Here is a 55,111-nt window from a genome sequence, read left to right as displayed (position 1 = left end):
AGAGCACCGTGCTGCCGTACACCGCGCGCATCATGGCCAGGTCCTCCAGCCCCATCTGCGACGGGCCGTCCTCGCCGATCGACACGCCGGAGTGCGAGCCGACCAGCCTGATCGACGCGTGGCTCACCCCGGCCATCCTGATGAAGTCGTACGCCCTGGTCAGGAAGGCCGCGAAGGTGGCGGCGTAGGGGATCCAGCCGCGCACCTGCAGGCCGATCGCCATCGCGACCAACTGCTGCTCGGCGATGTAGCACTCGATGAAGCGCTCGGGGAACTCCTTGGCGAAGTCCTCGGTCCTGGTCGAGTCGGCCACCTCGCCGTCGACCGCGACCACCTCGCCACGGGCCGCGCCCAGCGCGACCAGCGCCGCGCCGAACCCGTCCCGGGTGGCGACCTCGTCGCCGGTCTTGTACGCGGGCAGCGCCAGGTCCCCGCTGTGGAAGCGGAACGGCTCACCGTTGGGCTCGGGCGGCCGCACCTCGACCCGCACGTCCCGTACGCCGCCCAGCTCGCCGATGGCCTTGTCCGGGTCCTTGAGCGCCTTGCCGTGGGCGCCCTCGCGGTTCTCCACCTCCAGGACGCCCTCGCCCTTGCGCGTCTTGGCGAGGATCACGGTCGGCCGCCGGCGGGTGTTGCAGGCGTCGTTGAGCGCGAAGTCGATCTGTCCTGGGTCGTGCCCGTCGATCTCGATCGTGTGCCAGCCGAACGCCCCGAACCTGCGGGCGTACGCGCCGGTGTCCCAGCCATGCCGCGTCGGGCCACGCTGGCCCAGCCGGTTGACGTCCACGAGCAACGTCAGGTTCGCCAGCCCCTCGGCACCCGCCTGCTCGGCGGCCTCCCAAATGGACCCCTCGGCCAGCTCGCTGTCACCGCAGAGCACCCACACCTGGTACGGCAGGCGCTCCAGCCGCCCGGCCGTCGCCACCCCCACCCCGATGGGCAACCCCTGCCCGAGCGAGCCGGTGGCGACGTCCACCCAGGGCAGCTTGGGCGTCGGATGGCCCTCCATACGGCTGCCGCGCTTCCTGAACGACAGCAGCTCCTCGTCGGTGATCGCGCCCACGGCCTTGTACAGCGAGTAGAGCAGCGGCGAGGCGTGACCCTTGGAGAAGATGAGATGGTCGTTGGCGGGGTTGCCGGGATTCTGAAAGTCGTAGCGCAAGTGGCAGGCGAACAGCACCGCCATCAGGTCGGCGGCCGACATCGACGACGTCGGATGGCCGGAGCCGGCGGCGGCCGAGCTGCGTACGGAGTCCACACGCAACTGCGCGGCGAGTTCGGACAGGAAATGCAGATCGCGATCAGGCATCAGGTCCCTCCTCGTGGTTGCCCGCCGCCTACCCCCTCTGGCTTGCTTAACGCTCGGGCTTGCTTAACGCCCCGGTCTGCCGCCCCGGCTGAGGACCGCGAGGCCGGTCGCCGTCGCGGCGGCGGCCAGGGTGAGGAGCACCGCGCGCCGGTGCTGCGACAGCCAGAGCTGCGGGCTGCGGGCGTGCGAGCGCTTGTCGAAGCTGCCGTGCGCGCCGTAGTCGCGGTCGTCGTCCACGGGCTCCCAGAGGTTGGCCGCACCGCTGGGCGGCTTCTCGTCCGTCACTTGGGAGTCCACGCCGGTCCGCGCCAGGTAGCGGTCCACCAGGGCGGGCGCGATCCGCTGCGCGACCAGGGTGGCCGCGGTCGTGGCGCCGACCCAGTACTCCTTGCGCTCCGGGTGCTCGGCGGCGTACACGATGCCGTGGGCCGCGACCTCGGGCTGGTAGATCGGCGGCACCGGCTGCGGGTGGCGGCGCAGCTTGCTGAGCACCCAGTCGAACTGGGGCGTGTTGACCGCCGGCAGCTGCACCATGGTGATCTTGACGTTGCTGCGGGCCGCCATGAGCTCGACCCGTACGGACTCGGTGAAGCCCTTGATCGCGTGCTTGGCCCCGCAGTACGCCGACTGCAGCGGGATCCCCCGATACGACAGGGCCGAGCCGGTCTGCACGATGACGCCCCTGTTGCGGGGCCGCATCAGCTCAAGCGCCACCCGCGTGCCCCAGACGTAGCCGAGGTAGGTGACCCTGGTCGTCCGCTCGAACTCCTCCGGGGAGACGTCGGAGAACCTGGCGAACACCGAGGAGAACGCCACGTTGATCCACACGTCGATCGGGCCGATCTCCGCCTCGATGCGTTCGGCCGCCTGGCGTACCTGGTCGTACTCGGCCACGTCCGCCTCATAGACCTGCCCGCTCCCGCCCGCCACGGCGACGTCCACGGCGGCGGCGCCCAGGCCGGTCGTCCCGCGGGCGATCAGTGCCACCTTGGCGCCCTTCGCCCCGAGTTCGCGCACCACGGCGCGGCCCACGCCGCCGCTCGCGCCCGTCACCACGACCACGCGGTCACGCAGGTTGTCGGTGATTTCCGTCTTGGTGGTCAGATTCTCGGCACTCTGTGGCGCCATGAAGGTCATCCCGCCTCTCCTGATCTACCGCGGTGCTGCCGCCGGATGGCCAGCACCATGTCAATGACCGTGGCGATCGCCGCCACGACCGCGATGCCCGTCATCACCGGGGCCCTGGCGATGACGCCGAGCACGGCGAACGCGAACAGGAACATCAAGATGAAGGAGCCCACCCTGATGTGCGCCACATCGCGCGGTGTCGCGGGGACCATCGCGTGGGATCGCTCATCCCGGCTCTCTTCCCAACCGTTGTTCTCAGGCATAGGGCCCACCTGCCCCCGCCGTTTGCCGCGTAACGTCGCGGGTAGCCGCGCCGGCGTGCCTGAACTACGGCCGAGTGACCAGAACGAGCCGGGGATCGCGCGCCGTCGGCGCGGTCGCGGATTCAGCTACCACCGGCCCGACGGCGGCACGGTGCGCGACGCCGGGACGCTGAAGCGGATCAGGGCGCTGGCCATCCCGCCGGCCTGGACCGACGTGTGGATCTGCGCCTCGCCGGACGGGCACCTCCAAGCGGCCGGCACCGACGCCGCCGGGCGCAGGCAGTACCGCTACCACGACGACTGGCGCGAGCAGCAGGACCGGGAGAAGTTCGACCGGGTGCTGGAGCTGGCCGAGCGGCTGCCCGCCTTCCGCGAGAGCGTCGAGAAGCAGCTCTCCGGGCGCGGGCTGACCAGGCAGCGGGTGCTCGCCGCTGCCGCGCGGCTGCTCGACGTGGGCTTCTTCCGGGTCGGCGGCGAAAGCTACGACTCCTACGGCCTGGCGACGCTCAAGATGGAGCACGTGTCCTGCGGCAAGGGCGTGATCACCTGCTCGTACCCCGCCAAGGGCGACATCCCCCGCGAGATCGAGGTGGCCGACCCGGGGGCGTGCGCGGTGATCAGATCGCTCAAGAGGCTCAGGGCCGAGGGCGAACTGCTGCGTTACCGGCACAACGGCGGCTGGGCCGACGTACGCAGCGAGGACATCAACGACTATCTGCGCGAGACGATCGGCTACGAGGTGACCGCGAAGGACTTCCGTACCTGGCACGCGACCGTGCTGGCCGCCGTGGGGCTGGCGGTCTCCACCCACGCCGGGACCGGCAAGCGGGCGGTCACGCGGGTGATGAAGGAGGTGGCCGAGTATCTCGGCAACACCCCCACGGTCGCTCGCGAGTCCTACGTCGACCCGCGGGTGATCAAGGCGTACGACCAGGGCAAGACGATCGCGGGCGCGCTGACCGAGCTCGGCGCCGACGCCGGCTTCGGCCAGCTGGCCACGCGTGGCCCGGTGGAACGGGCGGTCATCGGCCTGGTACGCGCCGTTTGAGCGGTTTCCCTCCGGGCATGCGGCGTCTGGAGAAGGAGGAAGTTGCGATGGAAGCTCCGCAGTACGTCGCGGCCAGGGTCCAGCGGGCGCTGGCCGAGGATGCGCGCACGCACGAGCTCGGCATCCGGGTCGACATCAGAGGCGATCAGCTGTTCCTGCGCGGCCAGGTGGACGGCGCCGAACAGCGCGAACGGCTCGGGGCGGTGGCCCACGAGACGGCGCCGGCCCTCCACCTGCACAACGAGATCAAGATCGTGGAAATCATCGAGCCCGGAGAGGATGAGCACCTTGACTGACCTGCGTATAGCGGCCGTGGGGGATGTTCACCTGGGCGAGGACAGCCGGGGCCACTACCGGAAACATCTGGAGGGCATCGAGGAGCGCGCCGACGTGCTGATGCTGGCGGGCGATCTGACCCGCCACGGCACGCTGGCGGAGGGCCGGGTGGTCGCCGACGAGTTCCGAGACCTGCCCGTCACGGTCGTCGCCGTGCTCGGCAACCACGACTACCACTCCGACCAGCAGTACGAGATCGCTTCGGAGCTCCGCGACGCCGGGGTGACCGTGCTCGACGACGACGGCGCCGTGCTCCAGTGCGGCGAGACGAAGCTGGGCGTGGTCGGCGGCAAGGGCTTCGGCGGCGGGTTCGCGGGTAAGAGCGCGAGCGAGTTCGGCGAGCGGGAGATCAAGAACTTCGTCGCGCACACCCGGCACATCGCCGAGGCGTGGAAGGTGGCGCTGAAGGAGGTTCAGGCCGATCATCGCCTGGTGCTGTCGCACTACTCGCCGATCAAGGAGACGCTGGAGGGCGAGCCGCCCGAGATCTACCCGTTTCTCGGTAGCTACCTGCTGGCCGAGGCGGTCGACACCGCCGGGGCGGACCTCTTCGTGCACGGGCACGCGCACAAGGGCACCGAGAAGGGCATGACACCGGGCGGGATCAGGGTACGCAACGTGGCCCTGCCGGTGCTCGGCAGGGCGTACGGGGTCTACTGCCTCGACGACTGCGACTGACCGATCTGCGCCTGACCGATCTGCGACTGATCACAGGATGCGGGCGGCGACGATGCAGACGTCGTCGTCCGAGGCCCGGCCGCCCAGGTGCGACAGCACGCAGTCGATCATCTTCTCCGGGTCGTCGCCGACGCACTGGCTCCCGGCCTGGGCGAGGGCGGCGATCCCGGTGTCGAGGTCCTGGCTGCGCCGTTCAATGACGCCGTCGGTGTAGAGCACCACGGTGTCGTCGGCCTCCAGTTGCGTGGTGGCCAGGCCGTACTGGGCGGCCTCGAAGGCGCCCAGCATGGTGCCGGGCACGCCTTCGAGCAGCTCGGCATGGCCGTTCCTGACCAGGACCGGTGGCGGGTGGCCGGCGTTCGTCCAGGTCAGCGTGCGGTCCGCGGGGTCGAAGTGGCCGATGATCGCGGTGCCGGTGACGGTCACACCCTCGTTGGAGTGGACGAGCAGGTCGTTCAGCCAGGTAGTGAGCTGGTTGGCGGGCGCGTGCGTGTAGGCCAGGCCGGCCAGCGCCGAGCGCATCTGCAGCATGAGGCTCGCCGCCGCCAGCCCGTGGCCCATCGCGTCGCCGATCGCCAGCAGCACCCTGCCGTCGGGGATGGGACGGGCCTTGAACCAGTCGCCGCCCAGCCGGGCCAGCTCCTCGCCGGGCAGGTACCGCACCCCGATGGACAGGCCGGGCAGCTGCATCAGTCCCCGGCGTACCGGCAGGATCGTGTTCTGGAGCTGGACGGTGACGCGGTGCTCCTCCTCGGCCCGCTCCCGCTGCCGGGAGGCCTGCGCGTGAGCCACGGCCAGGGCCCGCTCCCTGCGGCGGTTCTTGGTCACGTCCTGGACGAGGAAGCGCACCTTGATGGGCAGCCCGTCGGTGTCCAGGACCGGCTCGCTGACCACACTGAGGTGCCGCAGCCCGTGCCGGTGCTGGATGCGGAACTCCGTCTCGACCGCCTCGCTGTGCTCCAGGAGCGTGCGCAACTGGTCGTCCACGATGGACAGGTCCTCAGGCACCACCACGAGGGGCAGCTCCTCCAAGGGCATCGGGCCCTCGCCGTGTTCCCTGCCGAACATCTCGTACATCTGCGGCGTCCACAGCGTCCGCTCGGTGGCCAGGTTCCATTCGCCCCAGCCCAGCTCGGCCAGCCGCTGCGCCCGCTCCCAGCCGGCGACCAGCACTTCCTCATCGTCCAGCGCGCGCCAGGTGACGAGCAGCCCGTTGTCCATGCGCACCGCGCGGACGGTCATCGTGGCCGGCCAGAGCAGGTGGTCCCGTGCCTCGACGAACTCCAGCGGCCCCCGGTGCAGCGTCTCACCGGTCTCCAGGACGTGCAGGAGGTCGTCGAACAGCCCCGAGCTGGCCGCGCCGGGGCTGGTCTCGATGAGGCGGCGCCCGCGCAGCTCCTCGGGCGTCCGACCGGCCGGCTCGCCGGCCTGCTGGTTGGCCGCCGCGATCAGGAAGTCCACGACGCGGCCCGTGGCGTCGCGCACGGGGGTGAGGAAACACGCCGGGACGTGCACGCTTTCGAGAACTCCGGTGACCCAGCCGGGCAGCTTCGGTGGCTCGACGGGCTTGCCGGGCGGCCGATCGACCCCCATGGCGACCTCGACCAGCGAGATCCCACTGTCGTGTGCCATCCGTGACAGCTCGTCGGCCGCTTCCGCGGGCCTGACGTTCAGCCGTATCGCCAGCCGGGCGGTGGCCTCGTCGACGATCGCCTCGTTACGCATCCGGCGACGCAGCCGCGTCAGCAGCTCGCGAATCCCGGCGGCCGCCGCGCCACAGTCGTAGCGGCCGCCGAACGGCGGGTAATTGCTCACATCCTTCCCATTCCCTAGCAGAGGGCGGGAAAGAGGTGCATACGTTGCGATATTTCAGCAAAGAGTGGACAGTCCACTGGGCCGGACTCGAAGACCGGCCCAGTGGAGGGGACGGTAGGACGGGGCGTCACGCCCCTTACACATTGAAGATGCTGACACCGCCGGGACCCACCAGGAAGCCGAGTACGATGAGCACGATTCCCCAGAGAAGGTCGCGCCGGGCCAGGATCACATAGATCCCGGAGATGACGAGTATGACGGCGATGATCCAGAGCAAAGTAGCCATGAGCCGCCTCTGCCCTCAGCCATCGGCCTTTAACATGCTTTTCTCCGAAGCACCAGGTAGAAAGGTGTATAAGCCAATTTCTTGGCCTGCGAAGGGGCTCGCTAATCGGTCGCCTTGATGAGCTTGGCGTAGCCCAACTGGAGCCAGTCGGCGACGGCCACCGCGGTCATCGTCGCACCCGCCAGCCGGGTGAACCGGGGCGCGAAGACCATCCCGGCCGCGTACACCGTCGCCGCCCACTGGGCGATGCAGAACGGGCAGCCGAGCAGTTCGCCGATCGTGTTGCGGGGCGTCTCCTTCAGCTCGGCGGGCCCGCTCACTCCCTCGTAGCGGGTGAAGGGCGCCCGTATCGGGCTGGTCACCGGATCCTTGGCGATCAGCCGCGCCACCTTGTGCGTGCAGGCGGCCATCAGCGCCACGTCCATGAACCCGACGTGCTCGGGCGGCCGCCGCCCGGTGAGCGCGGCGGCCGCCACCGCCGTCGCCACCGAGCCGCCGTAGACGGCCATGATCCGTGCGTAGGTGCCGAGTGGCCGGTCGTGCTCGCCTTCGTAGTCCCGTTCTGTCTGCTCCAGGAAGTCGGTCATAAGGGGAGGCGCTACCCTCGGCCTCCGGCTCTACTCCGCCGCGCGGGGTAACGCCTACTTGTCGATCGTCCGGGTAGCCCGATCCCATGGGCAGCCATAGTCATGCGGTCACTGATGCCATCCTCGACACACTCAAGCGCGCGAGCTCCGGATTGAAGGACGCGGGGGTGAAGTTCGCCCTGGCGGGCGGCTGTGCGGCCTATGCCAGAGGTGCGGCTCCTTCGCTGCACGACGTCGATTTCGTACTGACCGAGCATGATGTGCCGGCCGCGTTGGAGGCTCTGCGGGGGATCGGCTTCAAGACCGCCAAACCGCCGGAGGACTGGCTGGTCAAGGCATTCGACGAGGACCGGCTGGTCGATCTGATCTTCCGGGTGTCCGACCAGGCGATCACGGACGAGCTCCTCGACCGGGCCGAGCCGATGACGGCGTCGGCGGTCATCGTGCCCGTGCTGGAGGCGACCGACCTGGTGATCTCGTGGCTGTTGCCGCTGTCGGAGCACGCCTGCGACTACGGGGCGCTGCTGCCCCAGGTGCGGGCCCTGCGCGAGCAGGTCGACTGGCCCCGGGCGGCCGCCGTGGTCGCCGGATCGCCGTACGCCACGACGTTCATCACGCTGCTCGAACGCCTGGCCGTACTCGAAGCGCCGGTGAAGGCGAACGGCGACCCGCACTGGCCGTGACCGTATGACGCGTCGGTCGTTGCGTCGGTGGTCGCGACGGCGGCCGCAATGGCGGTCGTGAGACGGCGAGAGCCGCGCCCGTGGTCGGGCGCGGCTCTCGTCTCGTACGGGGAGCTTAGTGCGGGAAGCGGCCGTAGTAGTCACCCAGCCGCGTCCTGTACTCGGGCTCCTTGAAGCTGCCCTCGTCGAACTCGGGCGCGTCCTTGATCTCGGCCTTGGTACGCGAGACGTGGACGTTGCGCTCCTGCGGGTCGATACGTGTGACGACCTTGGCAGGGAGCATCACCTTCTTGCCGAAGATCCACGGGCCGGTGTCGACGATGATGTAGCTCTCGCCGACCTCGTACGTGGCTTCATCGACGGACCCGATTTTCCCGTCCGTCGCCTGGACGTGGTAACCCACGAGGTCCAGACTCTGGCCGCGATTGTAGACGTCAGGCTGATAGTCCCAGAGCTCCATGGCTCATCCTCTCTCCGTCTTTCGTCTTTTCTCGGGCAGGCCCTCCGCTACCCCGTCTATGGCCGCTAAACACCGCGCTCTCGTATAGCGGTCGTCAATGAGCCGTCAAGGCGGCTGGGCGCCCTCCTCATGACGAAGGGGGCGAATCACATGAAGAATCGGCGTTCGCGCTCACGTACCCGCTCGCTCAAGCGCTTGATTGCTCCCCGGCGGCGCCCCGCCAAGGTGGCCAGCAGTTTCGGAATGGCCAGCTAGCGGATAACATCCGCGTCACAGATGAGGTGAAAGGGGACAGGTGACTCTCGGGTCCGAGTGGGCGCCTCCCGGCGTGGACAGCACCACGCCGAGCGTCGCGCGCGTGCACGACGCCCTCCTGGGCGGCACCGAGAACTTCGCCGCCGACCGGGCCATCGCCCGCCGCTTGAAAGAGGCGGTGCCCGAGGTGGTGAACCTTGTCTGGTGCAACCGCGCGTTCGTCGGCCGGGTCGTCGACTTCTTCGTCCGTGAGGCCGGGATCCGGCAGATCATCGATCTGGGGTCCGGGCTGCCCACGATCGAGAACACCCATGAGGTCGCCCAGTTCGCCGACCCCTCCGTGCGAGTCGTGTACGTCGACTCCGACCCCATGGTCGAGCCGCACGCGCGGGCGATCCTGAACGGGAACGAGAACGCGCTGGCGATCACCGAGGACGCCAGGGACGCGGCGGCCGTGCTGCGGCATCCGAGGCTGACGCGGCTCATCGACCTCTCGCAGCCCGTCGGGCTGATGGCCATCGGGCTGCTGCACCTGTTCCCCGACAGGGACGATCCGCACGGGCTGGTCAAGCGATACATGGACGCGCTGGCACCGGGGAGTTACCTGGCGGCGTCCAACATGCTGGCCTCGGTCAGCCCGCAGGCCCAGGCGCTGGAAGCCATGCTGCACGCGACGATGGGGACGGGCTACTTCCGGTCGCGGGAAGAGATCGAGCGCTTCTTCGACGGGCTGGTGCTGGAGGAGCCCGGGGTGGTGCACTTCCCGGAGTGGCGGCCGGACGAGCGGCTGCCGGGGCCGTTGGCCACGTGGGAGGCGCTCCTGCTGGGTGGCGTGGCCCGCAAACCCGCCTCAGCTGTCCGGAAGCCCGGCTGACGTCTGGGCGCTGGCCTCCGAAGTCCGGGAATCTGGCGAATCGTGGTGGATTGTCGGCGCTAGAGTGGGCGTCGTGCCGCGTCGACTGATCTGTTCCCCTCCGCCCGCCGAGTAGCGGGCGGCTTTTCCCGATTTTTCCGGATCTGACCAGATCTGGGGGTGGCTGCTGCCCGCGCGCCGGGCCCACTTCCACCACTCCATCCGGAGAGATCAGTCATGTCCCATGTCTCCGCGCGGCGGGGCGCCTTCTTCATGTCCGTGGCCGCGACCGCCTGGGGCACCGGCGGTGCCGCCGGTTCCCTGCTCTTCCAGTCGGGCGGGCTCGGCCCCGTCGACGTCTCGTTCTGGCGCTACCTTTTGGGCGCTGCCTTCCTGTACGTAACCACCCGCCTCACCACCCGCCTCACCACCCGCCTCACCTCTGGCCCCACCGCGACCGCCGTTCGGCGAGCCGCCGTTCGGTCGGCCATCGTTAGGCCAGTTGTTGTGCGGCCGGGTGATGTCGGCGGGCGTCGGCCTTCTCTGCTGTGGGCGCGTTTCGACCGGCGGCTTCTGGTCGTCGGGATCGGGATGGCCGTCTATCAGACGGCCTACTTCGGCGCGATCGCCCAGTCCGGCGTCGCCATCGCCACGGTGGTCACGATGGGCGCCACGCCGGTGTTCACCGCACTGGGCAGCCGCTTCCTCCTGGGGGAGCGCGTCACCCGCACCGCGCTCGCCGCGCTGGTCGCGGCGCTGGGCGGCCTGCTCCTCCTCACCGGTGAGAGCGCCTTCACTGGGGAGAGCGCCCTCACCGGGCAGAGCAACCTCTCCGGAGTGAGCGCCGTCCTCTCCGGGAGCGTCGGCGGTGGGCGGGCGGCCGGGATCGTCCTGGCTCTGGTGTCCGCCGCCGGGTACGCCGGCGTGACCCTCTATTCGCGCCACCACCGCGACGACCCCCAGCGCACGGCCATGGGCGGGTTCGCCGTCGCGGCCGCGTGCCTCGCCCCGTTCGCCCTGGTCGACGGGGTGCTACCGACGGCCGGGGCGACACCTGTGGCCCTGCTGCTCTACCTGGGCGCCGTGCCGACCGCGCTCGCGTACGGGCTGTTCTTCCGCGCCCTGACCACGCTCAACGCCACGACCGTCTCCATCATCTCGCTCGGCGAGGCGGTTGGCGCGGCCGTGCTCGGCGTGGTGCTGTTCGGTGAGCGGCTCACGCCCATGGCATGGTGCGGATGCGGGTTGCTGCTGGCGGCGGTGGTGGTTCCGGCCGTTCAAGCAGGGCGTACTACAGAGAAGGATTAGCGGTCGCGGAGCGGAGTGGCGATTGCGGGCGTCCTATGAGTTAGGGTCCGGTACGGCGATGCTTGCCGTACCGTCGCTCCGCTCCCGATAGAGCGCACTTGACACTAAATGGGAACGGCGCTGACAAAGCATGCGTTGGAGGGATTGTGGCGTCGATTTCCGGAATAGTGAGAAACCTCCTGGATCGTCCGGGCGGGGTGAACCTCAGCCCGTACAAAAAGATCGTCAAGGCGGCGGGCGAACGAGCCGAACGCGTCAGCGCGCTCGAAGAGTTGCCCAGGCCGAAAATGGATGATCTGGCGGAGTTCTGCGCCGTAGCGCGGGAGGCCGCCGACCGGACGCTCGGGCTCAGGCCGTACGACGTGCAGCTTCTTGGCACGCTCGCCCTCCTCGACGGGCAGATCGCCGAGATGGCGACCGGTGAGGGCAAGACGCTGTCGGGAGCGATGGCCGCGGCCGGCTACGCGCTGCAGGGCAAGCGCGTGCACGTGATGTCCGTCAACGACTACCTGGCCAGGCGCGACGCCGAGTGGATGGCGCCGTTCTACGAGGCCATGGGCGTCTCGGTGGGCTGGATCGACCAGAACTCCACGCCCGACGAGCGGCGCGCGGCCTACGCGCAGGACGTCACGTACGGACCCGTCAGCGAGATGGGTTTCGACGTGCTGCGCGACCGGCTGCGCACCGACGCGGCGGAGATCATCGTGCCCGCGCCCGAGGTGGCGCTGGTCGACGAGGCCGACTCGGTGCTCGTGGACGAGGCGCGGGTGCCGCTGGTCATGGCGGGGGCGGCGGACGAGGGCAGCGCGGTGCCGGAGATGGCCGCGCTGGTCAGGCAGCTGATCCGGGGCTACCACTACGAGATCGACGACCAGGCGCGCAACGTCTACCTGACGACCAAGGGCGCCGACAGCGTCGAGGGCATGCTGGACGTCGAGCTGTACGACGAGAACGAGCCCGGCACGCTGATCGAGCTCAACCTCGCCCTGCACGCCCATGCCCTGCTCACCCGTGACGTCGACTACATCGTGCGCGACGGCAAGGTCCAGCTCATCAACCCCTCGCGCGGCCGGGTGGCCGTGCTCCAGCGCTGGCCCGACGGCCTGCAGGCGGCCGTGGAGGCCAAGGAGACGCTGCCGCCGAGCGAGAAGGGCGAGATCCTCGACTCGATCACCGTCCAGGGCCTGATCCGGCGTTATCCGCAGATTTCCGGGATGACGGGCACGGCGGTCGCCGTCAGCGAGCAGCTCGGCGAGTTCTACGGCCTCAAGGTCGCGGTGATCCCGCCCAACCGGCCGTGCGTCAGGAAGGACGAGCCGGACCGCATCTATCCGACCGTTCCGGACAAGGACGCCGCGCTGGTCGAGGAGATCCAGGAGGCGCATGCCACCGGCCGGCCCATCCTCATCGGCACGCTGGACGTGGCCGAGTCGGAGAACCTGGCCAAGCTTCTGCAGCGGCGCGGCCTGGAGCCCGTCGTGCTCAACGCCAAGAACGACGCCGAAGAGGCCGCGATCATCGCCAAGGCCGGCGAGCGCGACGCCATCACCGTTTCCACGCAGATGGCCGGCCGCGGCACCGACATCCGGCTCGGTGACGGCGTGGCCGAGCTGGGCGGCCTGTACGTGATCGGCTCGGGCCGCCACGCCAGCAGCCGCCTGGACGACCAGCTGCGCGGTCGCGCGGGCCGTCAGGGCGATCCCGGCGCCTCGGTGTTCTTCGTCAGCATGCAGGACGACCTCATCACCCAGTTCGTCCCCGACGAGCGCCCGCCCGCCGCCGACGCCGACGGCCTCGTACGCCACCGCCGCGGCCCCTACCTCGTGGCCCACGCCCAGCGGGTCGCCGAGGGCGTGAACCTGGAGATCCACCGCAACACGTGGCGCTACACCCGCCTGCTGGAGCACCAGCGCGAGCTCATCCTGGAGTGGCGCGACAAGGTCCTGCACGGCGACTCGGCGGCCAAGGCGCTGGCCGAGGCCGACCCCGAGCGCTGGGAGTCGCTGCCGGAGGACACCCGCGACGAGACGGCCAGGCAGATCGTGCTGCACGCGATCGACCGCTGCTGGACCGAGCACCTGGCGTTCCTGACCGACCTGCGCGAGGGCATCCACCTGCGAGCGCTCGGCCGGATGAGCCCGATCGACGAGTTCCACCGGGAGGCCGTGGCGGAGTACAAGTCGCTGCTGTCGGAGGTCGAACGCCGCTCGGTCGAATCGTTCGAGGCACCGGAGCCCGACCTCAAGCGCCCCACCGCGACCTGGACTTATCTGGTGCAGGACAACCCGTTCGGTACGGAGTGGGACAGGATCCTCAAGCGTGTGACATCGGCCACTCGTCGCGGCTAGGCGTACCTGACAAAAGATGGCAGGTATGCCTGCGAGCCTTTCATCATGACAACTCACGCGAAGCTCATCGCCTTCACCATCGACTGTGCCGAGCCCAAGAGGCTGGCCGAGTTCTGGCACCAGGTGACCGGGCTGGACATCCAATACTCCGAGGACGAGTACGCCGCGGTGGGCGACGGGACGACGAACATCTACTTCGGCCGCGTCGCCGACCGCAAGCCGGTGGAGTGGCCCAGCTCGGACAAGCAGTTCCATCTCGACTTCCGGGTGCCGGACGTGGAGCGGGCGGTGGAGGAGTACATCGCCCTGGGGGCGACCAAGCCCGAGTTCCAGCCCGGGGTCACGGACGGGAAGGTCGGGTGGATCGTGATGCAGGACCCGGAGGGGCACGCGTTCTGCGTCTGCCCCGAAAAGTCCTGAAAAATCCTGACACGTCCCGTCGTCCCGCTGTGTGGCTGGGGTGATGGACCGGACTGGTGCGGTGGTACGTCCGTGATGAGGGATGTCTGGCCAAAAGGATGATTCAAGCACTTAGCTTCCCTCATAAGCTGGTGCAATGCTCTTGGAAGGATCCATGTCCCTGCGCGGGCGCCGATGACCTGGGTCGGTCTCGTGATCGCGCTGGCCGGGGCACTCGGATACGCGTTCGGCGCGGCGCTGCAACAGTACGAAGCCGTAGCGGAGGGCGCCTCGCTCAGGCTGGTGAGGCGTCCTCGCTGGTGGATCGGCGGGGTCATCGGCTTCGTCGGCGCGTCCCTGCACGCCGTGGCGCTGAGCCTCGCGCCGCTGGTCGCCGTACAACCGATCAGCGTGGCCACTCTGGTGTTCGCGGTGCCGCTCGCCGCGCTGATGTACGGCCGCCGCCCGTACAAGGCGGAGATCCTCGGCTCCATCGCGGTGGCCGTCGGGTTGCTCTGGCTCATGGTGCTGGTCCCGGCGCACAACGTCAGACCGAGTCTCGGCAGCGGGGCCGCGATCGGCTTCATCGTCGTGATCGGCCTGATCGTGCTCGCCGCCGAACTGTTCGCCAACAGGCTGCGCGGACCCAGCAAGGCCCTCGTCCTGTCCGTGGGCGCCGGCGCCGTGACCGCGAGCGTGTCAACGTTCGTCCGGGCGGTCGGCGGTGGCATGAACGGGGACTGGGGCAGGCTGTTGCACTGGTTCACACTCGTCATACCTGTGCTGCTGGTCGGCGCGGTCGTGATGCTGCAACGCTCTTACGCGGTCGGCTACTTCGGCATCGCGTACGCGGGCGTACAGGTCGTGGACCCGATCACCTCGGTGCTCGCCGGCGCGATCCTCCTCGGCGAACCACTCCCGACCAGCCCGTCCACGGCGATCCCGGCCATGCTGGCGGCCGCACTCACCATCGGGGGAACGATCACACTCGGGCGGCTGGCCCCTGATCACTCCCAGCCTGTCGGGGTGGACGCCACCCGAGGATCTCGTTCATTGACCGCAACATCAGATCTGGTGTGATCCGCGAGGCCAGCGCCACCCCCGCGTTCCGCAGCCCGACGGCCACCGGATTCCGCAGCTTGGTCACCTTGCAGATGGTCATCGCCTGGCGCACGATGCCCGCGGTCCGCTCCAGACGCGCGGCCGTATAGGCGGCGAGCCCACCCCCAGCGCCGAGGCGCCCACCTGGGTCATTCGCGTCGAGGTGCCCACCCGCGCCATTCGCGTCGAGGTGTCGGCCTGGAGAACCACCATTAATCCAGAAGTCGCCGCAGACGGTGAGGGCGAGAACGACGGCGTCCTCGATGGCCTGGCAGGCGCCCTGGCCGAGGTTGGGCGTCATGGGATGGGCCGCGTCGCCGACCAGCGCCACCCGGCCTCGGTGCATGGCGGGCAACGGGGTGTCGAAGTAGTAGAGGTCATTGCGGAGGATCCGTGCGTTGTCCGACGCGCGGATCAGGGCGGGGATCGGATCGTGCCAGCCACCGAACCTGCGCAGCAACTCCGCGCGCTCGTCCGCGTGCACGGCTCCGGCGGGTGACAGGTCCGTCGCGTAGTAGTAGATGAGTTCGTCGTTCAACTGGTGAGCCCCGAACACCAGGCCCCTGCCCCACGTCTCCGTGCTCGGGACCTCACGGTCGAGCGCGGGCACCAGCCCCCGCCAGGCGGTGACTCCCGAGTACACCGGACCGGGGTGCTCAGGGAACAGCGCGGTGCGCGTCGCCGAGTGGATGCCGTCGGCGGCCACGATCAGATCGGCCTCCATGTCACCGGCACCGGTGCGGACGATGCCCTGGCCTGCGTCCACCCCGGTGACGGTGGTGTTCAAGCGCAGGCGCTCGTGACCCAGGCTCTCTATGAGCAACTCGACGAGGGTGGCGCGGAGCAGGATGACGATCGAGTCGCCGTAGAGCTTCTGGGCCTTGTCCTCGGTGGTGTGCGTCAGCCAGCGCCCGTTCTGCTGTCGTACGCCCACCTGGCCCTGGATCCTGGACAACTCGCGCACGCGGTCGCCCAGGCCGATCACGTCGAGTGCCTTCAACGCGTTGGCGGCGACGGCCACCCCGGCCCCGACGGGCTCCAGCGCGGCCGCACGTTCGAGCACGGTCACGTCCCAGCCCTTGCGCCGCAACGCGATTCCCGAGGTCAGCCCGCCTATACCGCCACCGATCACCACGGCTCTGGCCATGCCTTGCCTCCCAAACTACGTCTGTAGTTTCACCATACTACGCCTGTAGTCGGGTGGCACTACCGGTGTAGTCTTGCTGCTCGTGAAGCGCTCTGAGACCGTCGCGGACACGGCCATCACCCTGCTGGCGGAGCGCGGCATGCGCGGCCTCACCCACCGGGCCGTCGACGAGGCAGCGGGCCTCCCGCCCGGGTCCACGTCCAACCTGGCTCGCACCCGCGCCGCGCTGCTGGAACTGACGCTTTCCCGCCTCACGGACCTGGAAGTACAGGCATTGGCCCCGGTCTACCGGCTCCAGGGCGCGAACGCCGCAGCTGACCCGTTCCTGGAGTCCGATCTGCCGGGGCTGGTGGCTGAGGCGCTGCACGTTCAGCTCGGCGACTCCAGGCGCACGCTGGCCCGCTACGAGCTGGCGTTGGAGGCGACCAGGCGGCCTGAGCTGCGCGAGATCTACGACAAGGCGGGGCGCCGCTTCCGCGATCCCGTCGTCGGGCTGCTGGCCGCCCTCGGGTCGCCGGATCCGGTGCGGCATGGGCGGCAGTTGGTGGCGTTCGGCGAGGGCATCATGTTCGACGCCATCGCGGGGGCGGGTGCCGTGCCCTCGCGCGACGACCTGCGGGAGGCCGTACGGGACCTCCTGCGGGGGATGCTGGGGTCAGGCACCTGAGGCGGCGCGGGCCATCGCGCCCGGCCACCTGCGCATGCGGGCATCGGCGCCCGGCCACCTGCGCATGCGGGCATCGGCGCCCGGCCACCTACGCATGCGGCCATCGGCGTGCGAGCGCCTACGCACGCGGCCACTGACGTGCGAGCGCCTACGCACGCGAGCACCTCCACGTGGTGGGGTGAGCTAGCACACCGGTCGATACGGCACCTCGGCCAGATAACGGTCCCAGTCAGTCTGGGACAGCCCTCCGTACCGGCCGCAGATCGACGCCGCCGACCCGGCCGGATCCGGGCGCGGGGTCGCGTGGGCGAGGTCGATGGTGAGGACCGTGCCATGGCCGGCCAGTACACGCAGCCAGCGTCCGCCCGGCGCGAGAGCGGCCTGGACGGGACGGTCGGCGCCGGCCGCCGGGACCTGGCGGTCCGTGAGGCGGGTGCCGTCCGCGACCCGCCAGACCCGGACACGGTCGCTGTCCGTGCTGGCCAGGAGCTGGCCGTCGGCGCTGAAGGTGAGGCTGCCGGGAGAGGGCCGGAGCCGCACCGGGAGCACGGGCACGCCGTCCAGCGTGTAGATCTGCACGCCGGTCTCCTCGGCGATCGCCACCCGTTCACCCTCGGGGCTGAACACCGTGTACTCCCACGGCATCCGGTCCAGCCAGGGCGCCGGCGTACGGGCGCCATGGCCGGACAGGCGGACCACCTCCGAACGCGTCCCCGCGAACACCAGCGCCACCTTGTCACGCGGCCCCACTACCGCGTACTGGCCGACGAACGCGGCCCGGCCGGTCCGCAGGTTCCAGGCCCATCGCTCGCCCGACTGGCGGGCCGCGGCGAACAGCAGACCGCCTCCTGGACTGAACCAGGCCGCCTGCTGTCCCGGCGCGCCCAGCCCCCGGCCGAAGGGCCGTCCCACGCCCGTGCCCGAGGTCGTGTCCCACAGGTAGGACCGGTCGACGCCGACGAGCGCCAGTGTCCGGCCGTCGGGGGACCAGGCCAGCGCCCGTACGCTCTGGGCGGGACCGGCGGTCATGGCCAGCTGCCTGCGGGAAAGGGGGTCGTACACCCGGATCGTCCCGTCGGTCAGCGCGGCCAGCCGGGTGCCATCGTCGCTGAGGGCGTCGAGCGAGTGCGGACCGCCGTACGGGTCGGCGAACACGTCCACCGCCGGATCGGCCGCCGAGTCCGCCAGCGCGGCACGGGCCTCCGCGACCGGGGCCAGGCGCCACGCGGCCAGGCTCAACCGGCGCGCCGTCACCGGGTCGGCCGCCCGCAGCGCCCGCGCCCTGGACGCCGCCACCCGCGCCATCGCCTGGTCCAGCCGCCCCTCGGCGCTGCTGTTGTGCCAGACGGCGACGACGACCGCCGCCAGGACCGCCACGAGGGTCACCGACGCCAGGGCCGCCATGGCCCGCCGCCGACCGCGTGCGCGACCGCGTACCCATGCGCGTCCGCCGTCCAGGAACGCCTGCTCGGCGGCGCTCAGCGTCACGCGCCGCCGCCCGCTCGCCGCCCACGCCAGCGCCCGGTCCAGGTCGTCCTCCTGGAACAGGTCGCTCTCCCGCCGGCCGCCCGACTCCCACCGCCGCGCCGCCCTGGTCAGGTCGCGGTGTACGGCGAGGCCGTCGCGTTCGGCCTCCAGCCACTCGTGCAGGCGCGGCCAGGCCCGCAGGAGCGCCGCCTGGGCGATGACCAGGCCGCCCGCGTCGGTGCCGCTCTGGTCGATGTCCACGCCGTCCGCGTCGGAGTCGCTCTGGTCGATCAGCCCCGCTTCCGTGTACGCCCTGAGGACCCGGTCCATGGCGGCCTGTTCCGGAGGGCGGCCGGTGACCAGCTCGGTACGGGTGGCGCGACGGCGGGTGTCGGTGCCGTCGGCCGCCATGCCGACCAGGCGCAGGAACACCTCGGGCACCAGGTCCTGGTCGGCGGGGCTGAGCTGGAGGTAGAGGCGTTCGGCTCGCGCGCCCAGTGGGGGGTCGTCCACCGGCTCGGGCGGGAGCAGGCGCCCCTGCTGCGACTGCGGCACGTCGAGCAGGGACAGCAGCAGTTGGTGCGCGCTCGGCCGCCGGTCCGGATCCCGGCGCAGGGCCGCCAGCACGAGCTCCCGAAGCGGCCGATCGAACCGATCGAGCAGCCGCTCGGGCCGCCCAGGCTGGCCGGGTTGAGTGGGCCGGCCGGAGGGCTGGCCCGGCGATGGGTCCAGCCCGTCGGGTGGCGCGGGGCCGTATGCCGCGAACACCAGCAGCCGGCCCCAATCCCGTACATCCCCCGGCGGCCCACTCCCGTCGGTCGCGGTCCCGAGCCCGACGAGCCGTGGCCCCTCCGCCCCCAGGACGACCCGGTCCGGCGTGAGCCCTCCGTGCACCGCCCCGGCCTCGTGGATCGCCGCCAGCGCCGTCGCCGTGGCCGCCGCCAGCCGGTACAGGTCGTCCCCGCCGTACGGCCCCCGCCGCCCGACCACCTCCGCCAGCGTCGGCCCGGGCACGTACTCGCTGACCAGATACGGCGCGTCCCCGTCGAGACAGGCGTCCACCACCCGCGCGACGCACAGCGACCGGACCTGTAAGGCCGCCTTGACGGGGCCCGGGGGCCGCGCGGGGAGGCGGGTGAGCGCATATCGAGTGCCCGACTCGTCGTAGGCGTCATGGACGGCACCGCCGAGCCGGGAGCCTAACCAGTAGCCCCCCAGCCGGTCGGTCATGCGGCCCTTTCGCTAACGGATCAGGCGAGCTCGGTGGTCCGGCCACTCCTCTTCGAGGATGCCGAAATAGACCGTGTCACGCCAGGTGCCGTCCGGCCTCCTGCGCTGGCGGCGCAGCGTCCCCTCGTGCACACCGCCGATGCGCTTGATGGCGTTCTGCGAACGTAGGTTGAGGACGTCCGTCTTGAGCAAGACGCGGTTGTAGCCCAGCTTGTCGAAAGCATGGTCGATGAGCAACACCTTGCAGGCGGTGTTGACCGCCGTACGCCAGACCGTCCGGCCGTACCAGGTCCAGCCGATCTCGATGCTCTTCTCGAACCCGGGCACGTCGCCGTACGTGGTCCAGCCGACGGCCAGCCCCGACGACCTGAGCACGACCGCGAACGGGATGTGCTTGTCGTCCGAGATGAGGCCCTGAGCGAGCCCCGCCAGCTCCGACTCGGCTCGCGGCGGCTTGGCGGGCATCCAGCGCCAGACTTCCTCATCCCCGCCCCCGGCCAGGAACAGGTCGGGAATGTGCTCCATCGTCAACGGCTCAAGGCGGACGACGTCGTTCTCGAGCAGCACAGGGGAGGGCAGGTTCGCGGTCATAGCGGTCACCCTAAAAGAAGATCCGGATCGCCTTTACAGCCACCTGAGCCGGTTTCTCGGCGACCACCTGTCGACACTCATACCGGCCGGTCGGTAGGCTCCGGGGTATGGACTTCGCCTTCGACAGTGTCACCGAGGACCTGCGTGAGCGCCTGCTTCTCTTCATGGACGAATGCGTCTATCCAGCCGAAGCCGCCTTCGAGGAGCAGGCCGCGACCAGCGGATGGAGCTCCCCGCCGCTCGTCGCCGACCTCAAGGACGAGGCCAGGAAGCGCGGCCTGTGGAACCTGTTCCTGCCGGGAGAGCACGGCGCGGGGCTGACGAACCTGCAGTACGCGCCGCTGGCCGAGATCATGGGCCGCAGCCCCAACCTCGCCCCGGTGGCCACCAACTGCGCCGCGCCCGACACCGGCAACATGGAGGTCCTCTCCATGTTCGGTAACGAGTGGCAGCGCAAGGAGTGGCTGCAACCGCTGCTCGACGGGCAGATCCGCTCGGCGTTCGCGATGACCGAGCCCGACGTGGCCTCCTCCGACGCCACGAACATCGCCACCTCCATCGCCCGCGACGGCAACGAGTACGTCATCAACGGCCGCAAGTGGTTCATCTCCGGCGCGATGAACCCCGACTGCAAGATCTTCATCCTCATGGGCAAGACCAACCCCGACGCGCCCAAGCACCGCCAGCAGAGCATGGTCCTGGTGCCGCGTGACACGCCCGGGATGCGGATCAAGCGCGGCATGCACGTGTTCGGCTACAGCGACGCCGACCACGGCGGCCACGCCGAGATCGTCTTCGAGGACGTACGGGTGCCGGTCGACAACCTGATCGGCGAGGAGGGCGGCGGCTTCGCGATCGCCCAGGCCAGGCTCGGGCCGGGCCGTATCCACCACTGCATGCGGCTGATCGGCATGGCCGAGCGCGCCGTCGAGCTGATGTGCCGCCGCGCGCTGGGGCGTACGACGTTCGGCAAGCCCGTCGCCCAGCAGGGCGTGATCCAGGAGTGGATCGCCGAGTCCCGCATCCGGATCGAGCAGCTGCGGCTGCTCGTGCTCAAGACGGCCTGGCTCATGGACACCGTCGGCAACCAGGGCGCCCACACCGAGATCCAGGCCATCAAGATCTCGACCCCGATCGCCGTGGAATGGATCCTGGACAAGGCGATCCAGGTGCACGGCGCGGGCGGCGTCTCGCAGGACTTCCCCCTGGCGGGGCTCTGGGCGGGAGCCAGGTCGCTGCGCCTGGCCGACGGTCCCGACGAGGTGCACAAGCGCTCACTCGCCTACCGCGAACTGAAGAGGTACATGTGAACGAGGCGGAGATTAAGGAGCGCGTCGACGCGCTCCTCGGCGCCAATGATCCGAAGAACCGGCTGGAGTTCCTGCGGGCCAGGTTCGACGCCGGGCTGGCGTGGGTGTGGTTCCCCGAAGGGCTCGGCGGCCTGGGCGTGTCGCGGGACCTGCAGCAGGTCGTCGAGCGGGAGCTCGCCGACACGCCGCAGCTCAACACCGGCGTGCAGGGCATCGGCCTGGGCATGGCGGCGCCGACGGTCCTGGCGTTCGGCACCGAGGAGCAGCGGCGCCGCTTCCTTCGGCCCTTGTGGACGGGCGAGGAGATCTGGTGCCAGCTCTTCAGCGAGCCGGGCGCGGGGTCCGACCTGGCGACGCTGGCCACGAGGGCGGTCAGGGACGGCGATGAGTGGGTCGTCGACGGCCAGAAGGTCTGGACCTCCGGCGCGCACCACGCCCGGTGGGCGATCCTCGTCACCCGTACCGACCCGGACGTGCCCAAGCACCGCGGCATGACGTACTTCATCTGCGACATGCACGCGCCGGGCGTCGAGGTGCGCCCGCTGCGGCAGATCACCGGAGAGGCCGAGTTCAACGAGGTCTTCCTGACCGGCGTGCGGCTCTCCGACGACCTGCGGCTCGGTGACGTCGGCGACGGCTGGCGGGTCGCCCAGACCACGCTGATGAACGAGCGCGTCGCGATCGGCGGCGCTCCCGTACGGCGCGGCGGCGGCATGATCGGGCCGGTGCTCGACACCTGGCGCGAACACCCCGAGCTGCGCACCCACGACCTGCACCAGCGGCTGCTGTCGCTGTGGGTCGAGGCGGAGGTGACTCGCCTGTCCGGCGTACGGTTGCGCGAACAGCTCGTCGCCGGGCACCCCGGTCCTGAGGGGTCGGGCATGAAGCTGTCGTTCGCCAAGCTGAACCAGGAGCTGTCGGGCCTCGACATCGAGCTCCGGCGCGACCTCGGCTACGACGACTGGACCTTCCGCCGATCGGAGGACCTCGACTTCTACGGGCGTGGCGCCGGCTACCGCTACCTGCGCGCCAAGGGCAACTCGATCGAGGGCGGCACCTCGGAGATCCTGCGCAACATCATCTCCGAACGAGTGCTCGGCCTGCCCTCAGAACCCCGCGTCGACAAGGACGTCCCTTGGAAGGACCTGCCACGATGACCCTGCTGTACTCGGAGGTCGAGGAGGAGCTGCGCGCCGCCGTGCGCGGGGTGCTCGCCGACCGCTGTCCGCCGGCCGCGGTGCTCAAGCGGGTGGAGTCCGACCCCTACGACCTCGACCTGTGGAAGACGCTCGCCGGGGAGATCGGGGTGGCGGGCCTGCTCATTCCCGAGCAGTACGGCGGGGCGGGCGCGTCGGCCCGTGAGGCCGCTGTCGTGCTGGAGGAGCTCGGCCGGGGTGTCGCGCCGGTGCCGTTCTTCACCAGCGCCGTGCTGGCCACTCAGGCGCTGCTGGCGACGGGCTCGGCCGATCTGCTGGGCGGGCTGGCGGAGGGGCGGACGACCGCGGCCCTGGTGGTGTCGTTCGCCGCCTCGCCGTACCGGCCGGGGCGGGGCTCGTCGGTGAGCCTGGACGGCGGGACGCTGTCCGGGACCGTGTCCGCGGTCGCGGGAGCGGAGGTGGCCGACGTGCTGCTGGTGCCGGTCGGCGGCCAGCTGTACGCGGTCGAGGCCGCCGACGCCGCCGTCCAGGTCGTACCGTCGCTGGACCTGACCCGGCCGGTCGCGACGGTCACCTTCTCGGCGGCGCCCGCGCGGTCGCTGGGCCCGTGCGACCTGGTCGAGGTGCTGCGGTCCGGTGCCGGGCTGCTCGCCTCCGAGCAGCTCGGGGTGGCGGAGTGGTGCCTGGACACCACGCTCGCCTACGTCAAGGAACGCCACCAGTTCGCCCGCCCGGTCGGGTCGTTCCAGGCGATCAAGCATCGGCTGGCCGATCTCTGGCTCGACGTGGTCAGGGCGCGCGCCGCCGCGCGTGCCGCGGCCGGCGACGACTCGGCCGTGACGGTCGCCGTGGCCCAGGCGTGGAACGCGGGTGTGGCCGTACACGCGGCTGAGGAGGCCCTGCAGCTGCACGGCGGGATCGGGATGACCTGGGAGCATCCCCTGCATCTCTACCTCAAGCGTGCCAAGGCCACAGAGACGGCGCTCGGCACGCCCGGCGACCACCGGGAGGCGCTGGCATCACTGGCCGACGTGCCGGCGCCGGCCTCACTCGTCGACGGGCCCGGCCCCGAGCGAGGTCAGCAGTAGGTCGGCGAAGTGCTTGCCCACCTGGGCGCCGGTGAGCGGTCCGTCCGTGTGGAACCAGCTGCCCAGGTGGTGCACCGAGCCGAAGAAGTAGTCGACGACCAGCTCGGCCGGGACGCGTTCGCTGAACAGCCCCTCGCGCTGGCCCTCGATCACCAGGTCGCGGAAGCGCTCGTGGTAGCGGCGGCGTTCGGCGCGGACGGTCTTGCGCGTCTCGGGCGCCAGCAGGTGCATCGAGCGGAAGAAGATCTTGGAATCGTCGAGGTTCGCGGTGGTGGTCTCGATGACGTCGGCCGCCGCCGCGTGCAGCCGCTCGGCGACCGTCCCGGGGCCGTCGGCGATGTGGGTCAGGCGCTCCATCTGCATGCGCAGCACGCGCGCGTAGATCTCGTGCAGCAGATCATCTTTGGAGTCGAAATAGTGGTACATGGCGCCCTTGGTGACGCCGGCGGCCACGACGATCTCCTGCACGGACGCGCCCTCGAAGCCCCGCTCCGCGAACAGCCGGGTCGCCTCGCTCAGCAGCCTCCTGCGTACCGGTTCTTCCTTCACGCGTCACAGCATACCGACTGGTCGGTTGATGGACTTCCCGCAGGTGCTATTTCCGTCACCTTAGGGTCCCCTTGCTTCCGTTGGGGTCAGGTGGGGTATTAATTGACTCAGCGAGGGATCTTCGGCGTGGCAGATCCTGATGGTTCAGCGACTCATTGGGGGAGTTTGCCGTGCCTGGTGGCTCGATCTACGTGCAGCAGGACGAGAAGTTCACTGGGGCCTCGCCTCAGTGGTACTACGAGAAGTTCTGGCGGGAGGACGCCAACAACCGCAAGCGATCAAGGATGATCAAGGCGGGCGTGGGCTTCGTGGCCGGCATCGGCCTGGCGATCCGGTTCGACCTGGCGCTCACCGCCTTCTACGGCGTCGCCCTCGCGGGCATCGTGGCCGGCGTCGACTGGTACATCGCCTGGCGCTCCTTCCACGCGACCGCGGTCTGGCGTGGCCGGCGGCGCGGTGAGGTGATCACCGGCCGGATGCTCCGCCGCTCGCTCGGCAAGCTCGGCTACAGCGTCCTGGACGGCCGGGCCATCAGGGATCAGGCCTCCATCGACCACCTCGTGATCGGCCCCGGCGGGCTGTGGGCCATCGACAACGAGTCGTGGAGCCCCGACACCGAGATCGCCACCTACAACGGGCGGCTGTTCTTCGGCGAGAAGTACGGCACCAAGGTGGCCAAGTCTCTCATCGAGACCTCCAACGCCTTCGCCGAGCTGCTGACTCGCGAGACCGGCATCCCGGTGACGATCACGCCGCTGCTCGCCGTGCACTGCGGCCTGCTGCCGCGCGGCGGCCAGGTCACGGCGGAGGGCCTCACGCTGCTCAAGCCGAGCCTGGCGGCCCGGCGCGTCAAGGCGACCGCCGGCGAGGTGCTCGACGAGCAGCAGATCGAGCTGCTCACCCGCACCGCCGCCCGGGAGCTCCAGCGCGCCTAGGCCAAGTCCTGGATGAACGCGCTGAGCTGCGCGACGTTGCGGCACTCGTACATCGGCACGACCGCGTCGTAGTCGGTGGCGATGGAGTCGCCCGTGTCCCACTGCTGCCGGGGCTCCGGGTTGAGCCAGTAGGCGTGGCGGGCCTTCGCGGCCAGGGCGCGCAGGGTGTCGACGGCGGCCGGCTGGTAGTTGGAGCGGGCGTCGCCCAGGATCAGCAGCGAGGTCTTGGGGCCGATCGCGTCGCCGTAGCGCTCGGCGAAGCGCTCGAAGGAGTGGCCGTAGTTCGTGCGCCCGAAGCGGACCATGTCCGCCTCGTTGGCCAGCCGGGTCATCGCCTCCACCACGTCCGCGCCGGGGACGAAGAAGCGGGTGATCTCGTCGACCGTGTCCACGAACCCGAACGCCCGTACCTTGGTGAACTGCTCCCTCAGCGCGTACGTGAGCAGCAGCGTGAAGTGCGCGAACGACGAGACCGAGTCGCTGGTGTCACAGAGGATCACCAGCTCGGGCTTGTGCGGCCGAGGCGGCTTGAAATGGGTGGTCAGCGGCACGCCGCCGCTCTGCAGCGAGGCCCGCATGGTGCGGCGGAAGTCGAGCCGCCCGCGCCGGCCCTTCCTGTGCTTGATCGTCAGCCTGGCCGCCAGGCGCCGGGCCAGCGGGTAGACCTCGCGCCGCAGCCTGGCCAGGTCCGCCTTGGTGATGCGCAGGAAGTCGAGCTGGTCGAGCGGGGGGCGTACGGCCGAGCGGGCGATGCGTTCGACGCCGGAGTCCTCGGCGATCCGGCGGCGCACGTCGGTGGCGACCGCCTCCTCGAAGCGCCTGATGCCGGAGTTCACCCGCTGGCGGGCGGTCTTCTCGGCCAGTCCGCCGCGCTCCTGGCCGGCCAGGACCTCCTGGAGGATCCGGGCCATGAGCGTCTCGGGGGACAGGGCGCGCAGGACGCTGTAGGAGAACCAGTTCTGGCGGCCGGGACCAGCCGGCTGGCGGCCGAACCGCCCGACCATGGCCCTGGCGAACTCCCGCATCTCAGCTTCACTGCCCGTGGTCAGCAGCCTGGCCAGCTGGTCACGCAGCTCACTGAGCTCAGCGGTGTCGCTCTTTACGGCGCTTTCTTCGTACAGACCAGTGGTAGACGACGGGAACCACAGGTCGAACAGCATGTCGAACCCGGGACGGTGCCCCGGCTTCTTGACCAGCGTCGCCGCGTAGGCGGCGCGCAGCGACTCGCGCTCGGTCAGATCGATCACCCGCAGCGCCCGCGCGGCGTCGAGCCCTTCGGCCAGCGACACGGGCAATTCCGCCTCGCGCAGCGCGTGCACGAACCCGACATGCCTGTCGACCAGCGAGGTGTCACTCATGAGGGCAGCCCGAGCTCCTTGACCGCGCGAGCGTGGTCGGAGGCGTGCTTGAGCACCACGCCCAGCGTGCCGGCCACCGTCGGCTCGTCCAGCTCGTCGCGCCCGAGCGCGAGCAGCGTGTTGGCCCAGTCGACCGTCTCCGCCACCGACGGCGCCTTCTTCAGCTCCATGGCGCGCAGCGTGGCGACCGTCCTGGCCAGCTGCTCGGCCAGGTCCGCGCGGATCGTCGGCACCTGGCTGAGCACGATGTCGCGCTCGCGTTCGGGCGTCGGGTATTCGATGTGCAGATAGAGGCAGCGCCGCTTGAGCGCCTCGGACAGCTCGCGGGTCGCGTTCGAGGTCAGCACGACGTACGGCTTGCGGACCGCGCTGATCGTGCCCAGCTCGGGGATCGTCACCTGGAAGTCCGACAGGAGCTCCAGCAGCAGCCCCTCGACCTCCACATCCGCCTTGTCCGTCTCGTCGATGAGCAGCACGGTCGGCACCCCGGCCCTGATCGCCTTGAGCAGCGGCCGCTCCAGCAGGAACTCCTCGCTGAAGATGTCGTCATCGGCACTCGTGGCCTGGATGCGCAGGAGCTGCTTCTTGTAGTTCCACTCGTACAGGGCCCTGGCCTCGTCGAGCCCTTCGTAGCACTGCAACCTGACCAGCTGGGCGCCGGTCGCCAGCGCCACGGCCTTGGCCAGCTGCGTCTTGCCCACCCCCGCGGGGCCCTCGACCAGCAGCGGCTTGCCGAGGGCGGCGGCGAGGAACACCGAGGTGGAGATGGCGTCGTCGGAGAGATAGTCAACGGCGGCGAGCCGCTCGGTCACGTCGGCGGGCGAGTCGAACATCGATGCTCCTGTCTGCTTGCCGAACTTTATTCTAGCGGCTGGCAGGCGGGTGATACCGATTCGACCAGGATGCGGAGTGCCGGTATATTCCTCTCTGCAAGCGCCGCTAGCTCAGTTGGTTAGAGCAGCTGACTCTTAATCAGCGGGTCCGGGGTTCGAGTCCCTGGCGGCGCACCGCACGGAAACCCCAGCTCATCGATGTTGAGCTGGGGTTTCTCGTTTTTCAAGCAGCTCTCAGCGAACGGCGCGATGCTCAGTGTGGCGACGGGCGTCCGCGAGCGGCTTGGACGGGATGACCAGTGTGGGCCTGCCCGAGGTGTGGACCACGTGGGTGGAGGTGCTTCCGGCGACAAGTGCCCGTAGTCCTTGCCTGCCTCGTGAGCCGATCACGATGAGCGAGGCGTCGATCTCCTCCGCGACATCGGCGATGGCGTCGGCGACGGTCTCCTCGGGGATCGAGGCGACCCGGGGTTCGGCCTTCAGCCCGAGTCCGCGGGCGAGATCCGCGCCTTCGGTGGCCAGTCGTTCGGAGGCGTCGAGGGTCTTGTCGTCGAAGTCGCGCAGCTCGTCCAGGGCGGGGTGGCCTTCCAGGTGTGCGGCGAGGCTCTCCAGTGGCTGCCGGGCGTAGAGGACCACGGCGGGGGCGCCGGGAAAGAGCCGGGCGGTCTCTTCGAGCGCATGGCGGGCGCCGGATGAGCCGTCGTAAGCGATGAGGATCGGTGTGGTGGTCATGGGTTACTCCTTGAAAGCGGGGCTCAGAGAGCAAGGTGGTCAGTGGCCGCTGTGCGTGGTGGCGGGCTCGGACGCGGCCGGCTCGGTGCGGTGGGAGCGCAGCGTCAGCCCGGCGAGCAGGGCGCCGACGGCGGCGATGCCGGCGGCGCCGATGAAGGCGGAGGAGAAGCCGTTGGTCAGGGCGGGCAGGTTGCCGAGTTGTCCGGCGCCGTTGGCGGCGGCGACGGCGGTCATGGCGGCCAGGCCGAGGGCCGAGCCGACCTGGTAGCTGGTGTTGACGATGCCGGAGGCGAGGCCGCCTTCCTCTGGGCGGGCGGAGGAGATGGCGGTGCCGAGTGAGGGGATGAAGGCCAGGGACATGCCGAGGGCGGCGACGAGGCTGGCGGGCAGCACGTCGGTGGCGAAGCTGCCGTTCGGGCTGATCAGTGACAGCCACCCCATACCTGCGGCGAGCAGGGCCAGGCCGACCACGGTGGTCGCCTTGGGGCCGAAGCGGCCGATCGCGCGGGGTGCCAGGACGATCATGCCGACCATGATGAGGACGGTCATCGGCACCAGCGCCGCGCCGCTCGGGAAGGCGCTGTAGCCGAGGACCTGCTGCAGGTAGAGGTTGAGGAAGAACCACATCGGGATCCACGCGCCGCCGAGCAGCAGTTGGGTGAGGTTGGCGGCGGAGAGGTTCGGAGCACGGAAGATCGACAGCCGCATCAGCGGCTCGCGGCGTCGGGCCTGGATCGCGACGAAGCCGCCGAGCAGGGCCACGGCGCCGACCAGCACGAGCCAGGTCTGCGCGGAACCCCAGCCGATCTCAGGTGCCCGGACGATGGCGTACACGGCGGAGGCGAGGCCGGCGGTGACGGTCAGCGCGCCGACCACGTCGATGGAGCCGCGCTGGGACTGTACGGCGGGCATCAGCGGCTTGTTGGCCAGCAGGACCACGATGGCGATGGGGATGTTGATGTAGAAGACCCAGGGCCAGCTCAGGTATTCGGTGATGACGCCGCCGAGGAAGACGCCGGCGGTGCCGCCCGCCGGTGCCGCGGCGCCGTACAGGGCCATGGCCTTGGTGAGTTCCCGGGGGTCGTGGCCGAAGAGCATCATGAGCAGGGTGAGGGCGGACGGCGCGATCAGGGCGGCGCCGGCGCCCTGGATCACGCGGCCGGCCAGCTCCACCCACACCTCGGGGGCGATGCCGGCGACGAGCGAGCCGGCCAGCAGGATGACCCAGCCGGCGCCGAACACGCGGCGGGCGCCGAACAGGTCGGACAGTCGGCCGCCGAGCAGCAGCAGGCCGCCGAAGGCGACGACGTAGGCGTTGAAGACCCACGACAGGTTCTCCTGGGAGAAGCCGAGGCTTTCCTGGATGCGGGGGAGGGCCACGCCGATGATCGACGTGTCCATGATGACGATGAACTGGGCGGTGGCGATCAGGGCCAGGGCGGCCCATCGCCGGGGAGATGGAGCAGACATCAGCGGTTCTCCATGCCATACGGGGGTAGGGTATGCGGACTCGCAAACGATTCCGCGAGAGGCGGGTTCGTGTGCGACTCGGGGTATTGCTGGCTTAATGAATACCCTCGGGGGGTATCTGTCAAGCGCTACCGACCCACTTCTTGCCGGCGTCGAAGCGCGACGAGGGTGATCGCCGCTGATGGAAGCGCCAGGGCGAAATCGATGGCCATGCCCACCGTCAGCCCGACGAGTTCCTGGATCCAGCCGAGTGCCCCGTACAGCGCGCCCCCGAGGGCGGCCGACATGCCCAGGACCATGCCGGCCGCGGTCGCCGGTGACTCCGGAGCCAGGTCGCGTCGTTGACGACATGAACCGCGGCGAGGAAGGCGGCCAGTCGGGTCCCGCTGAGCACGCCCGGCCTGCGCATCACATGTGGCATCTCATCCTCCTGGATTTCGTCAGCCTTGTTGGGCTTCTGTTGTCCGGAATACCGTAGGGGGGTATGGTGTTGTTCCCGGCGACGAAGGATGGGAGGTCCGGACATGGCCGGATATGGCGGAACCAAGAAGGATCACGCGATGCGGTTGCGCCGCGTCGAGGGGCAGGTCCGCGGCCTGCAGCGCATGGTCGAAGACGACAAATACTGCATCGACATCCTCACTCAGGTGTCCGCGGCGACCAGTGCGCTGAAGTCGTTCTCCCTGTCGCTGCTGGAGGAGCACCTGGCCCACTGCGTCGCCGAGGCCACGCGGAAGGGCGGCCCGGAGGCCGACGCGAAAGTCAAGGAAGCCGCCGACGCCATCGCCAGACTTGTCCGTTCCTGATCGACCTTGAGGAGAGACCGATATGAGCACTGCCACCTACACCGTCAAGGGCATGACCTGCGGCCACTGCGTCAGCTCGGTCAAAGAAGAGGTCAGCGAAGTGGCCGGCGTGACCAACGTCGAGGTGGACCTGGCCACCGGACTGCTGACCGTTGACAGCGACGACTCCATTGACCCGGCGAAGATCGTTGCCGCGGTGGAGGAAGCCGGATACGAAGTGGCGAATCAGTCGTGAACACCGCAGCCAAGCTCGGCGCCTATGTCCTGGGGCTGGCCGTCGTCTTCGGCGGCGCTCTTGGGGCGGGCAAGGCGGTAGGGCCGGTCGGGACGCCCCCGGCCGAGGATCACAGCGCCATGACGGCGCCCACCACGAGCGCGAGCGCGGGTCACGACCAGCACGCCACCCAGCAGGCCAAAAGCGATACCCCTGGGGGGCTCCAAGTGTCCGAGAACGGTTACACCCTCGTCCCACTCACCGAGGCACTCAAGCCCGGTGAGCCCGCAGACTTCCAGTTCACCGTGACCGGCCCCGACGGCAAGCCGGTCACCGACTACAAGGTCGAGCACGACAAGAAACTCCACTTCATCGTGGTCTCCCGCGACCTGGGCACCTTCCAGCACCTGCACCCCACTGAGGCGGGCAACGGCGTGTGGTCGGTCAAGCTGACGCTGCCGGACGCGGGCACGTACCGAGCCTTCGCCGACTTCTCACCGGTCGGCGGTGAAGCCCTGACACTGGGCACCGACCTGGCGGCGGCGGGCGACTACGAGCCCAAGGCCCTGCCCGGGGAGAGCCGCACCGCGACGGTCGACGGATACACCGTCACCCTTGACGGAGACCTGGCCCCCGGGCAGTCGAGCAAGCTCACGTTGAAGGTTGCCAAGGACGGCAAGCCGGTCACCGACCTGCAGCCCTACCTCGGCGCCTACGGTCACCTGGTGGCCCTGCGCGCCAAGGACCTGGCCTACCTTCACGTCCACCCGGACGGCGAGCCCGGCGACGGCAAGACCCCGGCAGGCCCCGAGATCGTCTTCTACGCCGAGGTGCCCAGCACCGGCGACTACCGGCTGTTCCTGGACTTCCAGCACGACGGCGAGGTCCGTACCGCGGACTTCACCCTTGGCGCCGGCGAGCAGTCCGCCCTCCCCAAGGCGACTCCGACGGCCACCCCCAGCGGCCACGGCGCTGATGGCCACGGCCACTGAGTGAGAGAGCGGAGCGAGAGAAAGGAGCACGGTGATGACTTCGGTCACCGATGACCGGCAGAACGCGGTCGAACTCTCGATCGGCGGCATGACCTGCGCCTCGTGCGCCAACCGCATCGAGCGCAAGCTGAACAAGATGGACGGCGTGACCGCCACGGTCAACTACGCCACGGAGAAGGCGAAGGTGACCTTCCCCGATGGCGTGGATCCGCAGCAGTTGATCGCGGAGGTGGAGAAGACCGGCTACACGGCCGCGCTCCCCGCCCCTCCCAAGACGGAGGGGGCGCAGGCGGTCGCGCAAGAGCCGGAGGACGAACTCCGACCCCTGCGCAACCGCCTCATCACCTCCGTGGTGCTGGCTGTGCCCGTGATCGCGATGGCGATGATCCCGCCGCTGCAGTTCACCAACTGGCAGTGGCTGTCGCTGGTGCTGGCCGCGCCGGTGGTGGTGTACGCGGGCTGGCCCTTCCACAAGGCCGCCTGGACCAACCTCCGGCACGGCGCCGCCACGATGGACACGCTGATCTCGATCGGTACGCTGGCCGCGCTCGGCTGGTCGCTGTGGGCGCTGTTCTTCGGCACGGCCGGCACGCCGGGCATGACGCACCCGTTCGCGTTCACCATCGAGCGCACCGACGGCACCGGCAACATCTACCTCGAGGCCGCGGCAGGGGTCACGGCGTTCATCCTGGCGGGACGCTATTTCGAGTCCCGCTCCAAGCGGCGGGCCGGGGCGGCGTTGCGGGCGCTGCTGGAGCTCGGTGCCAAGGACGTCGCGGTGTTGCGCGACGGCGTGGAGACCCGGATTCCCGCCGACCAGCTGACGGCCGGGGACCGGTTCGTCGTACGGCCGGGCGAGAAGATCGCCACGGACGGCGTCATCGAGGAGGGCACGTCGGCGGTCGACGCCTCCATGCTGACCGGTGAGTCCGTGCCGGTCGAGGTCCGTGTGGGCGACGCGGTCACCGGCGCCACCGTGAACGCCGGCGGCCGGCTCGTCGTACGGGCGACCCGGGTGGGCGCCGACACCCAACTCGCCCAGATGGCCAAGCTGGTGGAGGAGGCCCAGACCGGCAAGGCGGCCGTGCAACGGCTGGCCGACCGCATCTCCGGCATCTTCGTCCCGATCGTGATCGCGCTGGCCATCGGTACGCTCGGCTTCTGGCTGGGCACCGGCGACGGCGTGGGCGCGGCCTTTACCGCCGCGGTCGCGGTGCTGATCATCGCCTGCCCGTGCGCGCTCGGCCTGGCCACGCCGACCGCCCTGCTGGTCGGCACCGGCCGGGGCGCCCAGCTCGGGATCCTGATCAAGGGTCCGGAAGTGCTGGAGTCCACCCGCAAGATCGACACCGTGGTGCTGGACAAGACCGGCACGGTCACCGAGGGCCGCATGACCCTCACCGATGTCCACGTCGCCGATGGCGAGGACGAGGCCAAGGTGCTGCGCCTGGCCGGGGCGCTGGAGCACGCCTCTGAGCACCCGATCGCCCGGGCCATCGCCAAGGGCGCCGCGGCCCGGGTCGGCGAACTGCCCACGCCGGAAGACTTCGCCAACGTCGAAGGACTCGGCGTGCAGGGCATCGTGGACGGTCACGCGGTGCTGGTCGGCCGGCCCCGGCTGCTGGAGGAGTGGTCCCAGCACCTGCCCGCCGATCTGGAGCGGGAGCTGCACGCCGCACAGGCCGCCGGTCGCACGGCCGTCGCGGTCGGGTGGGACGGACAGGCCCGTGCCGTGCTGGTGGTGGCCGACGTGGTCAAGTCGACCAGCCAGGAGGCCATCACCCAGCTCCGCGCGCTCGGTCTCACGCCGGTTCTGCTGACCGGTGACAACGAGGCCGTGGCCCGTACGGTGGCGGCCGAGGTGGGCATCGCCGAGGTGATCGCCGAGGTACTGCCCGCCGACAAGGTGGACGTGGTCAAGAAGCTGCAGGCCGAGGGCCGGGTCGTGGCCATGGTCGGCGACGGGGTCAACGACGCCGCCGCGCTGGCCCAGGCCGACCTCGGGCTGGCGATGGGCACCGGCACCGACGCCGCGATCGAGGCGAGCGACCTCACGCTGGTACGCGGCGACCTGCGGGTGGCCGCCGACGCGATCCGGTTGTCCCGGCGCACGTTGTCCACCATCAAGGGCAACCTGTTCTGGGCCTTCGCCTACAACGTGGCCGCCCTTCCGCTGGCGGCGCTGGGTCTGCTCAACCCGATGATCGCCGGCGCCGCGATGGCGTTCTCCAGCGTCTTCGTGGTGAGCAACAGCCTCCGGCTGCGCCGCTTCAAGTAAGAACCGCATCGAAATGGCTCCGAGCAGCGCTGCTCGGAGCCATTTCGATGCGCTCGGTGTGGTGCTGCCGCCTACGGCTGGTAGATGGTCCGGAAGGTGGCGCCGCTGTCCACCGACTCGTAGACCATGCCGTTCATGGCAGCGGCCAGGAGATGCTCGGCGGACACCGCCGTGAAGGCGACGGGTCGCATGGGCAGGCGTCCCCCTGGCTGCCAGGTCGCTCCCGGGTCGGTGCTGCTCCGCACCTGCCCGTCAGGGTTCACGCCGACCAGACCTTTCCCGCCGGTCACGTCCAGGAACGTACTTAACGACTTCGGTCCGCGATTCGGGAGGCTAATGCCTCGGCTTCTGCGCCACTACCTTGCCTTCCGGGTATCACGTAAACCTACTTGGGTCCGTCCTGCCCTTATCCTTGCGCTCAAGGAGGGCCAGCCTGATTTCAGCAGGCTGGGCCTCCCCTAAGACACCAGGAGCCGCAACGCCTCAGGCGGCACCTCCTCGACCGGGTCGGGCAGGGCGAGGCCAGCCCACACGAAATGGCCGAGCGCGTCACTCCCGCACGCACCCGTCGTCACCGCCAACTCCGCCACGATCGCCAGACCGCGTCCGCTGAGCGCGACCCCCGCCAGATCCTCCAGGCCTTCGAGATCGTCGTCCAGGGTGGGCTCGTGAGAGCACGGGGTGGGCTCTCCGATCAGCCACCCCGCTCCGCCCAGATCGACGACACCGACCCGCACCAGCGTCCCGAAGGCCAGCTCCACGCCGAACCAGCCCCCCGGCCGCCCCGAACGCGTGTAGAGCACGCTGTTGTTGGCTAGCTCGTTCACAACTAGACCGGCGTCGTCCTCGCGGCCGGTGCCGGTGAACAGTTCCTCCACCAGCTTGCGCGCCCGACGCACCTGCTCGGGTACGCCCGCGAACGTGTAGCGGAGCACACCAGGCGGAGCGGCGGCCCGCCAAGCATTCGCCGAGGCTCCGGTGGTTGTGTTGTGCATGGGTTCTCCCTTGTTCGGGTGCCGACCGCCGGGCGGCGGCCGGAAGATCAAGACTCCGCCCGCTCCAGCAGGCGCCGATATGGGGTCCGCCGCCATCGTGGTCACCTCTTACCGGCCGCCTCTCTCCCACGTTCGGCTGGCGCCGCTCCCTGACGTCTCACCCCGGGAAGGGGCGATCGTCACTGCCGATGTTGCTCGGCCCCGGTAGCGGCGCGGAGGTGTCACCTTTAGCACCCGCCTAGGAGGATCGGACCGCCCCCTGAGGCGTGTGGATGGCGGGGGCGAACGGGAGCCTCGGGGTCGAGGGTGACGCGGTGACCATCCACGGTGATGCCGGGGATGCGGTTCCAGCGCGGGTCGAACGTCTCGGGCAGCTCGACACTGATCTTGTCGTGGATGGCAGTGGACACTTGGGTTCCTCCGTTCGAGGAGACGAGGTGCTCCCCGAGGAGCTCGGGGACGAGGTCCCTCGGATGCTTTCGCTCCACACCTGTGACGACGTCGAGGCCGGTCTGAGCGGTCATCAGTCGACTCCTTCCGCGGACGCGTTCTCACGCTCCGTATTGGGGTTGCTGCTAACAGTGGCCCCGCACGAACAGGACCGCTATGGTCGAAGGAGTCGCAGAGCGTTTAATCGGTTTATCCATAGGGAGTTCCGATGGCGAGGCCCCCTGGCCAGCGCTCCCCGAATGACCGGCTGCGGGAGATGATCTCGGCTTCCGGCCTGGGCTATGAGGGAGTTGCTCGCGCCGTCGTGCGTGTCGCTGCGGAGAACGGCGAAGCGCTGCGCACCAACAAGTCGGCCATCGCGCACTGGGTGGCGGGCATCGAGCCGGGTGAACGCACCATCGGCTACCTCGTCGAAGCACTCTCGCGCCGCGCCGGGCGTCCGGTGACCCGCCAGCAACTCGGGTTCTTCGCCGATGAACCGCCAGCGCTCGAGGGTACAGAGCCCATCGAGACCGCGACCCTTCTCGGCCGAACCGATGTCGAGAACAGGCGCTATCTCGCTACGGCCGTCTACACCGCCGCCCACGTGAGAATGCCCCTCGACTACGACGCCGAGGCAGTGAGCAGGCTCCTCCGGGCGCGCACAGGACTGTCCCGAGTCGGAGCGGCCGAGGTAGTTGTCGTCCGGCAGATCACCAAGGCGTTCGGCGCGGCCGACGAACGCCTCGGCGGCGGACACGGGCTGTCCACCGTCGCGGCCTACCTTTCCGACACCGTCGCCCCCATACTGTCGGGACGCTTCACCGACGAAGCAACACGACGCGACGCATTCAGCGCCGCAGCCGAACTTGCCTGGCTACTCGGATGGAAACACCACGACCTCAGCCACGAAGGCGCGGCCCAGCGGTATTACCTCACCGGCTTCCAACTCGCCATCGAAGCCGACCCCGGCGCCCACGCCGCCTGGATGATGCGAGCGATCGCCCACCAAGCACTCAGCTTGACGGAACGCCACCACAGCCGAGATCTCATCGAAGCCGCTCTCAAGCGAGCCGAAGGTCGCTGCGACGGCGCGACCAAGGCGCTCCTACACATCACGCACGCAAGGTCGAACGCGGCACTCGGGGAGAAGGCCGGCGCCGCACGAGCACTTCTCGCGGCAGAAGACGCACTGAGTCGTTCCGGAGATCCGCAGCCCTCGTACTCGCTGCTCATGGGACCGGCCTCGGGAACCGTCGACTCCCACACCGCGAGAACCCTGACCGAGATCGGTGATCACCTCGGCACCGAGGCTCGCCACCGGGCGGCGTTCACCTCCTGGGACCCCGCCGCCTACCCGCGCGTCCATCTACTCACTCACATGGACCTCGGCGACTGCCTCGCCGTCCAAGCACGAGCCGACGAAGCGATCGGAGCCTGGAGCCAGGCACTCGACCTCGCCGAAGGGATGGCGTCGGGCCGCAGCAGGACCGCCCTGGCGGGAATCCGCCCGACCCTCGCCGTCTACAAACACCGAGGCGTCCCTGGAGCAGCCCTACTGGAACAACGCATCCGGCATGCGGCCACCGCCGCATGAAAGGATCGCACCCATGCCCATGCCCGGCACCGCACTGCCCCCCGCACTCGAAGCGCACACCCTCCTCGTTGCCGCCGTCATCATCCACGACCAGGAGCAGAGACGGGTACTGCTCATCCGGCGAGGACGCCAGGCGAAGTTCGCCCCTGACCATTGGGACCTCCCCGTCGGCAAAGCCGGTAAGGGCGAAGTGATCACCCAGACCGCAGTCCGCGAACTCAAGGAGGAAACCGGCCTGGTTGTAGACCCCGCCGACCTCCGCGTGGCCGGTCTGATCCACTGCGCCTGGGGCGTCGAAGCACCGAACGGCTTCGTCACCGTCGTCTTCGTCGCCAGCGAATGGAGCGGCGACCCCTTCAACGCCGAACCACACAACCACGGTGACGTCGCGTGGCATCCGGTCGACGAAGTGCCCGAGGCATTCGTGTCGACCACCCGGACCGCACTGATCAACTACCTCAACAGCGGTCCCATGGTGACCACCGAAGGCTTCTGATGTCGGAATCGCTCATCCTCGGCATCGATGACCTGCGGCCGCTGCCCAGAGCTTCACAGGTCGCCCGCACCAGCAAGGAGGGCATCCGGCTTCTCCAGGAACACCGCGACGGCTTCATCGACGAACTCTGGCTCGACCACGACCTGGGCGGCGACGACAGCATCATGCCTGTCGTGACGCTCCTGGAGGAGGCGGCCTTCAACGGGCAGCCCTTCCATATCGGAGCGATCTTCGTCCACAGCGCCAACCCGATCGGTGCGGAGACGGTCGTCCGCGTCCTTACACGGTGGGACTACCGAGTCCGACGAGCAGTCGCCTGAATCGACGGAGCCGCCCGCTTGCCAGCGTCGTGAAAACCAGGTTGGCCCAGTCCTCTGCGCCCGGTATCGTCCACCGTCCTGACCTTGCGATCGATTGATCACCTCTGGAAGGGGGCAGCGCTCGTGTCCGGTGGAAGCGCAACGACGACCCTCTGGCGTCCGACCGGCCCGAAGGAGCTGGAGCTCGTGCGAGCCCTGAACTGGCGGGCGTGGCCGCCGCGCCTGACCGAGCAGCCGATCTTCTACCCGGTTCTCAACGAGGACTACGCGATCAAGATCGCCCGGGACTGGAACGTCAAGCACGATGGTGCCGGGTTCGTCACCCGCTTCGAGGTCGAATCTGAGTTCCTTTCGCGCTACCCGGTCCAGCAGGCCGGTGGCCAAACGATCCTGGAGCTATGGGTTCCCGCCGAGGATCTCGACGCCTTCAACGCTCACATCGTCGGGCCGATCGAGGTCGTTCACGAGTTCCGCTGAAGGCCCCAGCCCACTCAGGGGCTGTCCCAGGGGGACCAGATCCCAGTGATCAGGCCCAGCCACCTCACCCTCCTCCTCGATTTACCGACCGGCCTGGCTGTGCCCAGGGAGGTGGCCTGTCCCGCGCGGCCGAGATTGCTTTTGCGGTGGGCCGTCCAGCAGACTGCGGAACCCTTTCGAGCGGTATGCCCAACGCCTCCGCCCAACGACGACGCCAGGCGAGTCCACGTTGAGCCCTGCGTTCCACGCGGGTTTGAGCCTTGCGGCGGCGGCGCTCGACCTCGGCTAGGGCTGCGCTCTCCGACCGGAGCCAGGGCGGCGGATTTCGCAGCAAACCTGCCACATGCTGGGCCGACCAGCGGCCGCTACTGGGGCGCACCTGCCGGATCACATCGACCGGCAGGCTGAACAGCTCGGCCACCGATGCGTCGGAGAGCCTGGTGGCTGCGCGGATGGCCGCGTCGACGGCTGCCTGCTCGGCGCTTTGGCGCCGGGACGCGTCCGCCACGGCACGGCTTGCCGCCGCTTGGGCGGCTCGGCGTAGCTCCTCATCGGCTCGGGCGTGCAGGAACCAGGCCGGTGGTGCGGAAAGCAGCTCACGCAGGGCCGGAGCGAACAGGTGGTCGCCAAGGCGCGGAAAATCGGCGGGGAACGCGTCAACAGGCACGCCGAGGGCATCCGTTGGCGCGGTCAGCAGGGTGACCGCCTCGGTTGCGAGGGGAAGGAGCGAGCCGAGCATGGCATCGAGGTCAGGGCGGGAGAGCCGGGCCGTGCGGAGCGTCGCGAGGAGTTCGGTGATACGAGGGTCATGAAGATAGGCGAGGCGACGAAGCGGACCCGGTCTGGTGCCGGAAGCCTCCATGAGCGCGGCCGCCCAGACGAGCACCTGGATCGGGTCTCCGTCGTGACAGGGCATGGCCCGTTTCAGCAGGGCCCGTGCTGCCACCGCCCTCTCCTTGTTGAGCTTGCGGGTCGCCGCTGCCTTGCGCGCTGCTTCGGACCGCGAAAGGGCCCGGGCCGCGGCGCGCAGTTCGGTGTCGGCCCGGACGAGGTCGGCGAGCGCGTCGATGTCGGCGGCGCGGTAGTAGCGGATGGTGAGTGTCCGGCCGTACTTCTGGATCTCATCGACGGCGACGGGCGCCAGTCGGTCGGCGAGGCGTTTGAAACGTTGAGGTGAAATGCCCAGCCTGATCGCCGCCTGGGTGGCGTTACAGCGATGTTCGGCGGCGAGCAGGCGTTGGAAGCGCTCGGTGTCCGCCTTCGCCGCGTTGACCGAGACGGGGTCGAATGTGCGGTCCGGCAGGCGGCGGAGCAGGCTGGTCTCGACCGCGAGCTCGACTTCCCAGACGGCGAGGCCGAGCTCCTCGCGCACCTTCTTCATGCCCAGACCGCGTGCCATGGACAACAGAGTGTCACCGGCCTACGACAGTTTCCAGGCCCGCGATCCTGCAGGGGTTCCTCACCTTCTGGCGGCGCAACGGCGAGATCCTGCAAAGCCGCGAGACCTATCACGAGGCCGCCTGTCACCTGATCTTCATGGCTTGGCTGCATCGGGTGGTCAACGGCGGCGGTGTGATCGACCGTGAGTACGCCCTGGGTCGTGGGCGCATCGACATCTGCGTCCAATGGCCCTACACAGACGCCGATGGCAAGCGCTGCTGGCAGTGGGAGGACATCGAATTCAAGGTTCATCAACCCAGACAGCCCGACCCCGTCGAAGACGGCCTGCACCAGCTCGACGGTTACCTCGATCGCCTCGACCTGAGCCACGACACCCTCATCGTCTTCGACCGCCGGCCCACCGCCCCACACCTTCTGGAGCGCAGCGCCATCGAACAGGTCACCAGCCCGCGCGGTCACGCCGTCACCCTCGTCCGGGCATGAAGGGTCACACGCCGACATCCAGGGAGTCAGGCCAGGTGACGCCGACCCCCCAGGTCATTGCTGACCAGGGGTTTTGGCGTTCCTGGCTGCTCTAATGTGACGTACGGGCCTGCAGGAGGTCGGCCAGGAGATGGAGCAGGGCCGCCGCCGTGGTCGCGGACGTGATGGCCTGCTCGCTGATCAGCCGCTGGATGCCCAGCACCGGCAGCCATTCGGCCCGCTCTCGTTCGTCAGCCCGTTCGTCAGCCCGTTCGTCAGCCCGTTCGTGAGCCTTTTCGCCGACCGGCGCAGTCTGGTCGTCGGTCGGCGTGGCGACGGGGGTGGCCTGGTAGGCGACGAAGATCACGTGGTCGCTGTCGGCGACGTCCTCGGCGGTGCGGATCCGGATCAGCGGCATCAGGGGACCGGGCCGCCAGCCGGTCTGCTCCTCCACGAGACGGGCCGCGGCCCTCTCCGGGTCCTCGTCCGGGCCGATCTCGCCGAGCGGGATCTCCCACCCCCACGTGTCGGTGACCGGGCGGTGCCGCCACAGCAGCAGAGCGCGCCCGGCGTGAAAGACCACCGCTCCGGCGGCCTGCGGTGTGCGGACGAAGGGTTGCTCCACGTGCCCGCCGTCGGTCAGTTCGAGGTCCACGACGCGAAGATCAACCCCATTCGCCGCGTAGAGCAGCCTTTCCGACCGACTCATGGGACGCTCCTCACCGATTCGCCGGGGACTCGCTCCTTCGAGCATACGCACGGGGATGACCCGGCATCCCGGGCGCATGGACGTCGGCGGGGGAGATTAGCCTGGTAAAGGCCGGGGTCGGTTCGACCTGGATGTCATTGATGTCCCGACGTCTGACCGGAGGGAAGCGATCGTGGGGTCTTTCGCGGGCGGAGAGTTGCCTTCGGATGACGTCATCGTTCCGGCCCTGCGCGCGGGCGATGAGGCGATGTTCGCGGCGCTGCTCGACACCTGGTCCCGGGGCATGCTCCGGGTGGCCAGGTCGTACGTGCCCACCGACCACGCCGCGGAAGAGGTCGTCCAGGACACCTGGCTGGCGGTGATCGGCGGGATCGACGACTTCGAGGGCCGTTCGTCGGTCAAGACGTGGATTTTCCGCATACTGGTCAACGCGGCGAAGAAACGCGGCGTACGCGAGAGGCGCACGCTGCCGTGGAGCGCCGTCAAGGACGACGGCGGCGCGATCGCGGGCCAGAGCCTCGACCCGGTGCCGCCTGGCGGTTGGCGGGATCCGCCCGCGGCATGGCCGACGCCCGAGAAAGAGGTGCTGGCCTCGGAGGTGCGCGGCCTGATCGGCGAGGTACTGGCCAGGCTGCCGCCCCGGCAGCGGACCGTGATCACGCTGCGGGACGTGGAGGGCTGCACCTCCGACGAGGTGTGCGAGATCATGAAGATCTCCGCCGCCAACCAGCGGGTCCTGTTGCATCGCGCCCGCGTCGCGGTGCGCGGGTGGCTGGCGGACTACTTCGAGTTCGCGAGACAGCCGGACTGACCTCATCCGCTCCGTGCGGCGGCACAATAGGTGAAACGGTTCATTCAGCAGACGAGGGCGGTCAACGTCGTGAAGCGCTTCACATGCGGCGAGCTGGTGGGACTCCTCACCGCCTACCTTGACGACGCCCTCGATCCGCCCGAGCGCGAGGGTGTGCACGCCCACCTGACCGGCTGCGAGGGGTGCGGCCGCTACTTAGAACAGTTCCGCGCGACCATCGTCGCCCTGGGCGACCCGCCCCCGGAGAAACTCTCCGCCGACGTGCGCGATCGGCTCATGTCCGCGTTCCGCGAGCGCCGGCGGCCATGAGGCGCGAGCCCCCCATGTGACCGCTCATCCAATTACCCGAATTCCGTGTGTAACGCTCGCGCGGTTCGTGGGTCTGTAGATGGGGCCACCGTTGCCTGCGGTGGACCGCTGGACCATCAGAGACCCATGCGCCACGCGAAGGGGAAACGATGATCGGGCTTACGGCCGAGAGTCCGCCGTTGCAGGACGCCTCGGAGGTGGTGGACTTCGCGCGTCGCTGCTTTTGTCCCGCCGCCGCGGACCTGGTGGGCGTGGAGCTGGAATTCCTGATCTTCGACCGTACGGCGGCAACGAGGCATGTCCCGCTGGCCAGGATCGAGCGGGCCATGCCCGAGCTGCCCGGTGGCAGCCGGTTGACCTTCGAACCGGGCGGGCAGCTCGAACTGTCCGGCCCGACGGGCCCGCTGCCGGAGTCGCTGGCCCGCCTGGCCGCCGACGTGGCCGCCGTGCGCGCCGCCCTGCGGGCGTCGGGGCTGGTGCTGGCCGGCGTCGGTCTCGATCCTGTACGGCCGGCCCGGCGCCAGCTGCGCCTACCCCGGTACGACGCGATGGCCGAGTTCCTCGGGGTGCCGTACGGACAGCTCATGATGTGCTCGACCGCGTCGATCCAGGTCAACCTGGACCTGGGCGAGCGGCCGGCGGCGCGCTGGGAACGGGCGCACGCGCTCGGCCCCGTGCTGATGGCGGCCTTCGCCAACTCGCCGCTGCGCGATGGCCGGCCGTGCGGCTGGATGTCGGGCCGCCAGGCCGTCTGGGATCACCTCGACCGCACCAGAACCTCGCCCGTCCCCGCCTCGGACGATCCCGCCGCGGACTGGGCCGAATACCTGCTGGATGCCCGGCTCATGCTGGTACGGGAGGACGAGCAGAGCTATCGCACCGTCCGTGACGGCTCCAGCTTCCGCGACTGGCTGAACGCCGACGGCCGGCGGCGGCCCACCGCCGAGGACCTGGCCTACCACGCCACGACGCTGTTTCCACCAGTGCGGCCCCGGGGCTGGCTGGAGATCCGCTACCTCGACGCCCAGCACCCGGCGATCTGGCCGGTCTGTGTGGCCGTGACCCATGCCCTCATCACCGACGACCGCGCCGCTGACGCCGCGATGGCCGCCGCGGAGCCGTACCGACGGCTCTGGGGGGTGGCGGCGCGGTGCGGGCTGGCCGACCCGCGCCTGCGCCGGGCCGCCGAGGAGTGCTTCCGCGCCGCGCTGGAGGCGCTGCCGCGCTGCGGCGCGGGTCCCGGCCTGGTCGGCGAGGTGGCCGCGTTCGCCGACCGGCACGTGAGCGCGGGCCGCTCACCGGCCTCCTACCTGCTGGATCTCCCGAACTGGCCGAGCGACGAAGGATGGGAATGAACGACATCAAGGAACGTATCGCGGCCGAGCTCATCGCGGTGCGCGACCGGTCACTCACCTACACGGCCGCGGAGGACGACCTGCTGGTACGCCAGCACTCCCCGCTGATGTCGCCGCTGGTCTGGGACCTGGCGCACGTGGGCAACTACGAGGAGCTCTGGGTGCTGCGTGAGGCCGGGGGCATCGACCCGCTCCGGCCCGAGATCGACGACATCTACGACGCGTTCAAGACACCGCGCAAGGATCGCCCCAGTCTGCCCTTCCTGGGTCCGGCCGAGGCCCGCCGCTACATTGAGGGCGTACGCGGGCGGGTGCTCGACGTGCTCGACGCGATCGACCTGGACGGGCCCGCCCCGCTGCACCGCGACGGCTTCGTGTTCGGCCTGGTGATCCAGCACGAGCATCAGCACGACGAGACCATGCTCGCCACCCTGCAGCTGTCCGGGCAACCCGGGCTGGTGCGCGACGGTGACCTTCCGCCGGGCCGGAGCGAGGGTCCGGAAGAGGTCTTCGTGCCCGCGGGCTCCTTCCTCATGGGTACCGACACGCTGCCCTGGGCGTACGACAACGAGCGGCCGGCGCACCGGGTGGACCTGCCCGCGTACTCGATCGACCGGCTGCCCGTCGGCAACCGCGCCTACGCGGCGTTCATCGAGGACGGCGGCTACGACGACTCGCGCTGGTGGTCCGCGGAGGGCTGGCAGTGGCGGCAGCGGAGCGGCGTCTTCGCCCCGCTGTTCTGGGTCAGGGACGGGGGCGCCTGGTGGCGTACCCGTTTCGGCCGTACCGAGCCGGTCCCGATGGATGAGCCGGTCCAGCACGTGTCCTGGTACGAGGCCGACGCCTACGCCCGCTGGGCGGGCAAGCGGCTGCCCACCGAGGCCGAATGGGAGAAGGCCTGCGGCTGGGACGCTCGCTCCGGGAAGGCGCGCCGGTACCCCTGGGGTGAGGACGCCCCAAGCGCGGAGCGGGCGAACCTCGGGCATCGCGCCGCCCATCCCGCGCCGTTGGGCGCCTACCCGGCCGCGGCCAGCCCTTACGGGGCCGAGCAGATGGTGGGAGATGTCTGGGAATGGACCGCCTCCTGGTTCCAGCCCTACCCCGGTTTCCGCAGCTTCCCGTACAAGGAGTACAGCGAGGTGTTCTTCGGCGAGGAGTACCGGGTGCTGCGCGGCGGCTCCTGGGCGGCCGATCCGGCGGCGGTGCGGACCACGTTCAGGAACTGGGACTACCCGATCCGCCGGCAGATCTTCAGCGGCTTCCGCTGCGCCCGTTCGGAGCTGGTCTAACGTGTGCAGGCACGCGGCCTGGCTGGGCGCCGCCCGCCCGCTCGCCGCGCTCATCAACGAGCCGGAACATGGGCTGCTGAAGCAGTCGTACGCGCCGCGGCGGCAGCGTTTCGGCATGATCAACGCCGACGGGTACGGCATGGGCTGGTATGAGCAGGAACCGGTGCGCTATCGCCGTGCCATCCCCATGTGGGCCGACGCCAACCTGCCCGGACTCGCCCGGATCGTTCGCTCGACCTGCCTGCTGGCGGCCGTACGCTCGGCCACCGTCGGCATGCCGATCGAGGAGAGTGCCACCGCGCCGTTCACCGACGGGCGGTGGCTGCTCAGCCACAACGGGCGCGTCGAGCGGGACGCGGTCAGAGATCTGGCCGACAGCGCGGAAAGCGCGTGCGACGCCGCCTGGGTCGCCGCGGCCGTGTTCCAGCGCGGGCACGCCGGGCTGGGCCTGGGCGAGGCGCTCGCCGAGGTGGTCGTCCGCGCCGGGGAGAAGGACCCCGGCGCCCGCCTGAACCTGCTCGCCTGCGACGGCGCGTCGATCGCCGCGACCGTCTGGGGCGACACCCTCTTCCATCACCGACTCCACGACGGCGTGCTGGTGGCCAGCGAGCCGCTCGACGACCTGCCCGGATGGCAGGCCGTACCCGAGCGCAGCCTGCTCACCGTCACCCGCGACGACGTACGCGTCCAGCCGTTGTAATCCACTTCAGGAGGCATCGTGCCTGTCAGCCAGTCGACCGTGCAGGTGATCAACTATCTTGACCGCGACTATCTGCGCCAGGCGCTCGAACACGATGTCAGGGCCGGGCTGACAGCCGTGCCCAAGTGGCTGCCGCCCAAGTGGTTCTACGACGCCGCGGGCAGCGAGTTGTTCTCCCGCATCACCCGGTTGCCCGAGTATTACCCGACCCGGCGCGAGCTGGCCATCCTGCGCGCGCGGGCCGCGGACCTGGCCGCCGCCAGCGGCGCGGACACGCTGGTCGAGCTGGGCTCGGGCACCAGCGAGAAGACCGTTCTGCTGCTGGAGGCGCTCGCCGCGCGTGTCTACACGCCGGTGGACGTCGACGCGGTCACCCTCACGGAGGCGGCGCACCGGCTGGCCGGGCGCTTCCCCGGGCTGCGGGTGAAGGCGGTGTGCGCCGACTTCGAGCGCCATCTGGCGCTGCTGCCGCGTACCGGAAGGCGGATGGTGGCCTTCCTCGGCGGCACGATCGGCAACCTCGAACCAGCCGCCCGCGAGCTGTTCATGAAAGACCTGCGGGCCACGCTCCAGCCCGGGGACACGTTCCTGCTGGGGGCGGACCTGGTGAAGGACACCGAGCGGCTGGTGGCGGCCTACGACGACCCGGCCGGGGTGACGGCCGCCTTCAACAGGAACGTGCTGCGGGTGATCAACCGGGAACTGGAGGCGGACTTCGACCCGGAGGCGTTCGAGCACGTGGCGCTGTACGACGAGCGGCAGGAGTGGATCGAGATGCGGCTGCGGGCAAGCCGCGACATGCGGGTGCGGATCGGCGGGCTGGGGCTGGTCACCGACTTCGCGGAGGGGGAGGAGATACGGACGGAGATCAGCGCGAAGTTCCGGCCGGAGGGGCTGTGGGCGGAGCTTGTGGGGGCGGGCTTCAAGGTGCGCCGTCGCTACACGGACCCGGCCGGGGACTTCACCCTGGTCCTGGCCGAGCCCAGCTGAAAGTTTCAGCAGCGTCGTCGGCCTTGTCCAAGGTCGGCGTAGGTGCCATGCGTTGAGGCGTGGGGAGCCTCTTGCGAGGCGGATCAGGGCGGCAGATCGTTGGGAGCGCTCCCAAGTGTCGGAGCTTGGCCGCTTCAAGAAAGCGGTGTCCATCGGTTTCGTCACGGAGGGCTCTCATGCCGATCGTGTTACGCAGGGCCTTGACGGCCGCCGCCGCTGTGGTGCTGGCCGGATTCGGCCTCGCCACCGTCCAGAGCGCGGCCGACGCCGCCGTGTCGTGTTCGGCCACCTACACCAAGAGCTGGGACAACGGCAGCGCGTTCGGCGCCACCATCGCGGTGACCAACACCGGCGACGCGTTGACCAGCTGGACGCTGAGCTTCGACTTTCCCAACAACCAGGTGATCACCCAGATGTGGGAGGGCGTGCCCACTCCGGCGACCCCCACCCCGGCGGGTGCGGCCATCACCGTCAACCCGGTCTCCTACAACGCCGCCAAGGCCGCCGGGGCGACCTGGAGTCTCGGCTTCAACGGCACGTACACCGGTGGCGCCAACACCAACCCCAGCGTCTCCTGCACGGGAACCGGCGCCGGAGGGACGCAACAGGCGCTGGTGGTCTCCGCCACCAGCGTGAGCGTGCCCGAGGGCGGGACCGGCGGCTACACGGTCCGCCTGCGCTCGCAGCCGACCGGCAACGTGACGGTCACCAGTACGGCGGGCAGCGGTGACACCAACATCACCGTGACCGGGGGAGCCGCCCTGACCTTCACCACGGCCAACTGGAACACCCCGCAGACGGTGACGTTGAGCGCCTCGGAGGACAGCGACACCACGAACGGCACCCGGCCGATCACCGTGGCATCCAGCGGCTTGACGTCAGTGACGGTGAACGCCACCGAGGCCGACAACGACGGCGGTACGGGAGGCGCGGCGCCCGCGCTGCACGTCTCGGGGAACCGGCTGGTCACCGCTGCCGGTGCCACCTACCGCATGCTGGGCGTCAACCGGGCCAGCGGCGAGTTCGCCTGCGTACAGGGCAAGGGCATGTGGGACAGCGGCCCGGTGGATCAGGCCTCGGTCGACGCGATGAAGGCGTGGAACATCCGCACGGTCCGGATCCCGCTGAACGAGGAGTGCTGGAACGGCACCAACGGCACGCCCAGCGGCCCCGCGTACCAGCAGAACGTCAAGGACTACGTGAACCTGCTGGTCGCCAACGGCATCACGCCGATCGTGGAGATGCACTGGAACTACGGCCTGTACACCGGTCAGGGCGCCGGTTGCTCCGACACCACGGCGACCTGCCAGAAGCCGATGCCCGACGCCCAGTACGCCCCGACGTTCTGGACCGGGGTCGCCAACGCCTTCAAGGGCAACAACGCGGTCGTCTTCGACCTGTTCAACGAGCCCTACCCGGACGCGGCCGCGAACTGGGACGCGACCGCCGGCTGGAAGTGCTGGCGCGACGGCGGCACCTGCACCGGCATCGGCTACCAGGTGGCCGGCATGCAGTCACTGGTCAACACGGTGCGCGCCACCGGCGCCACCAATGTGATCATGCTCGGCGGGCTGGCCTGGTCCAACGACCTGAGCCAGTGGCTGACGTACAAGCCGACCGATCCGACCGGCAACCTGATGGCCGCCTGGCACACCTACAACTTCAACACCTGCTCCAACACCGCCTGCTGGAACAGCCAGGTCGGCGCCGTCGCGGCCCAGGTGCCGGTGCAGGCCGGTGAGATCGGCCAGAACTCCTGCGCGCACGACTACATCGACCAGGTGATGAGCTGGGCCGACGCGCACGGCGTCGGGTACACGGCCTGGACCTGGAACCCATGGGGCTGCAGCCAGGGCAACGTGCTCATCACCGATTACAACGGCACGCCCACCAGCACGTACGGCGAGGGCTTCAAGGCACACCTGCTCACCCAGAACCCCCTCTCGTAGCAGCACTCGACCGGGCCCGTCATCGGGCGGGCCCGGGTCTCTCCCTGGAGCCGCTCATGCGCCGCAGATCCCACCTGTACGCCGTCCTCGTCACACTCCTCGTGGCGGTCGCCTTCGGTGTCGCCCTGCCCGCGCTGTCGGCGACGGCCCCCGTCCGGATCATGCCGCTCGGCGACTCCATCACCGCCGGCCCCGGCTGCTGGCGCGCCCTGCTCTGGAACCACCTGCAAACAGCCGGATACACGAACATCGACTTCGTCGGCAGCGTCCCCGACGGCGGCTGCAACTACGGGTTCTCCTACGACGGCGACAACGAGGGCCACGGTGGCTACGCCGCGACCGGCATCGCCGACCAGAACCAGCTGCCGCCGTGGCTGGACGCGGCAAAGCCCGACATCGTCCTCATGCACCTGGGCACCAACGACATGTGGGGCGGCTTCCTCCCCACCGCCACTGTCCTGGCCGCATATACCAAGCTGGTCGGCCAGATGCGGGCGAACAACCCGAACATGAAGATCGTCGTGGCCCAGATCATCCCCATGAACCCGTCCGGTTGCCCCACCTGTGCGGCCAGTGTGGTGGCGCTCGACAACGCGATCCCGGGCTGGGCCGCCGGCCTCACGACCGCGCGGTCGCCCATCGTCGTCGCCGACCTATGGACCGGTTTCGACACGGCCACCGACACCGGCGACGGAGTCCACCCCAACGACACCGGCTTCCGGAAGATGGCCGACCGCTGGTTCCCGACGCTCGCGCAGGTACTCAACGGCGTGACCCCGCCGACCTCCCCCTCCCCGTCGGTGACCCCTCCACCGGCCCGGTGCACCGCCACCTACAAGGTGATCTCCCAGTGGGGCGGTGCCTTCCAGGGCGAGATCACGGTGAAGAACGACTCTTCAACCGCCTCCTCCGCGTGGACGACCACCTTCACCTTCGCCAACGGCCAGCAGATCAACCAATCCTGGAACACCACACTCACCCAGAACGGCGCCGCCGTCACGGCACGCAACGCGAGCTACAACGGCAACCTGCCGGTCGGCGCGGCCACCACCTTCGGCTTCACTGCCACCTGGAACAACACCACCAACGCGCTGCCCCAGGTGAGCTGCTCACTCGGCTGAGCACGTCGCGGGGCCGGCGAGACACGGACCGCGGAAATCCCCGTTTGACGCGGAGGACATGAGGGACACTTGACCTCATGTCCTCGCCGACCCAGGAGCCCCAGCCCTTCGCCCATCTGAGTGCGCCGAACGCCGCCCTCTACCGGGACGTGCTGCGGACCTTCGTCAGCGCCAAAGAGCGGTTCATCGTGCACCTGCGGCCCGAAGACGTGGCCGTCGAGCTGCGGCGCGACAGTGACGAGCAGCTGGCCGGCGCGCTGGACAAGCTCGTGGAGTGGCGCAATCTACGCGCCGACGCCGACACCGGCCGGGTGACGACGGTCGAGGAGTTTCACCGCAAACGCCTGCTGTTCCAGCTGACCCCGGCCGGTCAGGCCGCCGAGCAGGCCATCGCGTTCTACGAGGAGGCGATCGGCCGGCGTGGCTCGCTGCAGTCGGTGGCGCTGGCCGACATCGCCGAGCAGTTGCGGTCGCTGGCCCTGCTCGCCGGGGAGGACGTGCCCGACCCCGCCAGGGTCCACCTGCTGCTGCTGTCCCTGGCCGAGCGGTTCTCCTCGCTGGCTGACAACGCGCAGGCGTTCATGGCGTCACTGCGGCGGGCCATCGACTTCTCCGACGGCGACGTGGACGGGTTCGTCGCCTACAAGGAGCGGCTGATCGACTACATCAACCGGTTCATCGCCGACCTGGCCAACTCGGGGGCGCGCATCGCGGCGCTGCTCGTCGAGCTGGAAGGCAGCGGTCACGAGCGGCTGCTGGTGCTGGCCGCCCGGCGCGAGGCCGCCGACGCGGTGCCGGACGGCGAGGACCAAGACCGGGCCCAGGAGAAGGCGCTCGGCTCATGGCGGAACCGCTGGCGCGGGCTGACGGACTGGTTCGTCTCCCAGGACGCCGGTCATCCTTCGCAGGCCCGGCTGCTGCGGCAGGCGGCGGTGACCGCGATCAAGCAGCTCATCGACACGGTCGGGCTGCTCAACGAGCGGCGGGCGGGCCGCTCCGACCGTACGGCCGACTTCCGTACGCTGGCCCGCTGGTTCGCCGAGGCGCCCGACGAGGCGTCGATGCACCGGCTGTGGCGGGCGGCGTTCGGGCTGACCTCGGCTCGGCACCTGAGCGTCACCGCGTCCACGCTGGACGAATGGCAGGACGTTCCGGCTGCCACGCCTTGGGCGCAGGCGCCGCCGATCAGGATCTCGCCACAGCTGCGCCGTACCGGCTCCTACGAGCGGCGGGGCAAGCCGAACAAGGTGGCCGACCGTACGCGGGCCCGCCGGTTGCTGCTGGAGCAGGCCGAACGCGAGGCGGCCGAGACCGCCGCGGCGCGGGCGCGGCTGCGCACGGACGGCCCGGTGCTGCTGTCGGAGCTGGACGTGCTGGACCCGCGCGCGTTCCGGCTCTTCCTGGGCCTGCTGGGCGACGCGCTGGCCGCGCGGCACCCGGACGACCTCGAGGTGAAGACCGTGACGAGCGACGGCTCTCTCGAGGTACGGCTGGCGCTGGTCCCCGGCGGCGGCCAGGTCGAGATCCGTACCGAGGACGGCGTCCTGGCCGGGCCGGAGCACGTCGTCGAGATCACCGACCTGATGGTGGCGCCGTGACACCGGAGGAGGACCTGGCCCAGCGGCGTACGGCGCTGCGTGCCCTGCTGGCCGCCCCGCTGCTGCGCGATCCGGACAAGCTGGTGCTGGTCCGGCGCCACCTGAGCGAGCTGCGCGACTGGCTGACCCGTGAGACGGGCTGGCGGCTGGTCGTCGATTCCGAGAGCGCGCGACTGTTCAAGACGGCGCCGGACCCGTCCGACGCCACCCATCCGGCGCGCGGCCGGGCCGGCGAACCATACGGAAGGCGGCGGTACGTGGTGCTCTGCCTGGCTCTGGCCATGCTGGAGCGGGCCGACGCGCAGACCACGCTCGGCGGACTGGCCGAAGAGGTGCTGAACGCGGCGGCCGAGCCGGAACTGGACTTCGCCTTCACCCTGGACAGCCGCCAGGAGCGCGCCGACCTGGTGGCCGTGGTGCGCACACTCATCGACTGGGGCGTCCTGCGCAAGGTCGCGGGCGACGAGGACGCCTACCTGTCGGCCACCGGCGACGTCCTGTACGACGTACGCAGGCCGGTGCTGGCCGCCCTGCTCACCGGCACCCGCGGCCCGTCCACGATCACCGCCGAGTCCTTCGGCGAGCGGATCGCGGAGCTGGCGGCCGAGCCGGTCGCCGATACCGATGACCTGCGCAACCAGGCGCTGCGCCGCCGTCTCACCCGGCGGCTCCTGGAGGATCCCGTCGTCTACTACACCGATCTGGACGAGGCCGAGCGCGTCTACCTGACCTCCCAGCGGCACGCGATCACCCGCCGGATCGAGGAGGCCACCGGCCTGGTCGCCGAGGTACGGGCCGAGGGCATCGCGATGGCCGATCCCGACGACGAGCTGACCGACGTACGGATGCCCGAGCAGCGTACCGACGGCCATGTCACGCTGCTGGTGGCCGAGCTGCTCGCCGAGCGCGGTGAGCAGAGCATGGAAGAGCTCAGAAGCTTCGTTCGGCAGGCCGCCCGCGAGCACACCTCCTTCTGGCGCAAGGGCGTGACCGAGCCGGGCGCCGAGGACGGCCTGCTGGCCACGGCGCTGGGCAAGCTGACCGCCCTGCGCCTGGCCGAAGTCCGCCACGACACCGTCGCCGGACTGCCGGCGATCGCTCGCTACGCGCTCGACGCCCCCATCGTCAAAGGAACGTGATGCTCCCCGAGCCCACCTCAGAGCGCTGGAAGCCGCTGCGCGCCGGCCTGGTCGACCTGTTCTACTACGACGTGGAGGAGTTCCACTTCCACGACGGGCGGCTGCTGCTGCGCGGCAACAACGGCACGGGCAAGTCAAAGGTGCTGGCCCTGACCCTACCCTTCCTGCTGGACGGCGAATTGGCCCCGCACCGGGTCGAACCCGATGGCGACCGGCAGAAGCGGATGGAGTGGAACCTCCTGCTCGGCGGCAAGCACCCGCACACCGAGCGGCTGGGCTACGCCTGGCTGGAGTTCGGCCGCCGCGCCGCCGACGGCACCCGCGAGTTCCGTACGATCGGCTGCGGGCTCAAAGCGGTCAAGGACCGTGGCATCGTCCGGCACTGGTTCTTCGTCACGCCCCAGCGGCCTGGCCTCGACCTGCACCTGCTGTCCGCCACCGGAGTGGTGCTGACCAGGGAGAAGCTGCGCGAGGCGGTCGAGGGCCACGGCATGGTGTACGACCGGGCCGCCGACTACCGGCGGGCGGTGGACGAGGCGATGTTCGGCCTCGGCGAATACCGCTACGAGGCGCTGGTCAACCTGCTCATCCAGCTGCGCCAGCCCCAGCTGTCCAAGAAGCCGGACGAGAAGCTGCTGTCCAGGGCCCTCACCGAGGCGCTGCCGCCGCTCAGCCCCGCCCTCATCGCCACCGTCGCCGAGGCCTTCCGGGGCCTCGACGAGGAGCGCGACGCCCTGCGCGGTCTGGAGGAGGCGCGTGCCGCCGCGTCCGCGTTCCTCACCCATTACCGCCGATACGCCACCATCGCCGCCAAGCGCAAGGCGGCGGGCCCCCGCCTGGCGCACAGCCGGTACGAGCACCTGGGCCGCGATCTGGCCGAGGCGGAGACCCGGCAGAGCGCGGCGGAGACCAGGCTGGAGGAGCTCGACGACCTGCTCTCGGACCTGGCCACCCACCAGAACCAGCTGGAGGCCCGCCGCAACGCCCTCCAGGAGAGCCCGGAGATGCGCTCCGCCGAGCGACTCAAGCAGGCGGGCGAGGAGGCCCGTCGGCTGGCCGAGCACGCGGGCCGCGCCGACCGTGATCGCGACCGCCTGACCGGGCAGGTCGACAAGATGCGCGGGCGGGCGGACACGACTCGGCTCAAGGCCGACCAGGCGGCGGCCGGGCTGACGGCCGCCCAGGAGCGGACGGCGCGGACGGCCCGCCAGGCCAGACTGCCCGGCGATACACGCGAAGCCGGGTTGCTTGGCGTGCCACGCGGAGCCGGGTCTCCCGGCGAGCCGCTGGACCGGTCGGCTGCTGAGGCGCTCGCCACCCGGCAGGCCGCTGAGGCGCTCGCCACTCGGCAGGAACACGCCGTGGCCGAGCTCGAACGGCTGCTCCACGCCGTCGCCCAGGCCGAGGCCCGGCTGGCCGCGGCCCGCACGGAGGTGGACCGGCTGACGGGCGAGCTCCAGGCGTCGGCCGTACGCATCGCCGCCGCGGAAGAGGCCACGGCCACCAGGATCACCGAGCTGGTTCAGGCGTACACGCTCTATCTGGCCGGACTGACCGAGCTGCGGCTGACGGACCCCGACGGCGTGCTCGCCGCGCTGGCCGGCTGGGCGAACACCGCAGACGGCGCCAATCCGGCGGAAGCCGCCGTCAACGACGCCGTACGCGCCGCCACCGCCGCACTCGGCCGTCGCGGCGCCGAGCTGGACGCGGCGCTGGTCGCGGCGCGCCGGCAGGCGTGGGAGCTGGGGGAGGAAATCGTCAGGCTGGAGGCGGGCGGTCACGACGCCCCGCCCGTGCCGCACACCCGTGGTGCCGCCCGCGATGACCGCCCGGGCACGCCCTTGTGGCGGGCCGTGGACTTCGCCGACGCGGTGCCCGCCGAGCACCGGGCCGGGCTGGAGGCCGCGCTGGAAGCGGCGGGCATCCTCGACGCCTGGCTGACCCCCGCCGGAACCCTCCTGGCCGAGGACGACACGACCATCGTGGCAGGGGCGCCGGTGTCCGGTCCGTCCTGCGCCGTCGTGCTGCGTCCCGCCGTGGACCGGGCCGACCCGGGGGCCGCCGCGCTGCCGGACGCCGCCGTGGAGGCCGTACTGGCGGCGATCGGGCTGGGGCCGGGAGCGGCGACGTGGGTCGCGGTCGACGGGCGGTGGGGCAACGGGGTGCTGGCCGGGTCCTGGCACAAGGTCAGCGCCGACTACATCGGCGAAGGCGCGCGGGAAGCGGCCCGGCGGGCCAGGCTGACCGCGCTCCGGGCCGAACTCGCCGAGGTCGACGGGCAGATCACCGTGCTGGGCGACGAACTGGCCGCGCTGGCCGTACGCCAGGATGACCTGGCCGCCGAGCAGCGGGCGTTGCCGCCGGACGCGGCCGTCCGTGAGGCGCACGTCAAGCTGGCGGCCGAGCACGAGCGGCGCGGCCAGCTGGCGACCGAGCACGGCGTGGCCGAGCGGCTGGCGCAGGACCGGCAGGGTGAGCTGGGCCTCGCGCGGGAGCGGGCGGCGGAGTTCGCGGGCGACGTCGGCCTGCCCGTCGTCGCCGGGGAGCTGGCCGAGGTCAAGGCGGGCCTGGCCGCGTACCGGCTGGCGCTGGCCGAGCTCTGGCCCGCCGTGCGGGCGGCGCGGACGGCCGAGGAGGCCGCGCGGGAGGCCACCGACGACCTCGCGCAGGCCCGCGAATCGCTCACGGAGGCGGCCGTGGTGGCGGCCGAGGCGCGCGAGCAGGAACAGGCCGCCGCCGAGACCTACCGGGAGCTGACCGCGACGGCCGGTGCCGCTGTCGAAGAGCTGTTCCGCCGCCTCGAAGAGGTACGGCTCCAGCTGCGCGAGCGGGCGAAACAGGAGCAGCAGGCGCGAGCCGACCAGCAGCAGGCGCTGACCGAGCGGGGCCGGGCCGAGGCCACCAGCGCGAGCCTGCGCCGCCAGATCAAGGAGGCGGCCGACACGCGCGACGACGAGGTACGCGAGTTCCGCGCGTTCGCCGCGACCGGGCTGATGCGGGTCGCGCTGCCCGAGCTCGACATTCCCGACCCGGCCGCCGAATGGGCGGCCACTCCTGCCGTGCATCTGGCCAGGGCTGTCAACGCCTCGCTTGAGAGCGTCGACGACGGTGAGGGTCCCTGGGATCGGGTGCAGAAGAAGGTCGCGGAAGAGCACAAACTGCTCTCCGACGCCATGGCCAGGCACGGCCACTCGGTCGGGCTGACCCTGCGCGAAGGCGTCATGGTGGTGGACGTGCACTTCCAGGGCCGTACCCGGGAAGTGCCCGGCCTGGTGGCGGCGCT

At 70.1% G+C, this 55,111-nt stretch carries 55 protein-coding genes and 1 tRNA gene (2 of these 56 only partly in view); 35 read left to right on the top strand and 21 right to left on the bottom strand.

Annotated features, from left to right (window positions below):
- The 3 genes from ACGFJ2_RS13380 to ACGFJ2_RS13370 form a co-directional block, all read right to left on the bottom strand.
- Nucleotides 1-1,309: the 5' portion of a transketolase gene (locus ACGFJ2_RS13380; RefSeq protein ID WP_357950668.1), read on the bottom strand. Its footprint begins 518 nt before the window's first position; the window shows 1,309 of its 1,827 coding nt (coding positions 1-1,309); the start codon lies at nt 1,307-1,309; its stop codon lies off the left edge, out of view.
- A 63-nt stretch (nt 1,310-1,372) separates the two neighbouring features.
- Nucleotides 1,373-2,446: an SDR family oxidoreductase gene (locus ACGFJ2_RS13375; protein WP_393467763.1), complete on the bottom strand. Its 1,074-nt coding sequence runs from the start codon at nt 2,444-2,446 to the stop codon at nt 1,373-1,375.
- On the bottom strand, nt 2,443-2,700 hold the full coding sequence (locus ACGFJ2_RS13370; protein WP_357950670.1) for a hypothetical protein: 258 nt from the start codon (nt 2,698-2,700) through the stop codon (nt 2,443-2,445). Before ACGFJ2_RS13370 ends, ACGFJ2_RS13375 begins: the two co-directional genes overlap by 4 nt.
- Nucleotides 2,701-2,755: 55 nt before the next feature.
- Between ACGFJ2_RS13370 and ACGFJ2_RS13365 the strand changes: the two genes are divergently transcribed.
- From ACGFJ2_RS13365 to ACGFJ2_RS13355, 3 genes are read left to right on the top strand one after another with little or no spacing between them, the layout of a single operon-like run.
- Nucleotides 2,756-3,748, top strand: a complete 993-nt coding sequence (locus ACGFJ2_RS13365; RefSeq protein WP_357950673.1) for a DNA topoisomerase IB — start codon at nt 2,756-2,758, stop codon at nt 3,746-3,748.
- A gap of 47 nt (nt 3,749-3,795) precedes the next feature.
- A complete protein-coding gene (locus ACGFJ2_RS13360) occupies nt 3,796-4,044 on the top strand; it encodes a BON domain-containing protein (RefSeq protein ID WP_357950676.1) in 249 nt (82 codons plus the stop codon).
- The gene (locus tag ACGFJ2_RS13355) at nt 4,037-4,762 is read left to right on the top strand and encodes a metallophosphoesterase (protein ID WP_357950678.1); all 726 of its coding nucleotides are present in this window, start codon (nt 4,037-4,039) and stop codon (nt 4,760-4,762) included. Before ACGFJ2_RS13360 ends, ACGFJ2_RS13355 begins: the two co-directional genes overlap by 8 nt.
- A 30-nt stretch (nt 4,763-4,792) precedes the next feature.
- Here the strand turns inward: ACGFJ2_RS13355 and ACGFJ2_RS13350 are convergent, their stop codons facing one another.
- From ACGFJ2_RS13350 to ACGFJ2_RS13340, 3 genes are all read right to left on the bottom strand, one after another.
- Complete coding sequence (locus tag ACGFJ2_RS13350) at nt 4,793-6,577, bottom strand: SpoIIE family protein phosphatase (protein WP_393467757.1); 1,785 nt, start codon at nt 6,575-6,577, stop codon at nt 4,793-4,795.
- A 136-nt stretch (nt 6,578-6,713) separates the two neighbouring features.
- Entirely contained in the window at nt 6,714-6,863 is a 150-nt protein-coding gene (locus tag ACGFJ2_RS13345; protein ID WP_165959640.1) for a GPGG-motif small membrane protein, read from the bottom strand.
- Between the two features lie 101 nt (nt 6,864-6,964).
- Complete coding sequence (locus ACGFJ2_RS13340; RefSeq protein ID WP_393467754.1) at nt 6,965-7,450, bottom strand: DUF1360 domain-containing protein; 486 nt, start codon at nt 7,448-7,450, stop codon at nt 6,965-6,967.
- A gap of 86 nt (nt 7,451-7,536) precedes the next feature.
- Between ACGFJ2_RS13340 and ACGFJ2_RS13335 the strand changes: the two genes are divergently transcribed.
- The gene (locus ACGFJ2_RS13335) at nt 7,537-8,133 is read left to right on the top strand and encodes a nucleotidyltransferase (RefSeq protein WP_357950686.1); all 597 of its coding nucleotides are present in this window, start codon (nt 7,537-7,539) and stop codon (nt 8,131-8,133) included.
- A gap of 115 nt (nt 8,134-8,248) precedes the next feature.
- On the opposite strand, the gene ACGFJ2_RS13330 is transcribed toward ACGFJ2_RS13335, so the two are convergent.
- Nucleotides 8,249-8,593 carry a PRC-barrel domain containing protein gene (locus ACGFJ2_RS13330; protein ID WP_357950689.1) on the bottom strand — a complete coding sequence of 115 codons (345 nt, stop codon included), beginning with the start codon at nt 8,591-8,593 and terminating at the stop codon, nt 8,249-8,251.
- Between the two features lie 295 nt (nt 8,594-8,888).
- On the opposite strand from ACGFJ2_RS13330, the gene ACGFJ2_RS13325 reads away from it, so the two are divergent.
- From ACGFJ2_RS13325 to ACGFJ2_RS13305, 5 genes are all read left to right on the top strand, one after another.
- The gene (locus ACGFJ2_RS13325; RefSeq protein ID WP_393467749.1) at nt 8,889-9,722 is read left to right on the top strand and encodes an SAM-dependent methyltransferase; all 834 of its coding nucleotides are present in this window, start codon (nt 8,889-8,891) and stop codon (nt 9,720-9,722) included.
- Nucleotides 9,723-9,938: 216 nt separating this feature from the next.
- The gene (locus ACGFJ2_RS13320) at nt 9,939-11,009 is read left to right on the top strand and encodes a DMT family transporter (RefSeq protein ID WP_393467746.1); all 1,071 of its coding nucleotides are present in this window, start codon (nt 9,939-9,941) and stop codon (nt 11,007-11,009) included.
- 167 nt (nt 11,010-11,176) lie between these two features.
- Complete coding sequence (gene secA2, locus ACGFJ2_RS13315; RefSeq protein WP_357950698.1) at nt 11,177-13,357, top strand: accessory Sec system translocase SecA2; 2,181 nt, start codon at nt 11,177-11,179, stop codon at nt 13,355-13,357.
- Between the two features lie 45 nt (nt 13,358-13,402).
- Entirely contained in the window at nt 13,403-13,777 is a 375-nt protein-coding gene (locus tag ACGFJ2_RS13310; protein ID WP_357950700.1) for a VOC family protein, read from the top strand.
- Nucleotides 13,778-13,951: 174 nt separating this feature from the next.
- Entirely contained in the window at nt 13,952-14,836 is an 885-nt protein-coding gene (locus tag ACGFJ2_RS13305) for a DMT family transporter (RefSeq protein ID WP_357950702.1), read from the top strand.
- Here ACGFJ2_RS13305 and ACGFJ2_RS13300 read toward each other — a convergent pair.
- Nucleotides 14,739-16,004 (bottom strand): FAD-dependent monooxygenase, encoded by a 1,266-nt coding sequence (locus ACGFJ2_RS13300; RefSeq protein WP_357950705.1) that lies wholly within the window; start codon nt 16,002-16,004, stop codon nt 14,739-14,741. The genes ACGFJ2_RS13305 and ACGFJ2_RS13300 overlap by 98 nt on opposite strands.
- A gap of 82 nt (nt 16,005-16,086) precedes the next feature.
- Between ACGFJ2_RS13300 and ACGFJ2_RS13295 the strand changes: the two genes are divergently transcribed.
- On the top strand, nt 16,087-16,671 hold the full coding sequence (locus ACGFJ2_RS13295) for a TetR family transcriptional regulator C-terminal domain-containing protein (protein WP_357950707.1): 585 nt from the start codon (nt 16,087-16,089) through the stop codon (nt 16,669-16,671).
- A 183-nt stretch (nt 16,672-16,854) separates the two neighbouring features.
- Here ACGFJ2_RS13295 and ACGFJ2_RS13290 read toward each other — a convergent pair whose 3' ends face one another.
- A complete protein-coding gene (locus ACGFJ2_RS13290) occupies nt 16,855-19,368 on the bottom strand; it encodes a hypothetical protein (RefSeq protein ID WP_393467741.1) in 2,514 nt (837 codons plus the stop codon).
- 12 nt (nt 19,369-19,380) lie between these two features.
- Nucleotides 19,381-19,959 carry a GNAT family protein gene (locus ACGFJ2_RS13285; protein ID WP_357950711.1) on the bottom strand — a complete coding sequence of 193 codons (579 nt, stop codon included), beginning with the start codon at nt 19,957-19,959 and terminating at the stop codon, nt 19,381-19,383.
- A 107-nt stretch (nt 19,960-20,066) separates the two neighbouring features.
- Here ACGFJ2_RS13285 and ACGFJ2_RS13280 point away from each other — a divergent pair, with 107 nt between their 5' ends.
- Genes ACGFJ2_RS13280 through ACGFJ2_RS13270 form a run of 3 tightly spaced genes read left to right on the top strand, consistent with a single transcriptional unit; the run spans nt 20,067 to nt 23,514 of the window.
- Entirely contained in the window at nt 20,067-21,269 is a 1,203-nt protein-coding gene (locus tag ACGFJ2_RS13280; RefSeq protein ID WP_357950714.1) for an acyl-CoA dehydrogenase family protein, read from the top strand.
- Entirely contained in the window at nt 21,266-22,426 is a 1,161-nt protein-coding gene (locus ACGFJ2_RS13275) for an acyl-CoA dehydrogenase family protein (RefSeq protein WP_393467736.1), read from the top strand. The genes ACGFJ2_RS13280 and ACGFJ2_RS13275 overlap by 4 nt, the downstream gene beginning before the upstream one ends.
- The gene (locus tag ACGFJ2_RS13270) at nt 22,423-23,514 is read left to right on the top strand and encodes an acyl-CoA dehydrogenase family protein (protein WP_393467733.1); all 1,092 of its coding nucleotides are present in this window, start codon (nt 22,423-22,425) and stop codon (nt 23,512-23,514) included. The genes ACGFJ2_RS13275 and ACGFJ2_RS13270 overlap by 4 nt, the downstream gene beginning before the upstream one ends.
- Here ACGFJ2_RS13270 and ACGFJ2_RS13265 read toward each other — a convergent pair.
- Entirely contained in the window at nt 23,473-24,063 is a 591-nt protein-coding gene (locus ACGFJ2_RS13265) for a TetR/AcrR family transcriptional regulator (RefSeq protein ID WP_357950722.1), read from the bottom strand. The two genes, ACGFJ2_RS13270 and ACGFJ2_RS13265, sit on opposite strands and share 42 nt — an antisense overlap.
- A gap of 170 nt (nt 24,064-24,233) precedes the next feature.
- On the opposite strand from ACGFJ2_RS13265, the gene ACGFJ2_RS13260 reads away from it, so the two are divergent.
- On the top strand, nt 24,234-24,998 hold the full coding sequence (locus ACGFJ2_RS13260; RefSeq protein WP_357950725.1) for a nuclease-related domain-containing protein: 765 nt from the start codon (nt 24,234-24,236) through the stop codon (nt 24,996-24,998).
- Here ACGFJ2_RS13260 and ACGFJ2_RS13255 read toward each other — a convergent pair.
- Together ACGFJ2_RS13255 and ACGFJ2_RS13250 are read right to left on the bottom strand one after the other, a co-directional pair.
- A complete protein-coding gene (locus ACGFJ2_RS13255) occupies nt 24,995-26,356 on the bottom strand; it encodes a VWA domain-containing protein (RefSeq protein ID WP_393467729.1) in 1,362 nt (453 codons plus the stop codon). The two genes, ACGFJ2_RS13260 and ACGFJ2_RS13255, sit on opposite strands and share 4 nt — an antisense overlap.
- On the bottom strand, nt 26,353-27,189 hold the full coding sequence (locus ACGFJ2_RS13250) for a MoxR family ATPase (RefSeq protein ID WP_358178300.1): 837 nt from the start codon (nt 27,187-27,189) through the stop codon (nt 26,353-26,355). The genes ACGFJ2_RS13255 and ACGFJ2_RS13250 overlap by 4 nt, the downstream gene beginning before the upstream one ends.
- A 100-nt stretch (nt 27,190-27,289) precedes the next feature.
- Here ACGFJ2_RS13250 and ACGFJ2_RS13245 point away from each other — a divergent pair.
- A tRNA-Lys gene (locus ACGFJ2_RS13245) sits at nt 27,290-27,363 on the top strand.
- A gap of 60 nt (nt 27,364-27,423) precedes the next feature.
- Here the strand turns inward: ACGFJ2_RS13245 and ACGFJ2_RS13240 are convergent.
- The 3 genes from ACGFJ2_RS13240 to ACGFJ2_RS13230 all read right to left on the bottom strand — a co-directional run bounded on the left by ACGFJ2_RS13240 (nt 27,424) and on the right by ACGFJ2_RS13230 (nt 29,678).
- Entirely contained in the window at nt 27,424-27,921 is a 498-nt protein-coding gene (locus ACGFJ2_RS13240; protein ID WP_357950733.1) for a universal stress protein, read from the bottom strand.
- Between the two features lie 39 nt (nt 27,922-27,960).
- Nucleotides 27,961-29,391 carry an MFS transporter gene (locus ACGFJ2_RS13235; protein ID WP_393467725.1) on the bottom strand — a complete coding sequence of 477 codons (1,431 nt, stop codon included), beginning with the start codon at nt 29,389-29,391 and terminating at the stop codon, nt 27,961-27,963.
- 128 nt (nt 29,392-29,519) lie between these two features.
- Nucleotides 29,520-29,678, bottom strand: coding sequence for a hypothetical protein (locus ACGFJ2_RS13230; RefSeq protein ID WP_358178297.1), 159 nt, complete (start codon nt 29,676-29,678; stop codon nt 29,520-29,522).
- A gap of 237 nt (nt 29,679-29,915) precedes the next feature.
- Between ACGFJ2_RS13230 and ACGFJ2_RS13225 the strand changes: the two genes are divergently transcribed.
- Genes ACGFJ2_RS13225 through ACGFJ2_RS13210 form a run of 4 tightly spaced genes read left to right on the top strand, consistent with a single transcriptional unit; the run spans nt 29,916 to nt 33,681 of the window.
- Nucleotides 29,916-30,197 (top strand): metal-sensitive transcriptional regulator, encoded by a 282-nt coding sequence (locus ACGFJ2_RS13225; RefSeq protein ID WP_357956311.1) that lies wholly within the window; start codon nt 29,916-29,918, stop codon nt 30,195-30,197.
- Between the two features lie 22 nt (nt 30,198-30,219).
- The gene (locus ACGFJ2_RS13220) at nt 30,220-30,432 is read left to right on the top strand and encodes a cation transporter (protein WP_357956308.1); all 213 of its coding nucleotides are present in this window, start codon (nt 30,220-30,222) and stop codon (nt 30,430-30,432) included.
- Nucleotides 30,429-31,403, top strand: a complete 975-nt coding sequence (locus ACGFJ2_RS13215; RefSeq protein ID WP_393467721.1) for a hypothetical protein — start codon at nt 30,429-30,431, stop codon at nt 31,401-31,403. Before ACGFJ2_RS13220 ends, ACGFJ2_RS13215 begins: the two co-directional genes overlap by 4 nt.
- Nucleotides 31,404-31,437: 34 nt before the next feature.
- The gene (locus ACGFJ2_RS13210; RefSeq protein WP_357956305.1) at nt 31,438-33,681 is read left to right on the top strand and encodes a heavy metal translocating P-type ATPase; all 2,244 of its coding nucleotides are present in this window, start codon (nt 31,438-31,440) and stop codon (nt 33,679-33,681) included.
- Between the two features lie 71 nt (nt 33,682-33,752).
- Here ACGFJ2_RS13210 and ACGFJ2_RS13205 read toward each other — a convergent pair whose 3' ends face one another.
- The 3 genes from ACGFJ2_RS13205 to ACGFJ2_RS13195 form a co-directional block, all read right to left on the bottom strand.
- Nucleotides 33,753-33,971 (bottom strand): hypothetical protein, encoded by a 219-nt coding sequence (locus ACGFJ2_RS13205; protein WP_393467718.1) that lies wholly within the window; start codon nt 33,969-33,971, stop codon nt 33,753-33,755.
- Between the two features lie 168 nt (nt 33,972-34,139).
- Entirely contained in the window at nt 34,140-34,676 is a 537-nt protein-coding gene (locus tag ACGFJ2_RS13200; RefSeq protein WP_393467715.1) for an ATP-binding protein, read from the bottom strand.
- A 227-nt stretch (nt 34,677-34,903) separates the two neighbouring features.
- On the bottom strand, nt 34,904-35,200 hold the full coding sequence (locus ACGFJ2_RS13195; protein ID WP_357956300.1) for a hypothetical protein: 297 nt from the start codon (nt 35,198-35,200) through the stop codon (nt 34,904-34,906).
- A 134-nt stretch (nt 35,201-35,334) separates the two neighbouring features.
- Between ACGFJ2_RS13195 and ACGFJ2_RS13190 the strand changes: the two genes are divergently transcribed.
- The 4 genes from ACGFJ2_RS13190 to ACGFJ2_RS13175 all read left to right on the top strand — a co-directional run bounded on the left by ACGFJ2_RS13190 (nt 35,335) and on the right by ACGFJ2_RS13175 (nt 37,995).
- Complete coding sequence (locus ACGFJ2_RS13190; protein WP_357956297.1) at nt 35,335-36,702, top strand: tetratricopeptide repeat protein; 1,368 nt, start codon at nt 35,335-35,337, stop codon at nt 36,700-36,702.
- A gap of 13 nt (nt 36,703-36,715) precedes the next feature.
- Entirely contained in the window at nt 36,716-37,198 is a 483-nt protein-coding gene (locus ACGFJ2_RS13185; RefSeq protein ID WP_357956294.1) for an NUDIX domain-containing protein, read from the top strand.
- Entirely contained in the window at nt 37,198-37,518 is a 321-nt protein-coding gene (locus ACGFJ2_RS13180) for a cyclic-phosphate processing receiver domain-containing protein (protein WP_357956293.1), read from the top strand. Before ACGFJ2_RS13185 ends, ACGFJ2_RS13180 begins: the two co-directional genes overlap by 1 nt.
- 186 nt (nt 37,519-37,704) lie before the next feature.
- Nucleotides 37,705-37,995 carry a hypothetical protein gene (locus ACGFJ2_RS13175; protein ID WP_357956291.1) on the top strand — a complete coding sequence of 97 codons (291 nt, stop codon included), beginning with the start codon at nt 37,705-37,707 and terminating at the stop codon, nt 37,993-37,995.
- A 64-nt stretch (nt 37,996-38,059) separates the two neighbouring features.
- Here the strand turns inward: ACGFJ2_RS13175 and ACGFJ2_RS13170 are convergent, their stop codons facing one another.
- Nucleotides 38,060-39,394 (bottom strand): hypothetical protein, encoded by a 1,335-nt coding sequence (locus tag ACGFJ2_RS13170; protein ID WP_357956289.1) that lies wholly within the window; start codon nt 39,392-39,394, stop codon nt 38,060-38,062.
- Between ACGFJ2_RS13170 and ACGFJ2_RS13165 the strand changes: the two genes are divergently transcribed.
- Nucleotides 39,388-39,879 (top strand): hypothetical protein, encoded by a 492-nt coding sequence (locus ACGFJ2_RS13165; RefSeq protein ID WP_358178289.1) that lies wholly within the window; start codon nt 39,388-39,390, stop codon nt 39,877-39,879. The two genes, ACGFJ2_RS13170 and ACGFJ2_RS13165, sit on opposite strands and share 7 nt — an antisense overlap.
- Before the next feature lie 91 nt (nt 39,880-39,970).
- Here ACGFJ2_RS13165 and ACGFJ2_RS13160 read toward each other — a convergent pair whose 3' ends face one another.
- Nucleotides 39,971-40,567 (bottom strand): NUDIX hydrolase, encoded by a 597-nt coding sequence (locus ACGFJ2_RS13160; protein WP_393467709.1) that lies wholly within the window; start codon nt 40,565-40,567, stop codon nt 39,971-39,973.
- A 172-nt stretch (nt 40,568-40,739) separates the two neighbouring features.
- Between ACGFJ2_RS13160 and ACGFJ2_RS13155 the strand changes: the two genes are divergently transcribed.
- The 11 genes from ACGFJ2_RS13155 to ACGFJ2_RS13105 all read left to right on the top strand — a co-directional run.
- Nucleotides 40,740-41,378: a sigma-70 family RNA polymerase sigma factor gene (locus ACGFJ2_RS13155; RefSeq protein WP_357956280.1), complete on the top strand. Its 639-nt coding sequence runs from the start codon at nt 40,740-40,742 to the stop codon at nt 41,376-41,378.
- Nucleotides 41,379-41,447: 69 nt separating this feature from the next.
- Complete coding sequence (locus ACGFJ2_RS13150; protein WP_357956278.1) at nt 41,448-41,687, top strand: zf-HC2 domain-containing protein; 240 nt, start codon at nt 41,448-41,450, stop codon at nt 41,685-41,687.
- Nucleotides 41,688-41,836: 149 nt separating this feature from the next.
- A complete protein-coding gene (gene egtA, locus ACGFJ2_RS13145) occupies nt 41,837-43,042 on the top strand; it encodes an ergothioneine biosynthesis glutamate--cysteine ligase EgtA (protein WP_357956276.1) in 1,206 nt (401 codons plus the stop codon).
- Nucleotides 43,039-44,331 (top strand): ergothioneine biosynthesis protein EgtB, encoded by a 1,293-nt coding sequence (gene egtB / locus ACGFJ2_RS13140; protein ID WP_393467704.1) that lies wholly within the window; start codon nt 43,039-43,041, stop codon nt 44,329-44,331. The genes egtA and egtB overlap by 4 nt, the downstream gene beginning before the upstream one ends.
- Before the next feature lies 1 nt (nt 44,332).
- Nucleotides 44,333-45,031, top strand: a complete 699-nt coding sequence (gene egtC, locus ACGFJ2_RS13135; protein WP_393467701.1) for an ergothioneine biosynthesis protein EgtC — start codon at nt 44,333-44,335, stop codon at nt 45,029-45,031.
- 18 nt (nt 45,032-45,049) lie between these two features.
- A complete protein-coding gene (egtD, locus tag ACGFJ2_RS13130) occupies nt 45,050-46,021 on the top strand; it encodes an L-histidine N(alpha)-methyltransferase (RefSeq protein ID WP_393467698.1) in 972 nt (323 codons plus the stop codon).
- Nucleotides 46,022-46,197: 176 nt separating this feature from the next.
- On the top strand, nt 46,198-47,970 hold the full coding sequence (locus ACGFJ2_RS13125; protein ID WP_393467695.1) for a cellulase family glycosylhydrolase: 1,773 nt from the start codon (nt 46,198-46,200) through the stop codon (nt 47,968-47,970).
- 56 nt (nt 47,971-48,026) lie between these two features.
- Complete coding sequence (locus ACGFJ2_RS13120) at nt 48,027-49,091, top strand: cellulose binding domain-containing protein (RefSeq protein WP_393467693.1); 1,065 nt, start codon at nt 48,027-48,029, stop codon at nt 49,089-49,091.
- A 77-nt stretch (nt 49,092-49,168) separates the two neighbouring features.
- Nucleotides 49,169-50,689: a TIGR02677 family protein gene (locus ACGFJ2_RS13115; RefSeq protein WP_393467691.1), complete on the top strand. Its 1,521-nt coding sequence runs from the start codon at nt 49,169-49,171 to the stop codon at nt 50,687-50,689.
- On the top strand, nt 50,686-51,828 hold the full coding sequence (locus tag ACGFJ2_RS13110) for a TIGR02678 family protein (protein ID WP_393467689.1): 1,143 nt from the start codon (nt 50,686-50,688) through the stop codon (nt 51,826-51,828). The genes ACGFJ2_RS13115 and ACGFJ2_RS13110 overlap by 4 nt, the downstream gene beginning before the upstream one ends.
- Nucleotides 51,828-55,111 carry the 5' portion of a TIGR02680 family protein gene (locus tag ACGFJ2_RS13105; RefSeq protein ID WP_393467686.1) on the top strand. 853 nt of this gene lie beyond the right edge of the window, so only the first 3,284 of its 4,137 coding nucleotides appear in the window; the start codon lies at nt 51,828-51,830; its stop codon lies off the right edge, out of view. The genes ACGFJ2_RS13110 and ACGFJ2_RS13105 overlap by 1 nt, the downstream gene beginning before the upstream one ends.

Source organism: Nonomuraea sp. NPDC049028 (assembly GCF_043197735.1).
Classification (GTDB): domain Bacteria; phylum Actinomycetota; class Actinomycetes; order Streptosporangiales; family Streptosporangiaceae; genus Nonomuraea.
Note: the sequence above shows the minus strand (reverse complement) of the source record. Positions and strands in the feature narration are given on the sequence as shown.

What these genes read in the sequence shown, in the direction of transcription:
- ACGFJ2_RS13230 (WP_358178297.1), bottom strand. Translation starts at nt 29,678, where the DNA reads ATGTCGGCCGCCCTCGGGGGCGCGCTGTACGGGGCACTCGGCTGGATC.
- ACGFJ2_RS13310 (WP_357950700.1), top strand. Translation starts at nt 13,403, where the DNA reads ATGACAACTCACGCGAAGCTCATCGCCTTCACCATCGACTGTGCCGAG.
- ACGFJ2_RS13320 (WP_393467746.1), top strand. Translation starts at nt 9,939, where the DNA reads ATGTCCCATGTCTCCGCGCGGCGGGGCGCCTTCTTCATGTCCGTGGCC.
- ACGFJ2_RS13255 (WP_393467729.1), bottom strand. Translation starts at nt 26,356, where the DNA reads ATGAGTGACACCTCGCTGGTCGACAGGCATGTCGGGTTCGTGCACGCG.
- ACGFJ2_RS13170 (WP_357956289.1), bottom strand. Translation starts at nt 39,394, where the DNA reads ATGGCACGCGGTCTGGGCATGAAGAAGGTGCGCGAGGAGCTCGGCCTC.
- ACGFJ2_RS13160 (WP_393467709.1), bottom strand. Translation starts at nt 40,567, where the DNA reads ATGAGTCGGTCGGAAAGGCTGCTCTACGCGGCGAATGGGGTTGATCTT.
- ACGFJ2_RS13375 (WP_393467763.1), bottom strand. Translation starts at nt 2,446, where the DNA reads ATGACCTTCATGGCGCCACAGAGTGCCGAGAATCTGACCACCAAGACG.
- ACGFJ2_RS13290 (WP_393467741.1), bottom strand. Translation starts at nt 19,368, where the DNA reads ATGACCGACCGGCTGGGGGGCTACTGGTTAGGCTCCCGGCTCGGCGGT.
- ACGFJ2_RS13210 (WP_357956305.1), top strand. Translation starts at nt 31,438, where the DNA reads ATGACTTCGGTCACCGATGACCGGCAGAACGCGGTCGAACTCTCGATC.
- egtB (WP_393467704.1), top strand. Translation starts at nt 43,039, where the DNA reads ATGAACGACATCAAGGAACGTATCGCGGCCGAGCTCATCGCGGTGCGC.
- ACGFJ2_RS13305 (WP_357950702.1), top strand. Translation starts at nt 13,952, where the DNA reads ATGACCTGGGTCGGTCTCGTGATCGCGCTGGCCGGGGCACTCGGATAC.
- ACGFJ2_RS13240 (WP_357950733.1), bottom strand. Translation starts at nt 27,921, where the DNA reads ATGACCACCACACCGATCCTCATCGCTTACGACGGCTCATCCGGCGCC.
- ACGFJ2_RS13250 (WP_358178300.1), bottom strand. Translation starts at nt 27,189, where the DNA reads ATGTTCGACTCGCCCGCCGACGTGACCGAGCGGCTCGCCGCCGTTGAC.
- ACGFJ2_RS13125 (WP_393467695.1), top strand. Translation starts at nt 46,198, where the DNA reads ATGCCGATCGTGTTACGCAGGGCCTTGACGGCCGCCGCCGCTGTGGTG.
- ACGFJ2_RS13225 (WP_357956311.1), top strand. Translation starts at nt 29,916, where the DNA reads ATGGCCGGATATGGCGGAACCAAGAAGGATCACGCGATGCGGTTGCGC.
- ACGFJ2_RS13200 (WP_393467715.1), bottom strand. Translation starts at nt 34,676, where the DNA reads ATGCACAACACAACCACCGGAGCCTCGGCGAATGCTTGGCGGGCCGCC.
- egtA (WP_357956276.1), top strand. Translation starts at nt 41,837, where the DNA reads ATGATCGGGCTTACGGCCGAGAGTCCGCCGTTGCAGGACGCCTCGGAG.
- ACGFJ2_RS13120 (WP_393467693.1), top strand. Translation starts at nt 48,027, where the DNA reads ATGCGCCGCAGATCCCACCTGTACGCCGTCCTCGTCACACTCCTCGTG.
- ACGFJ2_RS13190 (WP_357956297.1), top strand. Translation starts at nt 35,335, where the DNA reads ATGGCGAGGCCCCCTGGCCAGCGCTCCCCGAATGACCGGCTGCGGGAG.
- ACGFJ2_RS13300 (WP_357950705.1), bottom strand. Translation starts at nt 16,004, where the DNA reads ATGGCCAGAGCCGTGGTGATCGGTGGCGGTATAGGCGGGCTGACCTCG.
- ACGFJ2_RS13195 (WP_357956300.1), bottom strand. Translation starts at nt 35,200, where the DNA reads ATGACCGCTCAGACCGGCCTCGACGTCGTCACAGGTGTGGAGCGAAAG.
- ACGFJ2_RS13360 (WP_357950676.1), top strand. Translation starts at nt 3,796, where the DNA reads ATGGAAGCTCCGCAGTACGTCGCGGCCAGGGTCCAGCGGGCGCTGGCC.
- ACGFJ2_RS13180 (WP_357956293.1), top strand. Translation starts at nt 37,198, where the DNA reads ATGTCGGAATCGCTCATCCTCGGCATCGATGACCTGCGGCCGCTGCCC.
- ACGFJ2_RS13270 (WP_393467733.1), top strand. Translation starts at nt 22,423, where the DNA reads ATGACCCTGCTGTACTCGGAGGTCGAGGAGGAGCTGCGCGCCGCCGTG.
- ACGFJ2_RS13335 (WP_357950686.1), top strand. Translation starts at nt 7,537, where the DNA reads ATGGGCAGCCATAGTCATGCGGTCACTGATGCCATCCTCGACACACTC.
- ACGFJ2_RS13370 (WP_357950670.1), bottom strand. Translation starts at nt 2,700, where the DNA reads ATGCCTGAGAACAACGGTTGGGAAGAGAGCCGGGATGAGCGATCCCAC.
- ACGFJ2_RS13285 (WP_357950711.1), bottom strand. Translation starts at nt 19,959, where the DNA reads ATGACCGCGAACCTGCCCTCCCCTGTGCTGCTCGAGAACGACGTCGTC.
- ACGFJ2_RS13340 (WP_393467754.1), bottom strand. Translation starts at nt 7,450, where the DNA reads ATGACCGACTTCCTGGAGCAGACAGAACGGGACTACGAAGGCGAGCAC.
- ACGFJ2_RS13330 (WP_357950689.1), bottom strand. Translation starts at nt 8,593, where the DNA reads ATGGAGCTCTGGGACTATCAGCCTGACGTCTACAATCGCGGCCAGAGT.
- ACGFJ2_RS13235 (WP_393467725.1), bottom strand. Translation starts at nt 29,391, where the DNA reads ATGTCTGCTCCATCTCCCCGGCGATGGGCCGCCCTGGCCCTGATCGCC.
- ACGFJ2_RS13220 (WP_357956308.1), top strand. Translation starts at nt 30,220, where the DNA reads ATGAGCACTGCCACCTACACCGTCAAGGGCATGACCTGCGGCCACTGC.
- ACGFJ2_RS13115 (WP_393467691.1), top strand. Translation starts at nt 49,169, where the DNA reads ATGTCCTCGCCGACCCAGGAGCCCCAGCCCTTCGCCCATCTGAGTGCG.
- ACGFJ2_RS13280 (WP_357950714.1), top strand. Translation starts at nt 20,067, where the DNA reads ATGGACTTCGCCTTCGACAGTGTCACCGAGGACCTGCGTGAGCGCCTG.
- ACGFJ2_RS13185 (WP_357956294.1), top strand. Translation starts at nt 36,716, where the DNA reads ATGCCCATGCCCGGCACCGCACTGCCCCCCGCACTCGAAGCGCACACC.
- ACGFJ2_RS13345 (WP_165959640.1), bottom strand. Translation starts at nt 6,863, where the DNA reads ATGGCTACTTTGCTCTGGATCATCGCCGTCATACTCGTCATCTCCGGG.